At 70.1% G+C, this 55120-nt stretch carries 60 protein-coding genes (1 of these 60 cut by a window edge); 33 read left to right on the forward strand and 27 right to left on the reverse strand.

Annotation, left to right across the window (positions count from 1 at the left end; all coding sequences use genetic code 11):
* Window positions 1-166: 166 nt before the first annotated feature.
* Genes ABD256_RS11660 through ABD256_RS11675 form a run of 4 tightly spaced genes read right to left on the reverse strand, consistent with a single transcriptional unit; the run spans window position 167 to window position 4024 of the window.
* Window positions 167-1141 carry an acyltransferase domain-containing protein gene (locus ABD256_RS11660; RefSeq protein WP_344416673.1) on the reverse strand — a complete coding sequence of 325 codons (975 nt, stop codon included), beginning with the start codon at window positions 1139-1141 and terminating at the stop codon, window positions 167-169.
* Window positions 1128-2150: a methyltransferase gene (locus tag ABD256_RS11665; protein WP_344416675.1), complete on the reverse strand. Its 1023-nt coding sequence runs from the start codon at window positions 2148-2150 to the stop codon at window positions 1128-1130. The genes ABD256_RS11660 and ABD256_RS11665 overlap by 14 nt, the downstream gene beginning before the upstream one ends.
* Window positions 2147-2452, reverse strand: a complete 306-nt coding sequence (locus ABD256_RS11670) for an antibiotic biosynthesis monooxygenase family protein (protein ID WP_344416677.1) — start codon at window positions 2450-2452, stop codon at window positions 2147-2149. The genes ABD256_RS11665 and ABD256_RS11670 overlap by 4 nt, the downstream gene beginning before the upstream one ends.
* 15 nt (window positions 2453-2467) lie before the next feature.
* Window positions 2468-4024, reverse strand: coding sequence for a class I adenylate-forming enzyme family protein (locus ABD256_RS11675; RefSeq protein ID WP_344416680.1), 1557 nt, complete (start codon window positions 4022-4024; stop codon window positions 2468-2470).
* Between the two features lie 100 nt (window positions 4025-4124).
* On the opposite strand from ABD256_RS11675, the gene ABD256_RS11680 reads away from it, so the two are divergent.
* Together ABD256_RS11680 and ABD256_RS11685 are read left to right on the forward strand one after the other, a co-directional pair.
* Complete coding sequence (locus tag ABD256_RS11680; RefSeq protein ID WP_344416683.1) at window positions 4125-5747, forward strand: FAD-dependent oxidoreductase; 1623 nt, start codon at window positions 4125-4127, stop codon at window positions 5745-5747.
* 11 nt (window positions 5748-5758) lie between these two features.
* Window positions 5759-6532 (forward strand): cyclase family protein, encoded by a 774-nt coding sequence (locus tag ABD256_RS11685; RefSeq protein WP_344416686.1) that lies wholly within the window; start codon window positions 5759-5761, stop codon window positions 6530-6532.
* Between the two features lie 62 nt (window positions 6533-6594).
* Here ABD256_RS11685 and ABD256_RS11690 read toward each other — a convergent pair whose 3' ends face one another.
* Window positions 6595-7044: a nuclear transport factor 2 family protein gene (locus ABD256_RS11690; RefSeq protein WP_344416688.1), complete on the reverse strand. Its 450-nt coding sequence runs from the start codon at window positions 7042-7044 to the stop codon at window positions 6595-6597.
* Window positions 7045-7143: 99 nt separating this feature from the next.
* Between ABD256_RS11690 and ABD256_RS11695 the strand changes: the two genes are divergently transcribed.
* Window positions 7144-8187, forward strand: coding sequence for a methyltransferase (locus ABD256_RS11695; RefSeq protein ID WP_344416690.1), 1044 nt, complete (start codon window positions 7144-7146; stop codon window positions 8185-8187).
* A gap of 7 nt (window positions 8188-8194) precedes the next feature.
* Here ABD256_RS11695 and ABD256_RS11700 read toward each other — a convergent pair whose 3' ends face one another.
* Together ABD256_RS11700 and ABD256_RS11705 are read right to left on the reverse strand one after the other, a co-directional pair.
* Window positions 8195-9034 (reverse strand): ABC transporter permease, encoded by an 840-nt coding sequence (locus ABD256_RS11700; protein WP_344416692.1) that lies wholly within the window; start codon window positions 9032-9034, stop codon window positions 8195-8197.
* A complete protein-coding gene (locus ABD256_RS11705; RefSeq protein WP_344416694.1) occupies window positions 9031-10002 on the reverse strand; it encodes an ATP-binding cassette domain-containing protein in 972 nt (323 codons plus the stop codon). The genes ABD256_RS11700 and ABD256_RS11705 overlap by 4 nt, the downstream gene beginning before the upstream one ends.
* Window positions 10003-10107: 105 nt before the next feature.
* On the opposite strand from ABD256_RS11705, the gene ABD256_RS11710 reads away from it, so the two are divergent.
* From ABD256_RS11710 to ABD256_RS11735, 6 genes are all read left to right on the forward strand, one after another.
* On the forward strand, window positions 10108-10821 hold the full coding sequence (locus ABD256_RS11710; RefSeq protein WP_344416696.1) for a TetR/AcrR family transcriptional regulator: 714 nt from the start codon (window positions 10108-10110) through the stop codon (window positions 10819-10821).
* A 96-nt stretch (window positions 10822-10917) separates the two neighbouring features.
* A complete protein-coding gene (locus tag ABD256_RS11715) occupies window positions 10918-11583 on the forward strand; it encodes a cyclase family protein (RefSeq protein WP_344416698.1) in 666 nt (221 codons plus the stop codon).
* Window positions 11508-12263 (forward strand): cyclase family protein, encoded by a 756-nt coding sequence (locus tag ABD256_RS11720; RefSeq protein ID WP_344416700.1) that lies wholly within the window; start codon window positions 11508-11510, stop codon window positions 12261-12263. Before ABD256_RS11715 ends, ABD256_RS11720 begins: the two co-directional genes overlap by 76 nt.
* Window positions 12260-13195: an aromatase/cyclase gene (locus ABD256_RS11725; protein WP_344416702.1), complete on the forward strand. Its 936-nt coding sequence runs from the start codon at window positions 12260-12262 to the stop codon at window positions 13193-13195. The genes ABD256_RS11720 and ABD256_RS11725 overlap by 4 nt, the downstream gene beginning before the upstream one ends.
* A 25-nt stretch (window positions 13196-13220) precedes the next feature.
* Window positions 13221-14366, forward strand: a complete 1146-nt coding sequence (locus ABD256_RS11730; protein ID WP_344416704.1) for a cytochrome P450 — start codon at window positions 13221-13223, stop codon at window positions 14364-14366.
* Entirely contained in the window at window positions 14363-15013 is a 651-nt protein-coding gene (locus ABD256_RS11735) for a class I SAM-dependent methyltransferase (protein ID WP_344416706.1), read from the forward strand. Before ABD256_RS11730 ends, ABD256_RS11735 begins: the two co-directional genes overlap by 4 nt.
* Before the next feature lies 1 nt (window position 15014).
* On the opposite strand, the gene ABD256_RS11740 is transcribed toward ABD256_RS11735, so the two are convergent.
* The 3 genes from ABD256_RS11740 to dapC all read right to left on the reverse strand — a co-directional run bounded on the left by ABD256_RS11740 (window position 15015) and on the right by dapC (window position 19098).
* The gene (locus ABD256_RS11740; protein ID WP_344417134.1) at window positions 15015-15671 is read right to left on the reverse strand and encodes a LuxR C-terminal-related transcriptional regulator; all 657 of its coding nucleotides are present in this window, start codon (window positions 15669-15671) and stop codon (window positions 15015-15017) included.
* Window positions 15672-15894: 223 nt separating this feature from the next.
* Window positions 15895-17865 carry a KedN5 family methylcobalamin-dependent radical SAM C-methyltransferase gene (locus ABD256_RS11745; RefSeq protein WP_344416708.1) on the reverse strand — a complete coding sequence of 657 codons (1971 nt, stop codon included), beginning with the start codon at window positions 17863-17865 and terminating at the stop codon, window positions 15895-15897.
* Window positions 17866-17982: 117 nt separating this feature from the next.
* On the reverse strand, window positions 17983-19098 hold the full coding sequence (gene dapC / locus ABD256_RS11750) for a succinyldiaminopimelate transaminase (protein ID WP_344416710.1): 1116 nt from the start codon (window positions 19096-19098) through the stop codon (window positions 17983-17985).
* A 287-nt stretch (window positions 19099-19385) separates the two neighbouring features.
* Here dapC and ABD256_RS11755 point away from each other — a divergent pair, with 287 nt between their 5' ends.
* From ABD256_RS11755 to ABD256_RS11775, 5 genes are all read left to right on the forward strand, one after another.
* Window positions 19386-20156, forward strand: a complete 771-nt coding sequence (locus ABD256_RS11755; protein ID WP_344416712.1) for an AfsR/SARP family transcriptional regulator — start codon at window positions 19386-19388, stop codon at window positions 20154-20156.
* Window positions 20157-20332: 176 nt separating this feature from the next.
* Window positions 20333-21334, forward strand: coding sequence for a S66 peptidase family protein (locus ABD256_RS11760; RefSeq protein ID WP_344416714.1), 1002 nt, complete (start codon window positions 20333-20335; stop codon window positions 21332-21334).
* Window positions 21335-21456: 122 nt separating this feature from the next.
* Window positions 21457-22305, forward strand: coding sequence for a helix-turn-helix domain-containing protein (locus ABD256_RS11765; RefSeq protein WP_344416716.1), 849 nt, complete (start codon window positions 21457-21459; stop codon window positions 22303-22305).
* Between the two features lie 4 nt (window positions 22306-22309).
* Entirely contained in the window at window positions 22310-22486 is a 177-nt protein-coding gene (locus ABD256_RS11770) for a DUF397 domain-containing protein (protein WP_344416719.1), read from the forward strand.
* A 112-nt stretch (window positions 22487-22598) separates the two neighbouring features.
* Entirely contained in the window at window positions 22599-23540 is a 942-nt protein-coding gene (locus ABD256_RS11775; protein WP_344416721.1) for a hypothetical protein, read from the forward strand.
* Window positions 23541-23553: 13 nt separating this feature from the next.
* Here ABD256_RS11775 and ABD256_RS11780 read toward each other — a convergent pair whose 3' ends face one another.
* Window positions 23554-24342, reverse strand: coding sequence for a helix-turn-helix transcriptional regulator (locus ABD256_RS11780; RefSeq protein ID WP_344416723.1), 789 nt, complete (start codon window positions 24340-24342; stop codon window positions 23554-23556).
* Window positions 24343-24492: 150 nt separating this feature from the next.
* Here ABD256_RS11780 and ABD256_RS11785 point away from each other — a divergent pair, with 150 nt between their 5' ends.
* On the forward strand, window positions 24493-25485 hold the full coding sequence (locus ABD256_RS11785) for a zinc-binding dehydrogenase (protein WP_344416725.1): 993 nt from the start codon (window positions 24493-24495) through the stop codon (window positions 25483-25485).
* Between the two features lie 44 nt (window positions 25486-25529).
* Here ABD256_RS11785 and ABD256_RS11790 read toward each other — a convergent pair whose 3' ends face one another.
* Window positions 25530-26159 (reverse strand): TetR/AcrR family transcriptional regulator, encoded by a 630-nt coding sequence (locus tag ABD256_RS11790; RefSeq protein ID WP_344416728.1) that lies wholly within the window; start codon window positions 26157-26159, stop codon window positions 25530-25532.
* 131 nt (window positions 26160-26290) lie between these two features.
* On the opposite strand from ABD256_RS11790, the gene ABD256_RS11795 reads away from it, so the two are divergent.
* The 3 genes from ABD256_RS11795 to ABD256_RS11805 all read left to right on the forward strand — a co-directional run bounded on the left by ABD256_RS11795 (window position 26291) and on the right by ABD256_RS11805 (window position 27849).
* The gene (locus ABD256_RS11795; RefSeq protein WP_344416730.1) at window positions 26291-26851 is read left to right on the forward strand and encodes a hypothetical protein; all 561 of its coding nucleotides are present in this window, start codon (window positions 26291-26293) and stop codon (window positions 26849-26851) included.
* A gap of 263 nt (window positions 26852-27114) precedes the next feature.
* Entirely contained in the window at window positions 27115-27324 is a 210-nt protein-coding gene (locus tag ABD256_RS11800; RefSeq protein ID WP_344416733.1) for a hypothetical protein, read from the forward strand.
* 39 nt (window positions 27325-27363) lie between these two features.
* Window positions 27364-27849: a hypothetical protein gene (locus tag ABD256_RS11805; RefSeq protein WP_344416734.1), complete on the forward strand. Its 486-nt coding sequence runs from the start codon at window positions 27364-27366 to the stop codon at window positions 27847-27849.
* 125 nt (window positions 27850-27974) lie between these two features.
* Here the strand turns inward: ABD256_RS11805 and ABD256_RS11810 are convergent, their stop codons facing one another.
* On the reverse strand, window positions 27975-29204 hold the full coding sequence (locus tag ABD256_RS11810) for a M24 family metallopeptidase (protein WP_344416736.1): 1230 nt from the start codon (window positions 29202-29204) through the stop codon (window positions 27975-27977).
* A gap of 107 nt (window positions 29205-29311) precedes the next feature.
* Between ABD256_RS11810 and ABD256_RS11815 the strand changes: the two genes are divergently transcribed.
* Together ABD256_RS11815 and ABD256_RS11820 are read left to right on the forward strand one after the other, a co-directional pair.
* On the forward strand, window positions 29312-30721 hold the full coding sequence (locus ABD256_RS11815) for a purine-cytosine permease family protein (RefSeq protein ID WP_344416738.1): 1410 nt from the start codon (window positions 29312-29314) through the stop codon (window positions 30719-30721).
* The gene (locus tag ABD256_RS11820) at window positions 30714-31676 is read left to right on the forward strand and encodes an FAD-dependent oxidoreductase (RefSeq protein ID WP_344416740.1); all 963 of its coding nucleotides are present in this window, start codon (window positions 30714-30716) and stop codon (window positions 31674-31676) included. The genes ABD256_RS11815 and ABD256_RS11820 overlap by 8 nt, the downstream gene beginning before the upstream one ends.
* Here ABD256_RS11820 and ABD256_RS11825 read toward each other — a convergent pair.
* The 3 genes from ABD256_RS11825 to ABD256_RS11835 all read right to left on the reverse strand — a co-directional run bounded on the left by ABD256_RS11825 (window position 31589) and on the right by ABD256_RS11835 (window position 34237).
* Window positions 31589-32884: an RNA polymerase sigma factor gene (locus ABD256_RS11825; RefSeq protein WP_344416741.1), complete on the reverse strand. Its 1296-nt coding sequence runs from the start codon at window positions 32882-32884 to the stop codon at window positions 31589-31591. The genes ABD256_RS11820 and ABD256_RS11825 overlap by 88 nt on opposite strands.
* A 1-nt stretch (window position 32885) precedes the next feature.
* Complete coding sequence (locus ABD256_RS11830) at window positions 32886-33272, reverse strand: YciI family protein (RefSeq protein ID WP_344416742.1); 387 nt, start codon at window positions 33270-33272, stop codon at window positions 32886-32888.
* A gap of 95 nt (window positions 33273-33367) precedes the next feature.
* Complete coding sequence (locus tag ABD256_RS11835; RefSeq protein ID WP_344416744.1) at window positions 33368-34237, reverse strand: sigma-70 family RNA polymerase sigma factor; 870 nt, start codon at window positions 34235-34237, stop codon at window positions 33368-33370.
* 86 nt (window positions 34238-34323) lie between these two features.
* Here ABD256_RS11835 and ABD256_RS11840 point away from each other — a divergent pair, with 86 nt between their 5' ends.
* Window positions 34324-34770 (forward strand): nuclear transport factor 2 family protein, encoded by a 447-nt coding sequence (locus ABD256_RS11840; protein WP_344416747.1) that lies wholly within the window; start codon window positions 34324-34326, stop codon window positions 34768-34770.
* A 111-nt stretch (window positions 34771-34881) separates the two neighbouring features.
* Here the strand turns inward: ABD256_RS11840 and ABD256_RS11845 are convergent, their stop codons facing one another.
* The gene (locus ABD256_RS11845; protein ID WP_344416749.1) at window positions 34882-35223 is read right to left on the reverse strand and encodes a hypothetical protein; all 342 of its coding nucleotides are present in this window, start codon (window positions 35221-35223) and stop codon (window positions 34882-34884) included.
* Window positions 35224-35322: 99 nt separating this feature from the next.
* Between ABD256_RS11845 and ABD256_RS11850 the strand changes: the two genes are divergently transcribed.
* Window positions 35323-36273, forward strand: a complete 951-nt coding sequence (locus tag ABD256_RS11850) for a DNA polymerase domain-containing protein (RefSeq protein ID WP_344416751.1) — start codon at window positions 35323-35325, stop codon at window positions 36271-36273.
* A 6-nt stretch (window positions 36274-36279) separates the two neighbouring features.
* On the opposite strand, the gene ABD256_RS11855 is transcribed toward ABD256_RS11850, so the two are convergent.
* Window positions 36280-37782: an FAD-dependent monooxygenase gene (locus ABD256_RS11855; protein ID WP_344416753.1), complete on the reverse strand. Its 1503-nt coding sequence runs from the start codon at window positions 37780-37782 to the stop codon at window positions 36280-36282.
* Between the two features lie 101 nt (window positions 37783-37883).
* Between ABD256_RS11855 and ABD256_RS11860 the strand changes: the two genes are divergently transcribed.
* From ABD256_RS11860 to ABD256_RS11885, 6 genes are all read left to right on the forward strand, one after another.
* On the forward strand, window positions 37884-38087 hold the full coding sequence (locus ABD256_RS11860; RefSeq protein ID WP_344416755.1) for a hypothetical protein: 204 nt from the start codon (window positions 37884-37886) through the stop codon (window positions 38085-38087).
* A gap of 9 nt (window positions 38088-38096) precedes the next feature.
* Window positions 38097-38594: a Clp protease N-terminal domain-containing protein gene (locus ABD256_RS11865; protein ID WP_344416758.1), complete on the forward strand. Its 498-nt coding sequence runs from the start codon at window positions 38097-38099 to the stop codon at window positions 38592-38594.
* 96 nt (window positions 38595-38690) lie between these two features.
* Window positions 38691-39737 carry an arsenosugar biosynthesis-associated peroxidase-like protein gene (locus ABD256_RS11870; RefSeq protein WP_344416761.1) on the forward strand — a complete coding sequence of 349 codons (1047 nt, stop codon included), beginning with the start codon at window positions 38691-38693 and terminating at the stop codon, window positions 39735-39737.
* A gap of 43 nt (window positions 39738-39780) precedes the next feature.
* Window positions 39781-40128 carry an ArsR/SmtB family transcription factor gene (locus ABD256_RS11875; RefSeq protein ID WP_344416764.1) on the forward strand — a complete coding sequence of 116 codons (348 nt, stop codon included), beginning with the start codon at window positions 39781-39783 and terminating at the stop codon, window positions 40126-40128.
* Window positions 40125-40568: an SRPBCC family protein gene (locus tag ABD256_RS11880; protein WP_344416767.1), complete on the forward strand. Its 444-nt coding sequence runs from the start codon at window positions 40125-40127 to the stop codon at window positions 40566-40568. The genes ABD256_RS11875 and ABD256_RS11880 overlap by 4 nt, the downstream gene beginning before the upstream one ends.
* 3 nt (window positions 40569-40571) lie before the next feature.
* Complete coding sequence (locus ABD256_RS11885) at window positions 40572-41153, forward strand: CGNR zinc finger domain-containing protein (protein ID WP_344416770.1); 582 nt, start codon at window positions 40572-40574, stop codon at window positions 41151-41153.
* Here the strand turns inward: ABD256_RS11885 and ABD256_RS11890 are convergent.
* Complete coding sequence (locus tag ABD256_RS11890) at window positions 41133-41792, reverse strand: GNAT family N-acetyltransferase (protein ID WP_344416772.1); 660 nt, start codon at window positions 41790-41792, stop codon at window positions 41133-41135. The two genes, ABD256_RS11885 and ABD256_RS11890, sit on opposite strands and share 21 nt — an antisense overlap.
* 98 nt (window positions 41793-41890) lie before the next feature.
* On the opposite strand from ABD256_RS11890, the gene ABD256_RS11895 reads away from it, so the two are divergent.
* Window positions 41891-42652, forward strand: a complete 762-nt coding sequence (locus ABD256_RS11895) for a class I SAM-dependent methyltransferase (protein WP_344416774.1) — start codon at window positions 41891-41893, stop codon at window positions 42650-42652.
* Window positions 42653-42892: 240 nt separating this feature from the next.
* Here the strand turns inward: ABD256_RS11895 and ABD256_RS11900 are convergent, their stop codons facing one another.
* The 6 genes from ABD256_RS11900 to ABD256_RS11925 all read right to left on the reverse strand — a co-directional run bounded on the left by ABD256_RS11900 (window position 42893) and on the right by ABD256_RS11925 (window position 49065).
* Window positions 42893-43519 (reverse strand): TetR/AcrR family transcriptional regulator, encoded by a 627-nt coding sequence (locus tag ABD256_RS11900; protein ID WP_344416776.1) that lies wholly within the window; start codon window positions 43517-43519, stop codon window positions 42893-42895.
* Between the two features lie 19 nt (window positions 43520-43538).
* On the reverse strand, window positions 43539-44234 hold the full coding sequence (locus tag ABD256_RS11905; RefSeq protein ID WP_344416779.1) for a TetR/AcrR family transcriptional regulator: 696 nt from the start codon (window positions 44232-44234) through the stop codon (window positions 43539-43541).
* A 1-nt stretch (window position 44235) separates the two neighbouring features.
* Entirely contained in the window at window positions 44236-46500 is a 2265-nt protein-coding gene (locus ABD256_RS11910; RefSeq protein ID WP_344416781.1) for an MMPL family transporter, read from the reverse strand.
* A 71-nt stretch (window positions 46501-46571) separates the two neighbouring features.
* Window positions 46572-46937 (reverse strand): hypothetical protein, encoded by a 366-nt coding sequence (locus tag ABD256_RS11915; protein WP_344416783.1) that lies wholly within the window; start codon window positions 46935-46937, stop codon window positions 46572-46574.
* A gap of 125 nt (window positions 46938-47062) precedes the next feature.
* Window positions 47063-47989, reverse strand: a complete 927-nt coding sequence (locus ABD256_RS11920; protein ID WP_344416786.1) for an aldo/keto reductase — start codon at window positions 47987-47989, stop codon at window positions 47063-47065.
* 104 nt (window positions 47990-48093) lie between these two features.
* Window positions 48094-49065 (reverse strand): LLM class flavin-dependent oxidoreductase, encoded by a 972-nt coding sequence (locus tag ABD256_RS11925; RefSeq protein ID WP_344416788.1) that lies wholly within the window; start codon window positions 49063-49065, stop codon window positions 48094-48096.
* A 278-nt stretch (window positions 49066-49343) separates the two neighbouring features.
* Here ABD256_RS11925 and ABD256_RS11930 point away from each other — a divergent pair, with 278 nt between their 5' ends.
* Window positions 49344-50885 carry a hypothetical protein gene (locus ABD256_RS11930; protein ID WP_344416791.1) on the forward strand — a complete coding sequence of 514 codons (1542 nt, stop codon included), beginning with the start codon at window positions 49344-49346 and terminating at the stop codon, window positions 50883-50885.
* A gap of 42 nt (window positions 50886-50927) precedes the next feature.
* On the opposite strand, the gene ABD256_RS11935 is transcribed toward ABD256_RS11930, so the two are convergent.
* The gene (locus tag ABD256_RS11935) at window positions 50928-51608 is read right to left on the reverse strand and encodes a DUF3159 domain-containing protein (RefSeq protein ID WP_344416794.1); all 681 of its coding nucleotides are present in this window, start codon (window positions 51606-51608) and stop codon (window positions 50928-50930) included.
* 253 nt (window positions 51609-51861) lie between these two features.
* Between ABD256_RS11935 and ABD256_RS11940 the strand changes: the two genes are divergently transcribed.
* Window positions 51862-52332, forward strand: coding sequence for a MarR family winged helix-turn-helix transcriptional regulator (locus tag ABD256_RS11940; RefSeq protein ID WP_344416796.1), 471 nt, complete (start codon window positions 51862-51864; stop codon window positions 52330-52332).
* Here ABD256_RS11940 and ABD256_RS11945 read toward each other — a convergent pair.
* Window positions 52307-53299, reverse strand: a complete 993-nt coding sequence (locus tag ABD256_RS11945; RefSeq protein ID WP_344416798.1) for a LacI family DNA-binding transcriptional regulator — start codon at window positions 53297-53299, stop codon at window positions 52307-52309. The two genes, ABD256_RS11940 and ABD256_RS11945, sit on opposite strands and share 26 nt — an antisense overlap.
* A 100-nt stretch (window positions 53300-53399) precedes the next feature.
* On the opposite strand from ABD256_RS11945, the gene rhaI reads away from it, so the two are divergent.
* Together rhaI and ABD256_RS11955 are read left to right on the forward strand one after the other, a co-directional pair.
* Window positions 53400-54572, forward strand: coding sequence for an L-rhamnose isomerase (gene rhaI / locus ABD256_RS11950; protein ID WP_344416800.1), 1173 nt, complete (start codon window positions 53400-53402; stop codon window positions 54570-54572).
* Window positions 54573-54649: 77 nt separating this feature from the next.
* Window positions 54650-55120, forward strand: partial view of a YbaB/EbfC family nucleoid-associated protein gene (locus ABD256_RS11955; protein ID WP_344416802.1) — the 5' portion only. The gene runs 108 nt beyond the window's last position; only the first 471 of its 579 coding nucleotides appear in the window; its start codon is at window positions 54650-54652; its stop codon lies beyond the right edge, outside the window.

The following is a 55120-nucleotide window of genomic DNA, read 5'->3' on the forward strand; positions in this document are numbered from 1 at the left end:
CGCCCCCGCAAAACCCTCAACTGGCTCACCCCCAAAGAAAAACTCACCATGCTACTGTCCTAAATAGAGCATGTTGCGACCACCGCATGAATCCGCCGCCCCTTCAGGGCATGCGCAGCGGACCTCACCACTCGACATCCATAGGAGCGTCCGTCAGGACATCGGGTCAGGGACCGCTCAGCCGGGAAAGTGCGGCGTCCCAGCTCTTCCAGGAGCCTTCGGGGCGCGAGGGCAGGAGCGGGACCACTTCGCTGTCGCCGCGGCGTACCGCGGGGTGGCGTCGCGCGAGCACGGACAAGGTTCCGCCCGGCCCGGCTTCGACCAGCGTGAACCGGCCTCCCGCGAGCAGCGCGTCCAGTGCGGGCCAGAAGAGCACGGTGGTGGCGAGCTGCCCGGCCCAGAACTCGGGGGAGCGCGCCTCGCCGTCGCTGATCCGCCGCGCGGTCCTGGTCGACACGATCGGTACCGAGGGCGGACACAGCGGTACACGGGCGAAGGCCACTTCCCACGCGCGGGCCGCCGACGCGACCGCGGGGCAGTGAAAAGCCTGCACGGCCGGGACCCGCCGGGAGAACAAGCCGTCACGGGACATCGCTAAGTCCACTGTGGACAGCGAAGGTTCGGTGCCGGACACCACGGTCTGCTTCGGTGCGTTGCGCGCGGCCACCCCGAGGCCGTTCCCGTGTGCGCACAGGTGGGGGAGCACCTCCTCCGGCGTCGCCGCGACGGCGAGCATCCCGCCCGCCGGCGTGTGCGCCATCACCTCGGTGCGGGCGGACATGAGCGCGGCGGCGTCGGCGAGCCCGAATACCCCGGCGAGCGCGGCCGCGGCCAGCTCGCCGACGCTGTGCCCTAACAGGACGGAAGTGTGGATTCCCTGCGCGGCAACGGCTCGGCCGAGCGCGTAGCCGATGGCGAACAGCAGTGGTTGAGCCCGCGTCGCATCGTCCAAGGAAACCCGGGGCGAATCGGTGAGCCAGTCGGAGCGCACCGCGCCGCCGTCGGGCAGGAACGCGAAGAACTCGTCCATCGCGGCGGTGAAGACCTCTTCCCGGTCGTAGAGCTCCACCGCCATCCCGGGGTGCTGGGCTCCCTGTCCCGGCAGCAGCAGCGCCACCGGCCGCGGCTCACGCGTGGTCAACGACCGCTTCGATCACGTGCAGGTACGAGTTCAGCGGCCGGACGTCCACCAGCCGCAGCCCCGCCGCGGCGACCAGTGCGAGCAGGCCGTCCTCGGTGTGCTTGCGACCGCCGACGTTGAGCAGGAGCAGCAGGTCCATGGCGGTGGTGAAGCCCAGTTCGGGGCTGTCGTCGAGCAGGTTCTCCAGCACCAGCACCCTGGCACCGGGACGGGCGGCCCCGGCCACGTTGCGCAACGTGGTCACGGTGCTGTCGTCGTCCCATTCGAGCACGTTCTTCAGCACGTACACGTCGGCGGGGACCGGGACCTCGTCACGGCAGTCCCCGGGGACCAGGCGAACCCGGCCGGCGAGCGGTCCGCCCGGACGCAACCGGGGGTCCGCGTTCGCGAGCACACCGGGCAGTTCGAGCAGCGCGCCGCTCAGGTCCGGATGGCGTTCGAGCAGCGTGGCGAGGACGTGCCCCTGCCCACCGGCGATGTCGGCGACCGTCTCGCTGCCGTCGAGTTCGATCCGGTCGGCGATCGCGGTCGCCGAGAGCCTGCTCGACTGGGTCATCGCCCGGTCGAACACCTCGGCGGACTCCGGCGCCTCGGCGTGCAGGTACTCGAAGAAGTCCTTGCCGTGCAGCAGGGGGAACACACTGGTCCCGGAGCGGACGGCCTCGTCGAGGTGCGGCCACAGCTCCCACGACCACGGTTCGGTGCCCCAGAGGACGATGTGCTTCAGGCTGCGCGGCGCGTCCTCGGCGAGCAGCTTCGACATCTCGGTGTGGCGGTACCGGCCCGCTTCGTCCTCCGCGAACACCCCGTGCCAGGCCAGCGTGCGCAGCAGGCGGCCGAGCGCACCGGGGTCGGTGCCGGTCGCCGCGGCCAGTTCCTCCACAGTGGACGGTTCATCGCCGAGTGCGTCGGCGATGCCCAGTTTCGCCGCGGCGCGCACGGAGGCGGCGCGGGCGGCGCTCAACGCCAGCTCGCGGAGGTGGCGGACCGCGTCCGGGATGGCGGTCATCGGGGCGCCCCCGCGGCGGCGTGCTCGCTGATCACCGCGAACGGCGCGGGTTCCGCGGTGGCGAGCCGCTTGATGTCTTCGAGCGGAACGGAGAACTCCTTGCCGCTGATCGCGGCCCGGTGCGAGTCCACGTCCTCCCATTCGGCGGTCTCGACGAACACCGCGGGATCCTTGAGCGACCGGCAGAGGCGGTGGGCGCGAAAACCCGGCTGCTTCGCGGTGTGCGCGGAGATCCGGCCGAGCGCGCGGAGGAATTCGCTCTCGTCGCCGGTCACCGTGAACCGGGTGATGAAGACGAACATGGGCGTCCTTTCCTTTCAGGGGCGGAGAAAGCGGTCGCGGAGGTCGCGGCGCCGTACCTTGCCCGTCGGCGAGCGGGGGATCTCGGGGACCAGGTCGACACCGGCGAGCCGTTCGTAGTAGGGCACCTGGTCGTTGACGAATTCCGCGAGCTCGGCGGGTTTCACCGTGTCGTCGCGCGCGACCACCAGCCCGTGCGCGACCGCGCCGCTGATCTCGTCCGGCCGGTCGAGTACGACGCAGTCGACGACACCCGGATGCCGTGACAGCACGCGCTCGACCTGGCTCGGTGACACCAGCCAGTTGTCGCACTTGAACACGTCCTTGAGCCGGTCGACCACGAACAGGGAGCCGTCTTCGCCGAGGCGGCCGACGTCGCCGGTGGCGAACCAGCCGTCGGCGGTCAGATCGTCGGCGAGTTCGCGGCCGAGGTAACCGGACATCAGCTGCGGGCCCCTGACCTGGATCTCGCCGACGCCGCCGACCGGGAGCACGGTGGTGGCGCCGATCTCCACGATCCTGGTCTCGCCGCCGGGCACCGGGAGACCGGCCGAACCCGGCACGGGCCGGTCGAGGTCGCCGAGGTGGACCGACGGCGCGGTCTCGGCGAGCCCGTAACCCTGCACCACCGGCACGCCGAAGTGCTGGCCGAGCGCGGTGGCGGTGGTGGTGGGCAGTGCGGAGCCGCCGGAGAGGAAGGCGCGCAGCCGCGGGGCTTCCAGGTCGCGCAGCCGCGGGTCCCGCGCCAGCAGGGTGAGCCTGCCGGGCAGGTCGTAGAAGTGGGTCGCGCGGACGGCCCGCGCGGTGTCCACCGCCGCGACCACATCGGCCTCCTGGCAGAGCACGTGGGTCGCGGCGGCGGTCACGCCGATGTTGAGGTGCATCAGGTGGAAGGTCGGCAGGTGGTTGAGCAGCACGGAATCACCGGTGAGCTGGTGCGCGTACGCGGTCTGCGCGGCGTTGACGGTGAGGTTGGCGTGGGTGAGGCGGACGGCCTTCGGCGCGCCGGTCGTGCCGCTGGTGAACTGCAGGCAGGCGAGGTCCCCCTCGTCGAGCATCGGCTCGGTGAGCGGCGCGTCGGCGGCGAGGTCGTCCATCGTGGGCATGCCGTGGCCGGTGTCCTCGGTGAGCACGGTCAGCCGGAGATCGGGGAGCCGGGGGTGGATCACGGCCAGCTTCGGCCGCACGGCCGGTGGCGCGACGAGGGCCTGCGCGCCGGCGGTACCGAGCACGTGGGCCAGGCCGTCCTCCCGCAGCAACGGGTTCACCAGCGCGCTGACGTGCCCGGCGCGGGAGATGCCGTAGTAGGCGATCGCGAACGCGGGATCGAGCGTCATCGCCAGCGCCACCACCGCCGGGCGGGTGCCCAGTGCCGCGCGCAGCCCGGCGGCGAACCTGGTGGCGGCCGTTTCGAGTTCGCCGTAGGTGAGGGCCGCCGATCCCGACCGGATGGCCACGCGGTCCGGTGCCCGCACGGCGGCCCGCCGCAGCAGGTCGTGCACCAGCGGCCCGCCGAGCAGGCCGGAGATCGTGTCGAGCGCGGGACCCCGCGCGAGGCTTGCCGTGATGCGCATCCGACGAGGTTCGCCGACCCGCTTCGGCTCGGCTTCGACGCCGGTTGGGGCCCCGGTCCGGCTCGAACCGGAGTCGAACCGCGGCGCACACGCTCTTGGCATGCGAAACGAGGGTCCCGAGGTGTTGGTGGCGGGGGCAGGGCCGGTCGGCCTCGCCGCGGCTTACGAGCTGACGCGGCGCGGTGTCCGCGTGCGGGTGGTGGACCGGGCCGACGGGCCCGCCACCACCAGCCGTGCGACCGCGACGCACGCCCGCACCCTCGAGATCTACCACCAGATGGGCATCCTCGGCGATCTGCTCCCGCGCGGGCAGCGCGCGGAGAACTTCACCATGCACCGCAACGGCCGCGTGCTGGCCAGGCTCGGGACCGACTACTCGACGCTGCCGACCCGGTTCCCCTTCACCCTCCAGGTCGACCAGGTGATCACCGAGGAGGTGCTGCGCGAGCGCCTGCACAGCCGTGGCGTGCCGGTGGAATGGGGCGTCGCGCTCGAAGACATCGATCGGCGCGCGGACGGGGCGGCGGCCTGGCTGCGGCGTGCGGACGGCTCCGTCGAGGAACAGGTGGTGCCGTGGCTGATCGGCGCCGACGGCGCGCACAGCACGGTCCGGGCCAGGCTCGGCTTCGAACTGCTCGGCGAGTCGACGGAAACCTGGCTCGTCGCGGACGCGGTGCTGGACGCGGACCTGCCGCGCGACAGCCTGCACTGGCTGCACACCGGGGACGGCACGCTGCTGCTCGTCCCGTTCCCCGACCACGGGAAGTGGCGGCTGCTGGACACCGTCGACGTGGATTCGGACGACCCCGATGTGGTCGCGGCCCGGTTCGCGCGGAAGATTTCGCGCGCGCTCGGCCGCCCCGTCGAGGTGTGCACGCCGAGCTGGCTTTCGGTGTTCACGATCCAGCAGCGGATGATCCAGCGGATGCGTGCCGGGAGGTGCTTCGTGGCAGGCGACGCGGCGCACGTGCACAGCCCCGCGTCTGGGCAGGGGATGAACACGGGCATCCAGGACGCGGTGAACCTCGCCTGGAAGCTGGCCGACGTGATCCGCGGCCACGCGGGCGAAGCACTGCTCGACAGCTACGCCGCTGAGCGGGTGCCCGTCGGCGAGGTACTACTGGGGACGACCAAGACGGCGACCGCGCTGATCGCGTTGCGCAACGCGGCGGCGCCGGTGCTGCTGCCGCTGGGACTCGGCGTGCTCAACGCCGTGCGCCCGCTCAAACACCGCGTGGAGCGCAAGATCATGCGGACCATGTCCGGTCTCGCACTGTCCTATCCGGACAGTCCGCTGAGCCTGCCGGGTGCGGCGCGCGGCACCGGTTACCGGCAGGGTGACCGGGTGGGCTGTTCGGAGCGGGCGCACGAGAGCAGCGCGGGCTGGCGGGCGCTGTGCACGGAGCTGACCGATCCCCGGTGGACGTTGCTGGGTTTCGGCGCCGGGAACCGGGCCGCACTGGAGCATATCGACCGTCGCTACGGCGCGGCCGTTTCGGTCCGCACGGTCATGGAGTCCACTGTGGATTACGAGGGGCCATGGCCGCTGGCCGATCCCGGTGACGTGCTGCGCGACGCGTTCGGGGCGCGGGACGGGGAGTTCGCGCTGATCCGCCCCGACGGGTACCTGGCAGGCACCGGGCCGCTCGGCGACGGGCGCGATGCGGAGTCATGCCTGCGGGCGATCCACTTGCTGCCGAAGGAACATTCCCCGGCGCGATGAAGGAGCGTGCGATGCGCATCATCGACCTGTCGACCCCGATCGACGCCTCGGTGTGGGAGCCGAACCCGATCGAGCACCGGGTGATGTCCGCGGCCGAGGGCGGCGCGCACATGGCCGAAGGCATGCGCCGCAACCACGGGCTCGACTTCGACCCGGCCGACCTGCCCGGTGGTGAGCTGCTGTCGCTGGACACGATGACGCTGACCACCCACACCGGCACCCATGTGGACGCGCCGTCCCACTACGGGTCCGTCGCGGAGTACGGCGAGCCGAGGCACATCGACCGGATGCCGCCGGACTGGTTCGTGCGTCCCGGTGTGGTGCTCGACCTGACCGGCGAACCGGTCGGCGCGGTGGGCGCGGACCGGCTGGCGCGGGAGTTCGACCGCATCGGGCACACCCCGGCGCCGATGGAGATCGTCCTGCTGCACACCGGCGCGGACCGGTTTTCGGGCACACCGAAGTACTTCACGGACTTCACCGGTCTGGACGGTCCGGCCACCGACCTTTTGCTGGACCTGGGCGTGCGGGTGATCGGCACCGACGCGTTCAGCCTCGATGCCCCGTTCGGCCACATGATCAAGGCCTATCAGCGCACCGGGGACGATCGCGTGCTGTGGCCGGCGCATTTCGCCGGGCGAAGGCGGGAGTACTGCCAGATCGAGCGGCTGGCGAACCTCGGGTCGCTGCCGGGGCCGACCGGGTTCACCGTGTCGTGCCTGCCGGTGCTCATCGCGGGCGCGGGTGCCGGATGGGCCCGCGCCGTAGCGATGATCGAGGACTGAAACTAGGCAGTGTCTGACAGTGGTTGATTTCCTGAGCGGCTCCGCCGCCGAGGAAACCCTGCCTACGGGGCGAGGTCGTCGCGGGTCACCCGGCGCGCCCGCACGAGTAGCTCGCCGCGGACGCGCACGAGGACGTCTTCGCAGACGCAGACCCGGAACAAGGCCGACGGCCCGCCGCGCGGGGTCGCGAACACCATGGCGTAGCAGGAAACCCGCCACGTCCCGTCACCGAACGGCTCGACGTCCACCATGCCGTGCCAGTGCCGCCGCACTTCGCCGGATTCCGCGAGTGCGGCCGCGGCGCGGTGCATCGAAGCCGCGATCGCCGCGCGGCCGTTCGCCGCCGGGACGGTCGGGACCTCGAACGTGCCGTCCTCGGTGAAGGTCCGCGCCCAGTCGTCGATCGCGCCGGAGTCCAGCAGCCGCAGGTGCCGCGCGTAGAACTGCTGGACCTCCGCGTAGAGCTCCGCCGAGGCGAACCGGGCAGGGCGTTCACCGGTCTGTGTCGTCATCGCCCCAGCCTGGCGTGCCGGGTTCGAACCCGGTTCGAATCCGGCCTGAAGCACCGGTGTGACGCTGGGGTTTCCGCACCAGGCGAGGAAGGGAAACCCATGTCCGAAGAAACGGGAACGGTCAGCACGGTGGGGCGAGCGAGGGCCGTCATGGCGCTCAACAACGCGTACTTCCAGTCCAAGATCATGCAGAGCGCGGTCGAGCTCGGCGTGTTCGAACTGCTCGCGGACGGGCCGGCCGACGCGGAGACACTGCGCGAAAAACTGGGCATCCAGCACCGGATGTACCGGGAGTACTTCGGTGCGCTCGTGGGGGTGGGACTGCTCGAATTCGACGGTGAGCGCTACCGGAACAGCGCCGACGCGGACGAGTTCCTGGTGCCGGACCGGGCCGCGTACCTCGGGGGAACCGCGCGGCAGCACGCGAAACTGCACTACCTCGCGTGGGGCAAGCTCACCGAGGCGTTGCGGGACGGCCACGCCAAGTCCGAGGTCCGGCCCGAGGGTGGGACGAAGGCGTTCACCGAGTACTACGAAGACCTCGACCGCGCGCGGCGGATGATGACCCATGTGGACGCCCACAACGGTTTCATGGCCGAGGAGCTGGCGAAGCACATCGACTGGCGCGACGTGAACACGTTCGTCGATGTCGGCGGTGCGCGGGGAAACCTCGCGGCCCGCATCGTGCTCGCGCACCCGCACCTGACGGCGGGGGTCGTCGACCTCCCCGCGCTCGAACCGCTCTTCGACGACCTCGTGCGCGATCTCGGCGTCGCGGACAAGGTGCGGTACCACGGCGGCGACTTCTTCGAGTCCGAGTGGCCGGTCGCCGACCTGGTCGTGATCGGGCACGTGCTGCCGGACTGGCCGGACCCGGAGCGCCGCAAGATCGTCGCCAGGTGCTTCGAAACGGTGCGGCCGGGTGGCACGCTGGTCGTCTACGACGCACTCGTCGACGACCAGCGCGACCCGGACACCCTGCTGCGGCGGATCAACAGCACCATGATCCGCGACGACCACCTGCCGTGGTCCGTTTCGGACTGTCAGGAACTGCTGGCGGAGTTCGGATTCACGGTCGAGCGGCTGTTCATCTCCGACACCATCGCGCACGACCACGTGATCGTCGCGACCAAGCCGGGATGAGCGCCGGCTACTTGGCCGCCGCCCGGTAGCGCCAGACGGCGAGCGGCGCCACCACGATGATGATTCCCACGGACCAGATCACGGCGGTGAGCACCGGGTTCTGCAACGGCAGCGAGACGACGGTCCCGTGCGAGCCGGGGTTGCCCCAGAGCAGGCGGCAGGAGTCGGTGACCGCGCTGATCGGGTTCCAGTCGGCGATGACCCGCAGCCAGCCGGGCATACCGTCGGTCGGCACGAACGTGTTGGCGATCATGGCGAGCGGGAACATCAGCGGCACCGCGTGGTCGGCGGCCTCCTCGGTCTTGAAGATCAGGCCGAGCAGGACGCCGACCCAGCCGACCGCGTACCGGAACAGGAACAGCACGCCGAAACCGGCGACGGTGAGCCACAGCCCGCGGTGCGGCTGCCAGCCGACGACGAGCGCGCACACCGCGACGCCGGTGAAGTTGATCAGCCCGGTGGCCAGCGACGAGACGGTGTGTCCGAACGGGACGGCCGAGCGCGCCATCGGCATCGACCGGAACCGGTCCATCACCCCGTCGGCGAGATCGCCCGCGACCGTGGTGATGGTGACCCCGATCCCCATCATGGCCTGCATGGCGAAGATCCCCGGCATCAGGTATTCGCGGTAGTCCCCGCCGCCGGGCACCATGATCGCGCTGCCGAGCACGTAGCCGAACAGCAGCACGATGATGGCGGGAAGGACGATTTCGCTGGCGAGCCCGCCGGGATCGCGGAAGAGGTGCTCGAGTTCGCGCCGCACCAGCACGAAACCGTCGGACGCCGCCCAGCGGATCCTGGCCAGCGGCGTCTTGGGCGGGGTGGGGACCCAGAGAGCGGCGGTCATGCCGTCACCTCCTGCCGGGTTTCGTCCGTCGAATGGCCGGTGAGTTCGAGGAACACGTCGTCGAGGGTGGGGCTGCGCAGCGTCATGTTGTCGATGTGCACGCCGACCGCGTCGAGTTCGCGGACGATGGCGGCGAGCGCGCCGGGCTCGCCGTCCACCGCGACGCTGGCCGTCCGCGTGCTGGGGTAGAGGATCGGCTCGCCGCCGGTGGCGCGGTGCAGTGCGGTGCGCGCTTCGGCCAGGTCGCCGGAGGTGGGCACCACGACGTCGATGTGCTCGGCGCCGACCTTGTTCTTGAGCTGCTCCGGTGTGCCGGTGGCGACCACCCGGCCCGCGTCGATGACCGCGATGGAGTCGGCGAGGTGATCGGCCTCGTCGAGGTACTGGGTGGTGAGCACGACCGTGGTGCCGTTCTGGACGAGGTCGCGGACGGCGGCCCACACCTCGGCGCGCCCTCGCGGGTCGAGGCCCGTGGTGGGTTCGTCGAGGAACAGCACCGCGGGCGCGATCAGCAGGCTCGCGGCCAGGTCGAGCCGGCGCCGCATCCCGCCGGAGTACGTGGACACCACGCGGTTCGCGGCGTCGGTGAGGTGGAACCGGCCGAGCAGTTCGTCGGCCCGTTCCTTCGCGACGCGGCCGGGCAGGTGGTAGAGCTTCCCGAACATCCGCAGGTTCCCGCGCCCCGTGAGCTTCTCGTCGACGGCGGCGAACTGACCGGCGAGCCCGAGGCGGTACCGGGCGCGTTCGGAATCCCGCACCACGTCGATGCCGTCGACGAAGGCGCGGCCGCGGTCGGGTCTGAGCAACGTGGCGAGGATGCGCACGGCGGTGGTCTTGCCGGCACCGTTCGGCCCGAGTACGCCACAGATGGTTCCGGCGGGTACCTCCAGGTCGAGCCCGGTGAGCGCCTCAGTGGCGCCGAAGCGTTTGGCGACTCCGTCGACGAGCACCGCGAGGTCGTTTCCCATGTCGTGTACCTCGATACAGTGTATTGGTGGGCGATACGTCGTATCATTCTGCTGTACACCGTATCAGGTTGGTATGCTGCGGGACCAGAAGGAGGAGGTGAGGTCGTGGCCGAACGGTCCACACCGAGGTACATCTGGGCCGAGGCGCCGCTCGACCCCGCTCCTTCGCTGAGCCGGGACAAGATCGTCGAGGTCGCGATCACGATCGTCGACGCCGAAGGGCTCGACGCGTTGTCCATGCGCCGCCTCGGCACCGAGCTTTCGGTGCGGCCGATGTCGCTGTACCGGTACGTGCCGAGCAAGGACGACCTGCTGGAGCTGATCAACGACGCGGTGCTGGGGGAGCAGCGGCTCCCGGAAAAGCCCTCCGGGGACTGGCGCGCGGACCTGCGGCTCGCCGCCACCGAGCAGCGCGCGGTGGCGCTGCGGCACCCGTGGAGCGTGACCACGTCGATCGGCAGGCCCGCGATGGGGCCGAACGCGGTGCGGGTGACCGAGTTCGCGATGGCCGCGCTCGACGGGTTCGGCCTCGACATGGACACCATCAACGGTCTGGTCGGCATGCTGCGCGGGTACGTTTTCGGGAACGTGGCGGAGGACCTCGCGCAGGCCGAACTGACCCGGCGCACCGGCATCACCGACGAGCAGTGGGAAGAAATCTTCATTCCCTGGGTCGAGCGGCTGCTCGCCGACGGCAGGCACCCGATGATGGCCCGCTTCATCCGCGAAGCGGATCACTGGAACGACGACAGGGTGTTCGAGTTCGGCGTCGAGCGAATTCTCGACGGCATCGCCGCCGCACTCCCTTCCAGCGCCTGAGCGCCCGATTCGAAGCGCGCTCGAAAACGCGCCGAATCCCCCTGGTGAGACTGGGATCTCCGCGATCCGGCGGTTCCGGCCACGAAGGGATCCGACGTGCTCACCGGCACCCGTGTCATCGACCTCAGCCATGTCATCTCGAACGGCATGATCACGCACCCGTGGCTGCAGCGCCCGGTGGTGAACGAGTTCGTCACCCGCGACCAGTCGGCGGCGTTCTCCGCGGCCGGGGTGACCTTCCAGCTCGAAGTGATCAGCATGCCGGGCAGCACGGGCACCTACCTCGACGCGCCGTTCCAGTTCCATGTGGACGGTCCGGACGTGAGCGCGGTGCCGCTGGCGAGGCTGTTCGACATCCCGATCGTGGTGGTGCGCGTACCGGACGGCCGCGCGATCGGCGCCGGACCGATCCGCGCCGCGGGTGATCTCCGCGGGGCCGCGGTACTCGTGCACACCGGCCATTCCCGCTTCTGGGGCGAGGGCGCCTTCTTCCGCGATTCCCCTTATCTCACCGCGGATGCCGTTGCCGAACTGGTTTCCGCGGAGCCGCTGGTGGTCGGGATCGACTCGCAGAACATCGACGACGGGACGGACAAGGCGAAGCCGGCGCAGCACCGGCTGCTCGGCGCGGACATCGCGCTGCTGGAATGCCTGAACCGGCTGCACGAGGTGCCGGACCGCGGCGCGTGGCTGCGCGTGCTGCCGACGCCGGTGCGCGGGGCGGGCAGCTTCCCGGTCCGCCCGGTGGCGGTGATCCGGTGAACGGGAAGCGGATCGTCGACCTGAGCCACGAGGTCTACGAAGGCATGCTCACGCATCCGTGGATGCCGAAGCCGACCGTCACCGAGTACATCAGCCGCGAGCAGTCGGCCGGGTTCCTCACCGGCGGGGTGAGCTTCCACCAGGTGCAGGTGACCATGGCAGGCAGCACCGGAACCGTCCTGCAGGTGCCGTTCCAGTACTACGCCGAGGGCCCCGACCTCGCCGGGTTCCCGGTCGAGCACCTCGTCGACGTCCCGATCGTGGTGGTGCCCGCGGCGGGGCACCCCGAGATCCCGGTCGGGGTGTTCGCGGATCTCGGCGATCTCGAAGGCACCGCGGTGCTGCTCCACACCGGCCAGGACCGGTTGTGGGGCACCAGCGACTACTTCGAGGACACCTGCTTCCTCGCCCCCGAAACCGTGGACTACCTCACCGAAGCGCGGCCGAGGGTCGTGGGGGTCGATTCGAAGAACACCGACAGCGGAGCCGATCAGGGAAAGCCGGCGCAGCACCGGTTGCTCGGTGCCGGGATCGCGGTGCTGACCTCCCTGACCGGACTCGGCTCGCTGCCTCGCACGGGCGCCGCGCTCACCGTGCTCCCGGTGCCGGTCGCGGGGGCGGGCAGCTTCCCGGTGCGCCCGGTCGCCGTCATCGAAGAAGCCGACCGAAAGGACGCGTGACCGTGAAGACCTGCGAAGTGGTGCGGGAAACCGCCGTGGCCGCACCGGCCTCCGTCGTGTACGGCCTGGTGGCCGACGTCGACCGCTGGACCCATCTCTACCCGCCCGCCGCGCACGCGGAATACCTCGAACGCGGCCTCGACGAGGACCTCGTCGAGCAGTGGTCCGTTGTGGACGAGCACACCGTGCGGCACTGGGTGGTCCGCAGGGGGCTCGATCCCGTTCGCGAGCGCACGATCTCCTTCGAACACGATCCGGCGGGGCCGCTCGCGGTCCGCGGCGACTGGACGTTCGAACCGGGCATCGGGGACAGCACGGTGGTGCGGATGCGCCACGTGTTCGCGGACACCGGCAATCGCGACGAGATCGCGGCGCGGATGGCGGAATCCAGCGAGCGCTACCTCACCTGCCTGCGCGACTCCGCCGAACGGCGCGAAGAGCTGGAGCAGATCGTGATTTCGTTCGAGGATCCGCTTTTCGTCTCCGGTTCGGTCAAGGACGTCTACGAGTACTTGTACGAAGCGGACAAATGGCCGGACCGGATCCCGCACGTGACCCGGCTCGTGCTGGAGGAGAACACCCCCGGTGTCCAGTTCTTCGACATGGACACCGTGAGCGCCGACGGCTCACGGCACACCACGCGGTCGGTGCGGATCTGCCTGCCCGACGACAAGATCGTCTACAAGCAGATCCGGACCCCGAAGATGCTCGAGGCGCACACGGGGCACTGGCTGTTCACCGAGACCCCGGAAGGCGTCGTCGCCTCGGCGCGGCACACCGCGACCATCCGGCCCGCCATCGTGCCCGAGGTGCTCGGCGCCGGCGCCGGTGTGCCCGAGGCGCGCCGGTACCTGCGGCGCGTGCTGTGCGCGAACAGCGTCAGCAACCTGCGTCTCGCCAAGGAATTCGCCGAGCAGCGCGCCGGGGTCTGACCGTGCGCGAGTGGAAGGACAAGCCATGACAACCCCGTTGCTCGCCGAACCGTTCAACCCGGTCTTCCAGCTCGATCCCTACCCGTCGCTGGCGAAGCTGCGGCTGGCAGGCTCGCTGCACCGGGTCCCGCACCCGTTCCTCGGCGAGATCTGGCTGACCACGCACCACCGCCTGGTGCGCGAGGTGCACAGCGACCCGCGCTGGGTGAAGCCGATCGACGACGATGACGACGGCGTGGCGTCGTTCGACTCGCCGCCGCCCGAGCACACCCGGCTTCGCGGGCTGGTGCAGAAGGCGTTCACCGTGCGGCGCATCGAGCAACTGCGCGCGTGGGCGACGGAAATGACCGACGGCCTGCTCGACCGGCTCGCCGCGCGCGGCACGGTGGACCTGGTCACCGAGTACGCGGACGCCATGCCGATCGAGGTGATCCGCAAGATGGCCGGGCTGCCGCCGGAGTACGCGGCGGAACTGGTCGAGCTGATGCAGGGCTTCCTCGGCGAAGCGGACCTGGAGCGGCAGCGGCTGATCTTCGAGCGCGCCGAGCAGTACGTCGCGGGCGTCATCGAAAGCAAACGCGCCGCTCCTGGTGGCGACGACCTCGCGAGCGACCTGATCGCCGTCCGGGACGGTTCGGACCGCCTCACCGAGCCGGAACTGGTCAAGGTGCTGATGACTCTGCTGGTCAACGGCGCGGCCACGACCACCAACGTGATCGGCACCGGGGCGCTCGCGCTACTGGAGAACCCGGACCAGTACGCGCTGCTCGCCGCGCGCCCGGAGCTGACGTCCTCGGCGGTGGAGGAGATGCTCCGCTACGAGTGCCCGGTCGGCGGGATCGCCTGGGCGGCCGCCGCGGACCAGGAGTTCGAGGGCGTGCGGTTCGGCAAGGGCGAGATCCTCGGCACCTCCCTGCAGGCGGCCAATCGGGATCCCGCGGTGTTCCCCGACCCCGACCGCTTCGACATCACCCGCGCGCCGAACCCGCACCTGACCTTCTCGCACGGCATCCACCGCTGCCTCGGCGCCGAGCTCGCCAGGATGGAGCTGCAGGTCGCGATCGGCGCGCTGGTGCGGCGGTTCACCAGGATCGGGCTCGCGGGCCGGCCGCGGTGGCGGGGCGGGCCCGCGGTGCGCGGCCTGCTCGAACTGCCGGTGACACTGGCGTGAGCGATGGGCGGGCGGGCGCCGACGGCTACGGCGGCTGGGTGCTCACCTGGTACGACCTCTTCGTGCTCGGTGTGGTGTGCCCGGTGGTGTGGCGCTGTCCTCGCCGCGAGATGCTGGCGGCCTACGACCGCAACGTCGGCGCCCGCCACCTCGACCTCGGCCCCGGCACCGGGTACTTCCTGGCCCGGTGCCGGTACCCGGTCGACGTTCCCGAGCTGGCGCTGGTCGATCTCAACGACTCGGTGCTCACCCGGTCGGCGCGCCGCGTCACCCGGTATTCGCCCACCCGGTTCCGGCGGGACGTGTTCGAGCCGCTGGACCTCGGCGAACGGCGGTTCGACTCGGTGGGGATGAACTTCCTGCTGCACTGCCTTCCCGGCGGGATGGCCGCGAAGGGGCGGGTGTTCGACCACGTGCTGCCGTACCTGGAGCCGGGCGGCCGGATCTTCGGCAGCACCGTGCTCGCCGAAGGGGTCCGCCACGGCCCGCTGGCGGCACGCGCACTGGAGTCGCTGAACTCGGACGGCACGATGCACAACCAGGACGACTCGCTCGACCGCCTCGACAAGGTGCTGGCCGCCAGGTTCGGCGACTACCGGCTGCGCACGCGTGGTTCCGTCTGCTTCTTCGAGGTCACCGTGGCTTGACCTAGCACTGCCCCGGCACCGTGCCGCCGTTGTCGGGGCGGTGGTGGCCGTTTCCCTGCGGTCCGTCGGGATGGGTCGCCTTGTTGATCGCGTCGATCCGCGACACCGCACCGAGTTTGACGAAAACGTTGTGCAGGTGGCGTTTCACGGTACCTTCCGCGATGGACAGCCTGGCGGCGATCTGGTTGTTGCTCAGTCCCTGTGCGACCCGCTCGAGGATTTCCCGTTCCCTGGTGGACAACCGGTCGCCGCGGTCGAACCCGTTGAGCTGCGCGAGGCTCGTCTTCGAAATCGAAAGCACCACTCTGCCGGTCTGGTTGACCACGCTCCGGATCGCGGTCACCAGTTCGAGCAAGCTCACGTTCTTGGTCAGGTAACCGCTCGCGTCCATCGCCAGCGTCTCCCGCACGAGCGCGGGATCGTCGTCCGCGCTGAGCACGATCACCCGGGAAGCCGGGGAGGCCCCGGCCAGCCGGGTGAACTTGACGCTGACGTCTGCCGCGTTGTCAGCCTCCATCAGAATCACGTCCGGACGGCTTTCGGCGGCCATTTTCGTCGCTTCGACGTGATCGCCAGGATCACCGAGCACGACGAAATCCCGTTCCAATGTCAGCGTTGTCCGCAATGCCTCCCTGAACAGAGTCTGCCCGCCCGTCATGAGGATGGTGATTCGCTGCTCGCTGGACACTCCTCAATTCCCCCTGCCAACGTCAGTGCTAGCCCATTTGGGTCACCGCGTTGACCCGATCGGAAAGGAGACCCTGGCGGCAAGTATATACGGTGGGCATCCCGCAATACCGTGGTTCAAGCTTTTTCGTCCACTTCGCCGGGGTCCGGGACAGGTGGAAGAATTGCCGGACGGACCGCGGCCTGGTACCAGTTCACGAACAACCGCCGTGTTCGCCGGTGAGCACCGCGACCGGCTGGGCGTCCACGCTGTCCGTGGCGGCGCTGGCCAGTGCCTCCGCCTCCGGCATGCCCATGTAGTGGATGATCACTTCGTGGTTCGTGGAGTTCACCGCGTTCTCGGAGCCGGTCCGGTAGTAGAGGTTGAGCGTGGTCGGTGCCGGTGCGAGATCGGGTTGGCCGTCGGCGCGGAGTGCCTCGATGATCGTCGGCACGTCGAAGGCCAGCGGCACCTCCCGCACCACGTAGTAGGTCTCGCCCCGGAGTTCGACCACCGGTGGGGTGCTGGCCGGGTCGGGCAGGTAGATCGGGTGGGTCAGCAGGTCGTACCGGAAGATCTCGTCGAGCACCGCGAGCTTGTCCTCCGGCAGCCGCGGCCGGATCGCGAGGCGCCACCAGTCGCGCAGCAGGCGCCGGGACTCCTCGTCGGTGAAGAAGTGCCCGACGCCCGACCCGAGGTCGCCCGTGCCGCCGATCGCGCTCTCCAGTGCCCCGCGGAGCGGCGCCGCGGCGGGATCCGGCGAGGTCTCGATGAACTCGCCGATGCTCTGCAGCGCCTGCGACTGGCTGATGCCGCCGAGTTCGCGGAGCCCGATCCAGGTGAACCGCAGCACGCACATCTCGGCCATCACCCTCGCCCAGTACAGGAACCGCTGCATCTGCTGGTTCTGCGCGAAGGACACCGTGTTGTTGGCGAGCATGTACTCGAAGTCGTCGTGGTCACCGCGGACCGAAATGATGCCGTGCTCGGCCTTCTTCTCGGTGTAGTCGGTGTTCGGCAGCATCAGCATGGGGTAGCAGGCGATCCGGGACACCCGTCTGGTCAGCCGGTCGTAACCGTCCATGAAGGACTCGACCGTCTCACCCGGTGCTCCCCAGATCAGCTCCGCGTACAGGTCGAGACCTTCCTTTCCGAGCCACTCGGTGAGGTCCTCCCAGGCGTTCACCTTCATGTTCTTGCGGTTCATCAGGCTGAGCGTTTCGTCGTCGAGGGTCTGCAGCGCGAGCGTGAACGAGCTGCGCATACCGGCCAGCTTCATCTTCTTGACGATCTCGTAGAAGTTCTTGGACTTGTTCTTCGCCCACGACGTCTCGACCGCGCGGGGGAAGCCGTACTGCTCGCGCAGCTCGATCAGGTCGTCGATGAACGCGACGTCGCTGGGCAGCATGCCGAAGTTGGCGTCGCACAGCACGATGGTGTGCACGTGGAGCTTGGCGAACAGCTCCAGCTCTTCGCGCAGCCGCTCGCGCGAGAAGGTGCGGACCTTCTGCCCGATGGCGCCGCCCCAGTAGCAGAACGCGCACTTGTACGGGCAGCCGCGGTTCGTCTCCATGATCGCCACGTCGTACTTGAAGCGGCCCTCGTCATCGGTCATTTCGATGGCACCGGTCAGGAACGGGGACGGGATTTCGTCGAGGTCCTCGATCCGGTCGCGGTCGGGGTTCTTGACGAGCTTGCCGTCCTCGTCGGCGAAGGACAGGCCGGTGATGCCGCCGAGCGCGGTCGGGGCGGTGCCGTCGAGGTAGGCGCGCAGGATGTCGGCGAACACCACCTCGCCTTCCCCGTCGACCACCACGTCGACCTCGGGGAACATCCGGAACACGCGATCGCCCTGGTGTGCGACGTGGGTTCCGCCGAACACCACCCAGCCGTTCGGGTTGAGCTGTTTGAAGGTCTCCGCGAGCGACCCGAACGAGCGGTAGTTCCAGCCGAGTACCGAAAACGCCAGCACATCGGGAACACCGTCGCGGAAAAGCTCGCCCGCAATGGTCGACAGGGTTCGCCCGCCGCGGAAGTTCTTGATCCGGATATCCATTTCCCGGCTGATCCGGTCGTCCGCCATGGCCGTGGACTTGAGATACCCCATGGCCAGCGGCATTGATTCCAGCGGGCTGTCCCACACGCTCTGCTGAACCAGGTAGACAGAAAGTTTTTCCCGTGCCATTCGATGCTCCTTGATCGCCGGGGCCGCGGAATGCGGTCCCCTGTCGCGTGCGTAGCTGATCGGCGCGGGACAGCCTAAAATTGTGTTCTCGAGATGAGCTCAAGCAGGATTCGCGGGTCAGCAGTGGCACGAGCCGCCGCAGCAGCCGCCGGGGGACAGCCGGGAAACGGCCGCTTCGATCCGCTCGTCGGTCGCGGTGAATGCCGCCCTGACGTGCCATTCCCCGCTTTCGCCGTAGAACTCTCCCGGTGAGACCAGTATCCCCCGCTCGGCGAGCTCCCGGACGGTGTCCCAGCACGACTCGTCACGGGTCACCCACAGGAACAGGGCCGCGTCCGCGGGTTCCACGCGGAAACCGGCCGCGGTGAACGCTTCCCGCAGCAGCGCCCGGCGGCGCAGGTACCGCTGACGTTGCTCGTCGACGTGCGCGTCGTCGCCGAGCGCGGCCGTCATCGCGGCGCACACGGGACCCGGCATCGCCATTCCCGCGTGCTTGCGGACGGTGCGCAGCGTGGCCACGACCGAGGGGTCCCCGGTGACGAACCCGGCGCGGTAGCCGGCGAGGTTCGAGCGCTTCGACAGCGAATGGACCGCCAGCAGCCCGGTGTGGTCGCCGCCGCACACGTCGGGACGCAGGATCGACACGGGCTCGGCGTCCCAGCAGTGCTCGATGTAGCACTCGTCGTTCACGAGCAGCACGCCATGCGCCCTCGCCCAGTCGACGGTTTTGCGCAGGTCCTCGGCCGAGGCGGCCCTGCCCTCCGGGTTCGACGGCCAGTTGAGCCAGGCGATTCGCGGCGAATGCCCGTGCAGGTCCTCGGGTGTGGCGACCGGTAGCGGTGTCGCACCGGCGAGTCGCGCGCCGACGCCGTAGGTCGACAGCGCGAGTGCGGGAAAGGCGACCGAATCCCCGGCGCCGGCGCCGAGCAGGGTCGGCAGCCAGGCGATCAGCTCCTTGGTGCCGAGCACGGGGAGCACCGCCTCCGCGTCCGCGGTCAAGCCGAGGCGCCGGGTCAGCCAGCCCGCCGCGGCCTCGCGCAGTGCGGGCGTTCCTTCGACCGGTGGATGTCCGGGGGAGTTCGATGCTTCGGCGAGCGCGTGCCGGACCACGTCGGGGGTCGGGTCGACCGGGGTGCCGAGCGCGAGGTTGACGATCCCGCCAGCGTGCTCTTCCGCCCGCTGCCAGTATGGTGCGAACACCGTCCACGGGAAGGCGGGCAGTTCACTGATCACGTCTGGCTCCCTTCGACCGGCCACCGGTGCTCGGTGACGATAGGCAGGAGCTTTCGAGTCGGATTCGAGTCCGTATGGTAAATAGCAGGTAATGAGCCATCGATGCGTTGGTAATGGCACCAGGTTACGGTGTATCCAAAGTGATACACTGTATCGAGAGTATTGCGCTTGATGTGCCCTTCGATGGACTTTTCTTGAAGCTCCCCATGCATCTTACTAGAGTCACTGGGGTTCGGCTTCATGGCTCGAAAATTCGACGTGGCCCGACGAAATGGGGGAAAGACAAGATGCGCTACAAGGTGCTCGGACAACTAGAGGTGATCGACGGTAGCATTACGCGCACGCCGAGTGCGGCCAAGGTCCGGCAGACGCTCGCTCTGCTTTTGCTGCGGGCGAATCAGGTGGTCCCGCTGGATTCACTGCTGTACGAGCTGTGGGACGACAATCCGCCGAGATCCGGTGTGACCACCGCGCAGACCTACATATACCAGATCCGAAAGATGCTTGCCGAGGAATACGGGGACGAAAGCGCGAAGCAGTTGTTGAAAACGGTGCCCGCGGGTTATCTGCTGCGCGCCGAGCCCGAGCAGCTCGATGTGTGGCGGTTCGACGGGCTCGTCGAAAGCGCGCGGGAGTGCCGGGATTCGGGGGAGGTGCACTCCGCCGCCGAGCGGCTGCGCGACGCGTTGGCGCTGTGGGCGGGATCCGCGCTGTCCAACGTCACCTGCGGCAGGCTGCTGCAGGGCTATTCCGCCTACCTCGAGGACAAGCGCATCTCGGCGCTGGAGCTGCGGATCAAGGCGGACATGATGCTCGGCATGCACCACGAGCTGATCGCCGAGCTGAGATCGCTGGTGGTGGAGCACCCGTTCAACGAATGGTTCCACGCGCAGCTGATCCTGGCGCTGAACCGGTCGGGACGGCGCAACGAGGCGCTGCGCGCCTACCGCGACATCAGGACCCTGCTGAACGACGAACTCGGCCTCGACCCGTTCGTCGACCTGCAGCGGGTGCACCAGGGCATCCTCGAAGCGGACGTACCCGACCTGGTCGGCTGATCGGGGAGGCGCGCCGGCGTGGTTCCCCTGCGCACCCGGCAGGTGCGGCCGAGGGCCGGCTGTGGGAACCCTCCGGCGTGCCGAGCCACCTGGTTTCCTGACGTGGTAACGGGCCTGCTGTGCGGCCGATCGGTAACTGCGTGGCGTGTGGTCGCGGGCGTCGGGATACTACCTCGGTGACTTCCGTTGCACTGCCTCAACTGCTTCGACCTCGAGCACTGGTACCGGGGGATCTCGTCGTCATCGCGTCGCTGTCGGGGCCGCTCGACGTCAGGTACGTGCCAGGGCTTGAGCGGGCGGTGGCGGTGCTCGAGCGGATGGGATTCCGCGTGCGTCTCGCACCGCTGCTCGAAGCGGGGCGGCACCATTGGTGGAGCGCGGCTCGGCCGGTGGAGATCGCCGAGGAGTTCAACGCTCTTCTGCGTGATCCCGAGGTGCGCGCGATCATCGCGCACGACGGCGGCCACACGGTGGTCGGGTACCTCGACCTGATCGACGTCGAGGCGATCACCGCGGACCCCAAGCCGATCCTCGGCTACAGCGACATCTCGCTGCTGCATCTGGTGCTCTATGCGCGCACGGGTCTGGCCGGGTTCCACGCCGACTTGGCCACGCCCGGTCTCGGCGATGCCTGGCAGGCCGCGCCCGCGGCGCGCCGAGCGGAGCTCGAGAAGCTCTACTCGACGCTGCTCACCGGCACGGAACCGATCGGCGCGCTGCCTGCCAGCCCGTCGTGGGAGTGCTGGCGTCCTGGTCGTGCCGAAGGCCGCCTGATCGGCGGGGTGCTCAATCGCGTCATGCGAGTGCAGGCGACGCGGTACGCGCTGCCGCTCGAATGGTTCGACGGCGCGGTGCTGTTCTGGGAGGAGATGGGTGGCCAGGCACCGTGGGTGTGGAGCGATCTGCAGGTACTGCGGCAGTGCGGCATTCTCGATCGGATCTCCGGCATGGTCGTGGGAGTTCCGCGCGAAATCGGCGGACTCGACTCGTCCCCGACCCTGCCCGAGATAGTCCTCGACGTCCTCGGCGACCGGGACATCCCGGTACTGGGCAACGTCGAGTTCGGACATGCCGGCCCGAATCTGCCGATGCCGGTAGGCATCCGCGTCGCAGTCGATGCGGAGCAGCGGAGTTTGTCGCTGCTCGAATCGGCGGTACGCCCGCCCATGGTGACCTGACCGGACTGGCCCGCGGGTAGCTCTCGATGTCGCAGTGGTGCGAACCTGCACCGAAAATCCGTTGCGGTGAATTCGCGCGCGGGCTGCCGCGTGCGGCTGTCGCACGGTTCTAGCGTGGGCGCATGACTGAGGAATCCACGGCGAGACGCCGTGAACTTGGCCGGGAGCTTCGGACGCTGCGGGAGAGCCGGGACATGTCGGGGCACGACGTGGCCCGGCAGACCGGCTTTTCCGCAGGGAACATCTCGCGGTGGGAGAACGGCCGCCGGGAGATCGGCATCGTCGACGCCGCGACCTATCTGGCTACCTGCGGCGTGGACCTTGCCGAGCGCAACCGGTTGCTGGACCTGACCGAGCCGCCGTCCGAGCTGTACTGGGTGCGCCCCTACTTCCACAAGCTGGCGGACGCGTTGAAATCGGTGATCATCCAGGAGAGCATCGCCAACAGTCTCGTGGGCTATCAGCCCCTTCTCATTCCCGGGCTGTTGCAAACCGAGGACTACGCGCGTGCGCTCTGGGATGGCTTGCTGCACCCAAAGGAACTCGAAGTCCTGGTTACCGCGCGGATGGATCGTCAGAAGGCGCTTGACCGGCGAGATCCACTATGCGGGACCTTCTTCGTGCACGAGCGCGCGGTGCGATCCGTGGTGGGTGGTCCTGAGGTCATGCACGAGCAGATACTTCATCTGCTGTTGGCCAGCGCGGTGCCGACCTGTGTCCTCCGGGTGGTTCCGGAGGCGTCCGATGCTTGCAGCTCGCTCTGCGCACCGTTCAACATCCTGGGGTTCGCCGAGCACTCGGCGATCGTGAATACCGAGGTCTACGGCGCCACGATCTTCCTGGATGACCGGCTCTGTGTGGATGCCTACTACGCCCTTGTTGCGCGGCTGGAACACAATGCCCTGAATGAGGGACAATCGCGGGACCTGCTGTCTCGCCTGGCAGGGGAGCGCGATCGCATGGAGGAGTAGCGGCATGACCTGGGTGAAGAGCAGCTACAGCGGCACAAGTCCCGAAAGTGAATGTGTCGAGGTGGCGCTCGGTACCCAGGTCACCGCAGTCCGGGATTCGAAGGCGCCGAGCGCCGGGAACCTGCTGGTTCCCGGCGAAAGCTGGCATGCGTTCCTGGCTCAGTGGAAGGTGGAGCAGTGATTGCGCCGGCGGCTCAGCGAACGCGCTGAACCCGCGGCCGGAAGCGGACAATCGGGAGCCCTCCCCAGCCGCGCTGGTTACCGTGGCGCCGAGCGCGATCGAGGGAGTGGGCATGCGGGCGTTTCCGGCTTGGCGAACGGCGGCGGCGGTCGGTGTCGCGGCTCTGTGGTGCGTCGCGGGCTGCACCGGGGAAGCGCCGCCGCCACCGGCGGCTTCGACGCCGCCGACCACGACGACCACGACGAAACCGGTGCTGACCCTGGCGCAGTACCAGGCGCTGCTGACCGGTACCGAGCAGGCGGTCCGCCAGCGGCTCGACCGGGTGGTGTCCGCGAAGAACCTGGCCGAGGTCGATGCGGCGCGACTGGAGCTGGCGGCCGTGCTGGAGGCCAAGGACGCCGAGCTGCGGAAGGTCGAGCCGCCTGAGGCCGCGTCCGGGCTGGCGTACGAACTCCGGCTTGGCGAGGCGTCCAACCTGCGCGAGTACGACAAGCCGGCCGACGTCGGCAAACCCAACGAGTGCGGTGTCCCGCCCGTATCCGAGGCGCAGCTCGTCAAGGCGAAGAAGCAGATCTACTGGCGGATGCGCGGCAGCGGTTACGAAGAGACCATCGCCAAGTTCGCCAAGGCCGGTCTGAAGTACGGGGAACAGCTACTGCCGCCGGAACCGGCGGACGTGCCGGCCGCGGCGGAACGGCGCGCCCGCAACGGCGAGATCGTCCAGCGCGGCGGCCCGAAGGGGCGTGGCCGCCTGCAGATCACCAACGGTGCCGAGTCGGACGCCGTGATCGCCGCGGCGAACGGGGACCCGAAGAACCCGCAGGCGTCGATCTACGTTCGCGCGGGCTCCAGCGCGACCTTGACCGGGCTGTCCGGGAACTACTCGGTGTACTTCAAGACCGGCACCGACTGGGACGGGGGCCGCAGGGGTTTCACCAGCGCCTGCAAGTTCGAGAGCTTCCTCGAGATCTTCACCGCGGACTCGAACTGGCGGATCGACCTGAGGAAGAGCGAGAACGGCAACGCGCTGACCAACGAGGTCCCCGCGTTCTGACCGAGCGCGGTGCTCAGTCCTGCTGTTCGGCGTAGACCACGAGGGTCTGCTCGGGATGTTCGGCAACGTGGAACGCGGTGTGCGTCATCGTCACGATGCCATGGCGCGGGTGGCGCAGGCGTTTGGTGCCCGTCCGGCTGACCTGGATGTCGTAGCGGGGCCACCATTCGCGCACTTCCGGGCTCGCCGCGTGCAGTTCCTCGATCAGCCTCGCGAACCGGGGATGGGCGGGATGGCGGCCGGCGGCGCCGCGCAGCCGCGCGAGGAGCACCTGCGCTTCGCGCTCCCAGTCCACGAGTACCTGCCGCGCCGCGGGACTGGTGAACATCCAGCGGGCGAGGTTGGGCCGGTCGGTGTTCAGGTCCGCGAACAGTTCGGTGGCGGCCGGGTTGACGCTGAGCAGGTCGTAGCTCACGCCCGTGAGGTAGGCGGGGTTGGGCCGCACCAGCATCGGGATCGCGGCGACGGCGGGGTCGACCGCTTCCGGCTCGTCGGGTTCGGGCGCGGCGGGGGCACCTGCCAGGTGGAACAGGTGATCGCGTTCGTGCCCGGTGAGCCGCAGTGCCGTCGCGAGCGCGGTGAGGACCTGCTCGGACGGCCGGATGTCCCTGCCCTGTTCGAGGTAGGTGTACCAGGTGGCGCTGATGCCCGCGAGGAACGCGAGTTCTTCGCGCCGCAGTCCCGGGGTGCGGCGCCGCCCGGTAGCCGGGACGCCCGCTTCCGACGGCGTGATCCGCTCTCGACGGCTGCGGAGGAAGGCGCCCAGTTCACGACGTCGCGCGGCAAGGTCCGATATGGACACTGGCACCTCCAGTTCCAGAATGAGCACATTCTGGATACCAGGCTAACGGGGTCGCAGACTGGCTTCATGCGTGCCTGGACTTTGGATTCCGTTGGTGGACGAGTGCGATCGATGGAGGTGGCGGAGCCTTCGCCACGAGGCGGTGGTGCGGTGATCGACGTACTGGCGGCCTACGTACCGGCCTACACGGACGCGGTCGCGCGGGGTGAGCGGGGCCCGGTGCCTACGCCGCTCGTGCTGGGGCCGGGCTGTGTCGGCAGGGTCGTGTCCGTCGCCGACGACGTGTTCAACGTCGAGCCCGGTGATGTCGTGCTGGACCTCGCGTTGCTGAACTCCGGTGCGGAGACGGATCCGGCGGAGATCCTCATCGGCTGGACCGGGGTCGGCGGAAGAGGAGCAACGACCGGGGAAACCGCTGCGATGCGGAAGATCTGGCGCGACGGCACCTTCGCGGAACGAGCACTCTGTCCTAAAGAGACACTCATGAAGCTTCCCGGCGCGGAGAGTTACCCTCGTCCGGAACGGCTGGCGTTCCTGGGATGGCTCGCCGTCGCGGGTGAGGGGATGAAGGCGACCGGTCTCCAGCCGGGCGGGACCGCCGCGATCATCGGCGCCACCGGACAGCTCGGCTCGGCCGCCACGCTGATCGCGCTCGCGAGCGGTGCCGGGCGGGTGGTCGCGGCCGGCCGCGATGCCGAGGTGCTGAAACGCCTGGGGGAGTGGGATTCCCGGGTTATTCCCGTCGCGATGACCGGGAGCAGGTCCGGCGACGCGGCCGCGATCGCGGAAGCGGCGGCCGGTGGCGTTGACGTCGTGCTCGACGCACTCGGCGCGGTGCCCGACGCGGCACCGACCATGGCCGGGTACGACAGCCTGCGTTCCGGCGGCACGATGGTGCTCATCGGGGGAGTGCGGCAGGATCTCGCGGTGCCGTACGGGGACCTCATGCGGCGGCGCCGCACCCTTCGCGGGTCGTGGATGTCCAGCCCGGCCACGGCGCTCGCGATGTGGCGCATGGTCCAGAGCGGGGTGATCGACCTCGCCGTGATCGACGTGCACACGGTCGGCCTCGACGACCCGGACGGCGCGCTCGAACTCGCCGCGGCGATGAACGGGCCCGCCTTCGTCGCGCTAGTGCCTTGACGCCGTATAACGACCTATACGCCTCGGCTTCAACGCGTGACAGCTCAGTGCAGGACGGTGAGCAGGCCTTCAACACCGCGGTGGAACGCGGCGCCGACGCTGTCGACCCCGTCGAGGTGGGCGCCGGACATGGCGCCGTCGCGCATCATGACGAAGTGCCGCGCGGCGTGCTCCGGTTTGCCGCGCCGCGGTGAGTTTCCGAAGACCTGCGCGAACAGGTCGGTGAGCGTGGTCACGTACCAGGCTCGGTGTTCGAGGACCACCTGGCGCACCGGGTCGGTGGGGTCGGGGTACTCGGCGGCGGCCTTGAGGAAAGCGCATCCGCGGAATTCCGGCCTGGCCAGGTCGTCGGCGACCGCGGCCCCGATCGTCCGCAGTGCGTCGGCCGACGACGGCGCGGTCTCGATGGCCGCTTGCACGCCGTCGCGGGTGTGGACGTCGACACCGCGCAAGTAGGCGAGTACGAGGTCCTCCTTCGAGGGGAAGTGCCGGTAGAACGTCGCTCGCGTGGCCGGGGCCTCGGCGAGGATCCGCTCGACGCCGACCGCCCGGATCCCCTCGCGGTAGAACAGCTGGCTGGCCGTGGACAGCAGTCGATCCCTGGCCTCGGATCGCCCGTGCCCAGCCGGGTTGCCGTTCGGGCGGTCTGGCGCGGAGCGGGTCGGGGTTCCCATGGGCCAACCGTAGCAGAAAGAACGATCGGTCTTGCAGTCGCGCGTTTGGTGTGCCAAGCTCGGCACCGCCGCAAGAGAGAACGGTCTTTCTGCTTGGCGGATGCACTGGCCTACTTCGCAAAGGAACTGTCATGACCACGACTGCTACCCCCGTTGCCGTCCCCATCGCGTCGGCGCTTCGCCGGCTCTACTTCGCTCGTTTCGGGTTCGCCCTCCTCTGGGCCGCCGCGCTCTTCCCGACCGCGTCGAGCATCGGACCGGTGAGCGCGACCCTGCTCGTGCTCTACCCCTTGTTCGACGTGGGCGCCGCCATCGTCGACGCCCGATCCTCCCGGGGAGGCCGGTCCGCCTCGGGCCTCTATGTCACCGTGGCGATCAGTGCGCTCGCCGCGGTCGGACTGGTTTTCGCGGTCGCCTCCGGCATTCCGGCGGTCCTGCGGGTATGGGGGAGCTGGGCCGTCGTAGCGGGCCTCGTCCAGCTCGTCGTCGCGCTGCGGCGACGCGAGCTCGGCGGCCAGTGGGCGATGATCGCCAGCGGCGCCATCTCCACGCTCGCCGGAATCTCGTTCTTCCTGCAGGCCGCCGCCCCGCACGCTTCGCTGACCAACCTGGCCGGCTACGCCCTGCTCGGCGGTGTCTTCTTCCTCGTCTCCGCGCTGCGCCTCGGCCGGATTGCCTGTGAGAGCAATTGACGACAGGCGATAGTTGTCAGGCTGCGGGGCGGTCCTGCCATCATCGACCAGCTTCCGCAGGCAGCCGTCCTCGTCGTCGTACTGTGTATAACGTCCTATACAGTATGGCTTTGTCAATTCGTTTCGTTCCCCGTTCTACGACGCCCGGAAAGAACGGCATCGACGGCGTAGGGGCGGCCGTTCGGTCGAACAGTTGCCTTCGATCAAGGTCTTCCGGAACGGCGGCTCGGCGTCCACGGCCAACCTCGGACCTCTCGTACTCGGTGCTGATCGAGCATCGCGCCGGCACTGTCCTGAGCCAAGCCAGCGCCAACTACCGGCCGGGTGCGTTGCGGGACAGACGGGCCGACGTCGTCTGCCTCGGTGTCGGGGCGCTGGGGACGCCGTCCGCGGAGTTCGCCGAGTCCTATTGGGACGAGTGGACGTGGTCGTTCCGGTCGCCGGGGAGGTCGCCGATCCGTTCGCGGGTTTGACTTGACCTTCGAGCCTGGTGAAGCCCCAGCCTTTCCGGTATGGCAGAAGATCCCACGATGACCGCGATCACCGACGCGGTGACCCTCGGCCGGACCGGCGACCGCGACGCGGCCCGTGCAACCCTCATCGCGCTGTGGCCCGCCGTGCACCGCGGCGGCGACCCATTGCACCGGTGCGTGCTCGCGCACCACCTCGCCGACCTCTGCGACGACCCCGCGGAGGCATTGGGCTGGAACATTCGCGCGCTCGATGCGACGGACCTGCTCGACGACGAACGCACCGAGCGGGCGCACCCGGGACTACGGGTGCGCGGGTTCTATTCGTCGGTGCACCTCAACCTCGCGGAGGACTACCGGCGGCTCGGCTCCTTCGACCTGGCGAAGCGGCACCTGGGCCGCGCGTCGGAGTTCCTCGACGCGGTGCCGGACGACGAGTACGGAACCGTTGTCCGGCAAGGGATCGCCGGAGTGACCGAGGCGGTGGACGCCCGGTCGGCGGCGGCACGGGAGATGCCCGAACAGTAGTGGTGGCGGGGGAGTCACCCGCGTTCCAAAGTGGACAAGGTGACTCCCGGCGCTGTTTTCGCAGTTCGGCGAGCGATTCGCGCGGCGCGGGTGGGAATGACCGCGATCCACGGGGACCAGCCCACTCAGACCTCCAGCAGCTCGGCGTCGCCGTAGGTCAGGACCCTGGTGCCGGACTCCTCGACGACGAACGTCTGGCTCAGCCCGACGCACTGCGCGCCGAAGGACCGGAACGAAGCGGGCACGTGGAAGGTCATCCCGGCCCGGAGCGGCTCCGGGTTGTCGGCGGTGATGCAGAACGGCCCGCTGTCCATCCAATGTGGAGGGTGTGCGAGCCCGACCGGGTAGCCGAACATGTGGTGGAACACCTCGTCTTCGGCGAGGGTGCCCAGCGCCAGGAGGCCCGCGTTCGCGACGTCGGCGCACGGTACCCCGGCCTTCGCGTTCTCCAGTACGGCGGCCAGTGCCGTTTTCGCGCGGTCGGCCAGGCGGCAGGTCACCTCGGACGGGCTTCCGCCGACGAGGGTGCGCATGACGGGGGTGTGGTACCGGTGGCAGGTGCCCGCGAACTCCACGAAGGTCGGGCCCGCGCCGATCGGATCCCCTTTGAACGTCGAGTGCGGGATTCCGCTGCGGGGCGCGGTGACGACCAGTGGGCCCCACGCCGACACGGAGTTGGCTTCGCGGTGCAGCGCTTCGGCGATGGCCGCCGCGACGGTGGCATCCGTGGCGCCGGAGAGCGCCGCGGCCTCGGCCGCCGCGTCGACGCCCAGCTTCGTCACGCGTGCCGCTTCGTCCATGTACCGCAGTTCGGCGGGGGAGAGGACCAGCTTCAGGTTCTCCACCAGGTACTGACCGTCCACAAGCGACAGGCCGCGCTCGCGGAAGAGGTCGATCAGGCCGGGCGGTGTGGAGGTGTTGCCGAACTCGATGGCGAGCCGTGCGCCGCGCGGCAGGGTGCGGACCACGTGCCCGGTGATCAGTTCGGCGCCGCTTCGGGTGTTCGCGTAGCTGGTGAACAGGATGTTCGCCGCGGACGAACTGGCGAGCGCGCGGCCGACCTCGAGGTCCATCACGTACAGGTACGTGCTGTCGTGGGTCACGAGGAGCGGCTGCGGTGCGGTTTCCTGGGTGTGGTAGCCGGACAGGTACTCGATGCTGGACGGGCGGAACACGATGAGCGCGTCGGCGTTCAGCTCGGTGAGCCGGTCGCGCACGCGCCGCATGCGCCGGCCGTACTCCTCGGCGGGGAAGGGCGCGGGCTCCGCTGCTTCGACGGTCTTGACGACGTCGTCGGTGAGCCACCGGGGGGATGGCCCGTCCCCGAGTGCGGCGAGGTTGCGTCCGAGCGCCATGCGGCCCCTTCCCAGTTCTGTCACCGTTTCCCGCGCTCAAAAGACCACGTCGGCGCACCTCAGGTCAACCGTTGTATTGTCGACAATCGACTGTTAGCATCCGCCGAATGAACGCTGGCGAGCGGGCGAACTTCCTCGTCGAGAAGCACAGCATCGACTTCATCCCCCACGAACTGCGGCACGGCAAGCCATCCGACCTGATGTTCGTGTGGTTCGGCGCGAACATGGAGCTGCCGGTGGTGGCCGCGGGCGCGGCGACGGTGGCGAGCGGGATGAGCCTCCAGTGGGCCATCGTCGCGATCATCGCCGGGGTGGTCGTCGGCACGCTGTTCATGGCGAGCCATTCCGCGCAGGGGCCGCATTTGGGGCTACCGCAGATGATCCAGAGCCGCGCGCAGTTCGGCTACTACGGCGCGGCGTTCCCGCTGGTGTTCGTGGTGGTGATGTACCTGGGGTTCTACGCGGCGGGCGCGGTGCTCGGCGCGGAGGCGATCACGGCGCTGTTCGGAATCCCGTTGTCGGCGAGCATCGTGATCCTGTCGGTGCTGAGCACGATCGTCGCCGTGTTCGGCTACAACGTGATCCACAAGTTCGAGAAGTACCTGACCTTCCTGGTGGCCGCGGTCTTCGCGGTGCTCACCGCGATGCTGGTGTTCGCCCCGCCCGCGACGGCGGCGCCGGGTGCCGACCGCGGGTTCCTGCTCGGCCCGTTCCTGCTCGCGGTGTCCGTCTCGGCCACCTCACAGCTCGGGTTCGCGCCCTACGTCGCGGACTATTCGCGGTACCTGCCGGAAAAGACGTCCATCGCGAGCGTGTTCTGGTACACCTACGCCGGGGTCGGGATCAGCGGCGTGTGGTTGATGATCTTCGGTGCGACGCTGGAGAAACGCCTGCCGGGTGGCCCGATCGCGGATATCGGCGCGGTGGCGGACGGGGTGGGCGGCTGGTTCACCAAGCTCACCTTCGTCGCGCTCGTACTGGGCGTGCTGAGCATCAACGCGCTGAACATCTACGGCGGCTACATGTCGTTGCTGTCGTTCGCGAGCACCTTCTACCGGCGGTTCCGGATGGGGCTGCTGCTGCGGATCTGCTTCATCGTCCCGGTCGCCGCGCTCGCCACCTGGATGTCGTTCCTGTCGAAGGACCACCTGCTCTCGTCGTTCGAGACCTTCCTGACGCTGGTGCTCGTGCTGATGATCCCGTGGACGTCGATCAACCTCGTCGACTACTACGCCGTGCGGCACGGCAAGTACGAGGTCGAAGAGATGTTCAAGCCACGCGGTCGGTACGGCAGGGTGAGCGTGCCGGGCATGGCCGCCTACGCCGTCGGGTTCGCGGTGCAGATCCCGTTCATGAGCAACGCGGTGTACGAGGGCCCGATCGCCCGCGCGCTGCACCACGGCGACCTGTCGTGGATCGTCGGCGCGATCGTGGGCGGGGTGGTCTACCTGGCGGCGATGCGGATGCAGGCGGCGCGCCGCGCCAGGACGCGGGAGCTGGTGGGCGACCGTGCCTGACGTGCTCGTGATCGGTGGCGGTGTCATCGGGCTGACCACCGCGGTGAAACTGCGCGAATCCGGGCTGGCGGCGGACATCTGGACCGCCGAGCGCGCGGACCGCACGACCTCGGCCGTGGCCGGTGCGACCTGGTACCCGTACCGCGCGTCGCCGGTCGAGCGGGTGCTGGACTGGACTCGGCGCAGCAGGGCCTACTTCGACGCGATGGCGGCGGATCCGCGGACCGGGGTCACGATCCGCGAGTCGCTGCAGTTCTGGCGCGAGCCCTTGACGGAGCTGCCGTGGTGGGCGGGCGCGGTGCCCGATGTTCGGCTCTGCACCGGAAGCGAACTGCCGCCGGGCTTCGCGGGCGGATACCGGTTCACCCAGCCCGTGGTGACCATGCCGGTCTACCTGCGTTACCTGACCGAACGGTTCGAGCGGGCTGGCGGGTCGATCACCACGAAGGCCATCGCGTCGTTTTCCGAACCGGCCGCCGTGGCACCGGCCGTGGTCAACTGCACGGGCCTTGCTTCGCGGACGCTCGCGGACGACCCCGAGGTCGTTCCCGTTCGCGGGCAATGGGTCCGGGTGGCGAACCCGGGGGTGGAGCGGGTGATCGCCGACTTCGGCCATCCCGAGGGGGAGGCCTACCTGATCCCGCACCGGGACAGCTGCATCCTCGGCGGTACGGGCGAGGAAGGGGAGTGGGACACCACCCCGGACCCGGAGACGGCGGCGAAACTGGTGGCGCGCTGCGCCGAACTCGATCCCCGGGTCGCGCGGGCGACGGTGCTGGAGCACCGCGCCGGGCTGCGGCCGGTGCGGAGCGCGGGCGTCCGGCTCACCGCGGAGTCCACTGTGGAGGGTGGGCTGCTTGTGCACGACTACGGGCACGGCGGTGCCGGTGTCACTTTGTCGTGGGGGTGCGCCGAGGAGGTGGAGTCGATCCTGCGGGCGCGCATTTCGAGGTAGCGGTTTTCCGGGATGCTGGTAGTGCGCGCCGCGGCCGTTTCGTAGGCTTCGCGCGCCGCGTCGAGAGCGCCGTCCAATTCGAGCAGATGCGCCCTCGCGGCGGTGATGCGGTAGCCGGTGCCCTGCTCGTCCTCGTCCAGTTCGGACAGGAGGGCGAGGCCGGCGCGCGGGCCGGTGGCCATCGCGACCGCGATCGCGTGGTTGAGCGAGACCACGGGACCCGGCTCGATCCGCTGGAGCAACTCGTAGAGCGCCACGATCTGGGCCCAGTCGGTGTCCTCGGCGCGGGTGGCCTCGTCGTGCACCGCCGCGATCGCCGCCTGCAACTGGTAGGGCCCCACCACGGCGGTCGACAGCGCGTGCGTGATCAACGCGATCCCGTCCCGGATGGATTCCTGCTTCCACTGCCGCCGGTCCTGGTCGGCCAACGGGACGAGCATCCCGTCGGCGCCGGTGCGTGCCGGGTGCCGCGCGTCCACCAGCAGCACCAGGGCGAGCAGCCCGGTGACCTCCCCGTCCTCGGGCAGCAGCCGGTGCAGCTCGGTGGTCAGCCGGATCGCCTCGGTGGCGAGATCGCGGCGTTGCAGCTCCGCACCGTGCGAGGCCGTGTAGCCCTCGTTGAAGATGAGGTACAGCACGCGCAGCACGGCGTCCAGCCGAGTGTCCCATTCGGACGGTGCTGGCAGTCCGAACGGGACGGCGGTGCTTTCGATGCGCTGCTTGGCCCTGCTGATGCGCCGCGTCATGGTGGCCTCTGGCACCATGAAGGCTCGCGCGATCTCGGCGGTGCTCAGGCCCCCGATCGCCCGCAGCGTCAGTGCGACCTGCGATGCGGGCGACAGCGCGGGGTGGCAGCAGAGGAACAACAGCTTGAGCGTGTCGTCCCCCTGCGCGCCCCCGGTGTCCGGTTCGGACTGGACGTGTTCGTCGGCGGGGGTGAGGGTCGCCAGCGTGGTCTCGTACTTGCGGCGGGTGGACTCCCGTCGCCAGTGGTCCATCAGCCGCCGGGACGCGACCGTGACGAGCCAGCCGCGCGGGTTCGACGGCACGCCCTCGGACGGCCACTGCACCGACGCGGCGAGCAGCGCTTCCTGTACCGCGTCCTCCGACGAGGCGAAATCGCCGTGCCGCTGCACGAGCACACCGAGCACCTGCGGCGTCAGTTCCCGCAGGAGCGCGGTGAAGTCGTGCGCCCCGCCGACGGCCACGTCACATCTCCATCCCGGACCCGCTCATGATCGGCCGCACTTCGACCGCGCCGAACCGGGTGTCCGGTAACCGGCCCGCGATCTCGGCGGCCCGCTCCGGGGTTTCGCAGTCGATGACGAAGAACCCGGCGAGCTGTTCCTTCGACTCGGCGAAGGGCCCGTCGACGGTTTCCAGTCCGGCGGCACGCGCCCGGATGGTCTTGGCCAGCGCCGGCGCGGCGAGCGGTTGCCCGTCGACGAGTTCACCCGACTCGGCGATCTCGCCCATCAGGTCCTCGAACTGCGCCAGCATCGCCTTGCGCTCGTCCTCGGTGCTGCCTTCGTGGTGCAGGAACGACGGGTGCGCCCAGGTGGTCGGGTTGCTGTAGATCAGTACCAGGTACTTCATGTGCTCTCCAATCCCAGTGCCGGAAACCTACCGGCTCGGCGCGCGTACGACAGCAGGTCGCACGCCGACGCGAAGATCGGACACGGACCCGGGTCTCAGTTCGAGCCGGGAAGGTCGAGCCGGTCGAGGCGCTCGGGTGCGGCGAGGATGTTGATCTCGACGATCCTGCCGCCGCGGACGGTGGGGCTGAACACCGCGATGGCGCGCCCATCGGAAACCGAGACCAGGCCTGCCGCGCCGTTGATGACCACCGGATGGGCGAACGGGCCGTCCTGGGAGAACAGGATGGCCTGACCGGCGACTTCCTTCGCACCGCGCACCAGCCGCGACGGGCCCGCCGTACCGAGATCGGCCCTGAGCACGACATCCGGGTCGAGCACGGCGACCAGCGCGTCGAAGTCCCCGGCGCGCGCGGCGGCCAGGAACGCGTCGACCACCTCGCGCTGCGCGGGCAGGCCGGCGTCCGGTTGAGCGGCACCGCGCACCCGGCGGCGCGCGCGGCTCGCCAGCTGCATGGCGGTGGCCGGGGTACGCCCGACCACCGGGGCGATCTGGTCGAAGGGCACACCGAACATGTCGTGCAGCACGAACGCCAGCCGTTCCGCCGGGGTCAGCGTCTCCAGCACGACGAGCAGCGCCAGCCCCACCGAGTCGGCGAGGACCACGTCCTCCGCGGGATCGGGATGGGCAGGCGCCACGATCGGGTCCGGCACGTGCGTGTCGAGCGGCTCCTCGCGCCGGGTCCGGCGGGAGCGGAGCGTGTCCAGGCAGACGCGGCTGACCACGGTCGTCAGCCAGCCGCCCAGGTTCGCCACCTCGCTGGTGTCGGCGCGAGCCAGCCTCAGCCACGCCTCCTGCAGCGCGTCGTCGGCGTCGGTCAGCGAGCCAAGCATTCGGTAGGCCACCGCGCGCAGGTGCTCGCGATGCGCCTCGAACCGCTCGGCAAGGAAGTCGTGCTCGGTCACGGTCAGGTTCCTCCCTCGGCATCCGTCATAGCGGTGACGGATGAAGTTCAACGGATCTGACAGTGCGCGCACGACGAGGGGAACTCATGGACAACCTTAGGACCATCGCCGACCGGATCGAGGTCGAGGCACTGCGCGGGGAGTTCACCGACGCGGGCATGATGCGGGACCCGGACCGCTTCGCGTCGCTGTTCGCGCCGGACGGCGCACTGCGGATGCCCCATATCGACATCGCGTTCGTCGGCAGGGACGAGATCCGCGCCGGCGTCGAGCGGCTGCAGGGATACTGGGAGTTCTTCGTGCAGAACGTGCACCCCGGCATGGTCCGCCTCGACGGCGACACGGGCGTCGGCCGGGCGTACATCGCGGAATTCGGGCGCCTGCGCGACGGCAGCTCGCACCTCAACTACGCGCTGTACCACGATCGCTACCGGCGCACCCCGGACGGCTGGAAGTTCGCCGAGCGCGTCTACGAGATCCGCTACGCCGACTCGACCCCGCTCCTCGGAGCGCCTCCCGACCCGAGGCCCTGAAGGTCATGCGTGCGCGTCGACTCTGGTGAGATGGGCCGCGGAAGCGTGGAGCCGCTTGGGGAGTCGCTCCGGGGGCTGGGCCCTGAAGGACGGCCTTCGGGGCATGCATCGTCACGCGGTGGCGCGGCGAAGGCTCCAGTGGAACGCGCCGGTGCACGCCTCGGTGCCGTTCGCGTCGGTGACCGTGGCCGTGGTGGTCATCTTGGCCTTCGCGGCGCTGCCGTCGAACCGCGCTTCGTCCCCAGCCGCGCCGATGATGGCCGCGAGCCCGGCGGCGTCGAGCAGTGCGACGAGTCCGCTCGAATGCAGTGATCCGATCACGTTCGCGAGCGCGGGGGCGGGTCCGATGGCCACTTCGCCGGTACCGTCGGCGGCGCGGAGGACCCGCGGTCCCGCCGAGCGGTTCGCGGGGATCGGTTCGAGCAGCTTCCGCGCGAGATCGGTCAGGTCCACCGAGCCTGTCTGGCCGCCGCGGTTGAACGGCGGCGGAACTCGGGTTGACCAGGTGCGCGGGAATGGGCGAAGCTCGGCACCGAGGAAGGGCGGCTCCCAGTGACGAAGAGCGGCGAAGAGCGGGACGGCGTGCCGCTGACCAATCTCGATCAGCCGTTGTTCGACGGCGCCGACGCGACCAAACGCGATCTCGTCGACTACCTCGACGCCGTGCGCGACCGCATCCTGCCCGGCCTGCGCGAGCGGCCGCTGTCGGTGATCCGCGTGCTGCGCGGGCAGGCGCCGTTCATGCAGAAGAACCTGCCGAAGTACACCCCGGGCTGGGTCCGCCGCGTGTCGATGTGGGCGGAGACGTCCCAGCGCGAGGTTTCCTACGCGGTGTGCGAGGACCGCCGCACGCTGCTGTGGTTCGCCAACCAGCGCGCGGTCGAATACCACCCGCCGCTCGTGCGCGTCGGCGAACGAGACCGCCCGACGCATCTGGTGCTCGACATCGACCCGCCGGAGGGCGAGTCGTTCGAGGTCGTGGTCGCGGCCGCGCACCTGGTCCGCCGCGCGCTGGAGAACGACGGGCTGTCCGGTGTGGTCAAGACGAGCGGTGCGAAGGGCGTGCACGTGTTCGTCCCGGTCACCGGCGTCGCGATCGAGGACGCGGCGGCGGCGACCCGTGCGCTCGCGGCCCGTGCCGAACGCCTCGACCCCGCACTCGCCACTACCGCGTTCATCCGGGAAGACCGGGGCGGCAAGGTGTTCCTCGACTCGACGCGCGCGGGTGGCGCCACCGTCGCCGCGGCCTACAGCCCCCGGATCCGGCCTGGCGCGCCGGTGTCCTTCCCGGTGCCGTGGGAGCGCCTCGACCACGTCACGCCCGCGGACTTCACGGTGCGCACGGTGCCGGGGTTCCTCGGCGAGGCCGATCCCTGGGCGGAGCTGATGCCGGAACCCCATGGCCTTCCCGCCGATCTCCTCGCCGAGGGCCACACCATCCCGATCGCCAGGGTGCAGGCGATGCACGAGGGGAAGCGGCGAGCGCGGGCGCGCCGGGGCTGACGGAGTTCAAGCCGTGCCGCACCAGGTCGCCAGCACCGCCCGCAGATCGTCCACTGTGGACCCGTCTGCGGCGAAGGCGACGTAGCCGTCGGGACGGATGAGCACCGTGTCGGCCGACGGGTCGTCGCTCCGCGCGGTGACCACCGTGACGTGGTGGTCCGCCGCGACAGCGCGCAGGTCCGGCCGATCGGCGAGATCGAGCAGGACCGGGTTCGCCTCGTGCAGCAGGGCCGCCACCCTGGTGTGCCCTGTTTCCGTGCTCAGCTTCAGGTCCGGGACGAACCGGCCCACGAGGGGGTGCGCGTGGTCGCCGTAGCGCGTGTCGGACCCGTGCAGTAGTCCGCCGAGGCGCCGCAACGGCTGCTCCAGTGCGAACAGTTCGGTGAGGAGGTCGCGCAGGGCGTCGCCGTCGCGTCCGGTGGCGCGGTCGAGCGCGGCCTGCGCGCGCGTGTGCCGGAGGGTCCGCTCGGCGACGGGTCGTCGTTCCGCCTCGTAGGAGTCCAGCAGTGCGGGCGGTGCCCCGCGGGTGCCGATCGCGCCGAGCTTCCAGCCGAGGTTGACCGCGTCGAGCATGCCGACGTTCAGCGACGAGCCGCCTGCGGGGAACAGGTGCGCGGCGTCGCCTGCCACCAAGACCCGCCCCTGGCGGTACCGGTCGGCGAGCCGGGCCTGGCCCCGCGTCCGCGACAGCCAGATCGGCTCGCCGAGCGGGAGACGTGCCCCGAGCACCCGCTCGACGCTGTCCTGGAGTTCGCCGACGGCCATCGGGGTACCCGATCCGGCAGGCGGCCCGCCGGTCTCGTAGGTGCCGACGATGTAGACCCCGGGGCGCAACGAGGTCACCAGCACCCTGCCGCGCGGCGTGCGGTTCCAGCCGCGTTCGAGCGGCCCGATCCCCGGCACCTCCATCGCCACGTCGTCGAACAGGCCCGCCGTGCTTTCGGCGTGGAAGTGGCCCAGCCGCAACAGATCAGGGGCGGTGTCGCCGGAGAACCCGATCCCGGCGGCGTCGCGGACGAAGCTGCGGGCGCCGTCGCAGCCGACGAGGTAGCGCGTCCGCACCCGATAGCGGCCGTCCGGGCCGCGCACGTCGGCGTGCACGGCCTCGCCGTCCTGCGCAAGGCCGACGAGTTCGTGCCCGCGACGGATTTCGACGCCGAGTTCGCGCGCACGGTCGCCGAGGAGCCGTTCGAGATCCGGCTGGGGGAGTGCCATCCCCCGCAACGGTGATGCGCCGAGCACCGCGAACGGCAGCGGTACCGAGCCGAACGGAAACCCGGGGAACGGGCCGCTGTACGAAGCGCTCTCGGCGAAGCGGGCGAGCAGGCCGCGGTGGTCGAGGGTGTCCACGATCCGGCCGCACAACCCGTTCGCCTTGGGGGCCGTGCTCGGTTCGGCGGCGCGCTCCAGCACGAGGGGGTGGAGCCCGGCGAGCCGCAGTTCGCACGCTTGCATGAGCCCGACCGGTCCTGCCCCGGCTACCACGACGTCCAGAGTTTCCCAGGTCATTTCGTTGCCCCTCAACGGTTTGCGAACGTCTGTCAGCTCAGCCTGACGTGTTACGTCAGGCTAGGTTGACACAGTCGCGGCTGTCAACCTAGCCTGACGGAATGCAGATGGAGGAGCTGGCGCAGCGCGTCGGATCGGCCGACCCGGCGATGGGGCTGCGTGCCGTCGGCGCGCTGCACCGCCTGGCCGAACAGGTCGAGGCCCTGTCGGTGGCCGGTGCGCGCGAGCAGGGCTGGACGTGGGAGCAGATCGGGGACGCCCTCGGCATGTCGAGGCAGTCGGTGCACGCGAAATACGGGAAGTGAGCGCGGATCATGGTCGAAAAAGCCGGAAGAACTCCTTACGCGGTCGTGGTCAAGTCCGCGCTCGACGAAGCCCGCCGCCGCGGGAACCGCCGCCTCGGCACCGAGCACCTGCTGCTCGGCTTGCTGCACGTCCCGGATTCGGCGCCGGCGCGCGCGCTCGGTGTCGACCTGGAGACCGCCCGCGCCGCACTGGACGAACTCGACCGGGCGGCACTGCGCGTACTCGGGTTGGACCTGGACCTGCCCCGGAACGCGCCGCCCGCGCGGCACCCGCCAGTGACCATCGGCGCGGTCACCTCGAACGCCAAGGGCGTGCTGCACCGGTCGGTGCAGGCGACCACGCGGAAGACCAGGAAGGCGGCCCCCTCGTTCTTGCTGGTGGAACTGCTGCGCCGGGAGCACCCCGATCCGGTCGCGGACCTCGTCGCCGGGCTGGAACTCGATCGCGCCGCGGTCGCCGAGGCGCTGGCGGAGTACGAGCCGGAGGTGCGCGGGCTGGCCCGTTGACAGCGCGCACGGCAGCGGCCTAGGTTCGAGAAATCGATTTCCCGGACGTGCGGACGCTGGGGTACCGCGCGTGGGGCCGCATCGGAAGGCGCGGACATGACGCTGTCACAGGAAGCTGGGCGACTCGATCGGGACCGGTTCGACGAGGCGCTCGCGTTCTTCACCGGGCTGGACCTCCTGACCGTCGTCGAGGCGGCGGAAGTGCGCGCGATGTTCGAGCCCGGCTTCCCGTACGCGCTGGCGATGGCCGCCGCGGACTCGGTGCACGTCCACGTGAAGGTCCCCGATGTGGACGCACTGCCCCACGAGCGGATCAGGGCCGAGGGGGTCGAACCGGTCGCGGAGACCGACGGCTACGTCAAGTACCCGTTCCCCGGCGGCATCAACATGATCTTCTCGTCGATCCCGATCTCCGAGGACGACATGCTCCCCGGCGCGGAGGCGCCGTCGCGGGCGGTGCTCGACCACAAGGGGGTCGACCTCCGCGGTGAGACCGGCGACGTGCGCGAGATCTTCGACGGCGTTCCGGGCGCCGCGGCCGAAAACGGGTGGCGGCACGTGCCGCAGGGTGGTGACGGGGATCCGGTCTACTGCTGCCACACCGAGGTCAGCGGCAAGCACTGGGTGTTCCCCGGCGGGAACACCGCGGGCCAGCGCAGGCCGATCGAGTTCGCCTACGGCGGGCTCGTCCTGCACGACGCGAAGATGGGATGCGATCTCCGCCCGATCGATCCCGCCGACCCGCGCGCCGAAGAGGCGCGGGCGGCGTTGTCGGCGTGCGCGGCGGGGCACACCGAGGCCGAACCCGGCACGAGCTACTACGAGCCTGCCGATCTCGGGAAGTTCGCTGAGGTGGGCACGCACGCGACCGTCCACATGCAACGGTTCTGGGCGTACTACAACGGCGTGTTCGGGGAAGGCGCGCTGACCGCGAGGGAGAAGGCGCTGATCGGGCTCGCGGTCGCGCACACCCACCAGTGCCCGTACTGCATCGACTCGTTCACCAACAGCTGCGTCAACCACGGCGTGACACCGGACCAGGTGCACGAGGCGATCCACGCCAGTGCCGCGCTCGCCGCCGGCGTGCACCTCGTGCACGGCGTGCAGACGCGGAAGGTGCTCCAGCGGCGGAACGTGATCTGACCGCGCATTGACGGGTAGACATCGGCCTACCTATTGTCGGCGGGTGCCCCATCGTGCCAAGGACTCCCCGGCGGACCGCCTCTTCGGCGCGCTGGCCAACCCGACGCGCCGTGAAGTGCTCGACATGCTCCTCGAAGGGTCGAGGACCGTCGCGGATATCGCCGCGCATTTCGACATGGCCCGCCCGAGCGTGTCCGAGCACCTGCGCGTGCTGCGCGACAGCGGGCTGGTGACCGAGGTCAAGCAGGGCCGGAACCGGTACTACGCAGTCGATCCCGGCCCCCTGCACGACGTGCGCGAATGGCTTGACCCCTACGAGCGGTTCTGGCGCGATCGCATGCGGGCGATGGGGACCGTGCTCGACGAGGTCGAGGCGGACGAACGCGGATGACCGAGGACGCCACGACCATCCACGTCGACCACTTTTTCCCGCACGAGCCCGCGCGGGTGTGGCGAGTGCTGACCACGCCCGGCCTGATGGCCCGCTGGCTGATGCCCAACGACTTCGTGCCCGAGATCGGCCACCGGTTCACCCTGCGCGGCGTGCCGATCGGACCGGTCGACTTCTCCGGCACGGTCGCCTGCGAGGTGCTCGACCTGGTGCCGGGGGAGCGCCTCAAGATCAGTTGGCGGGACGCGCACGGCGACGGCACCTTCGACACCACCGTCACGTGGACGGTGCGCCCGGAGGGCCGCGGCACGAGGCTGTTCCTCGAACACGCCGGGTTCGACCCGGACAACCCGACCCACCAGCTCTCCCGCCGGATCATGAACGGCGGCTGGCGCAGTCATGTGCTGCGCCGGTTCGAATCCGTGCTCGCCGAGGGCTGACCCGTGGACGTCACCAGTCATCTCCGCACCGCGCTGGACGCCGCGATCGCGCTCGCCAACGGCTTCGGCGCGGCGTGGACCCGTGGCCGCGCCCGCGTCTCCGGCGACCGCGAGCACGACCGGGAGACCGCGTCCTCCGCGCTGCTGCTCGCCACCTGGCGCGTTCCGTCCATAGAGGACAGAGCACTCGACGGCGTGGCGGAGGTCGGTGCCGCGCTGTACCGGGCGCTCGGCGAGCTGGCGGGTGGCGACGAGGACGCGGCGGCCGCCACGGTCAACGGCCTGCTGCGCCGCGCCGATGCGGCGCCGACGCTGACCAGGCACGGCGACGAGCCGTGGCACCTGCACTTCGCCGCACCCGGCGCCGATCCGGTGCTGGCGTGGCTCGCCGACCTCGTCACCGCCGTGGCGATGCTGCTCGGCAGCACGGAGGTGACCCGCCTGCGCGGATGCGCTGCCCAGCGCTGCGACCGGTTCTTCCTCGACGCGACCCGCGGCCGGACCCAGCGCTTCTGCTCGACGGCGTGCCAGAACCGGACGAAGGTCGCCGCGTTCAGGGCGCGGTCACGTGCGGACGAGCGCTGACATCGGTGCCGTGGCGGTGAGCATGGTGGCCACGGGTTCCCAGCCGAGCCTGGTGTAGAGGTGCTCGCCTTCGGTCGTCGCGACGAGCAGCGCGGTCGTCGCGCCGAGCTGGGTGGCCGTCACCGCGAGCGCGGACATCACCGCGCTCGCCAGCCCGCGCCGCCGGTGCGCCGGATCGGTGCGGATGTCGTGCATGACGGCGTCGGTCCCGACGATCGCGGCCAGCCCGCTGGCCGCGACGGTGCCGTCGTGACCGGTGAGGTCGATCCGGTGCACGCCACGGAATTCCGAGGTCTTCGCCCAGTAGGCGTTCGGTACGGGGTGGGCGGGGTGGTCATCGAGTTCGATCGTCATGAGCCGCTCGGCGTCGGGGAACGGTTCGAGATCGGCGTTCTCGAGCGCGATGTGGACTTCCCCCGGGCGGGTCGTCGGTACGGTGAGCCAGGTCGGCTCGGCGGCTTCGGCGACGCGCTCGGCGAGCGCGGGCACGGCTTGGTCGTCGAGCGCGAAGATTTCGGCGTGCCGACCGGGCAGGCCGAGCACCACGCGGAGCCCGCCGGGGACCTCGGTGGCCGCGGGCAGCGTGCGGCAGCGACCCCACCCCGGCTGCCAGCGGCGAACCAGGTCAGGCAGCGGCATGATCCCTCCAGTAACTGATTAACGGGATCGTAGCAGTTACCTTCGCTCGATCAGGAAACCCGGTGGCCCGCCGCAGGACCGGATGCGACGATCACGCCGTGACACGATCGTTCGAGGAACTGGTGGCAGAGGCGGAGTCGGTTTCCGTCGACGGGTGGGACTTTTCCTGGCTGGACGGGCGGGCGACCGAGCGGCGGCCGTCCTGGGGGTACGCCCGCGCGATGGGGGAGCGGATGGCGCTGGCGTCGGCCGCGCTCGACATCCAGACCGGGGGTGGCGAGGTGCTCGCGAGCGCGCCGACACTACCGCCGCTCACCGTCGCGACCGAGTCGTGGCCGCCGAACATCCAGCGCGCCACCGCGCTGCTGCACCCGCGCGGCGCCGTCGTGGTCGCCGACGAGGACGAGCCGCCGCTGCCCTTCGGCGACACCGCGTTCGACCTGGTCGTCAGCCGTCATCCGGTGACGACGTGGTGGGACGAGATCGCGCGCGTGCTCCGGCCGGGCGGCACCTACTTCTCCCAGCAGGTCGGCCCGCACAGCGTGTTCGAACTCGTCGAGTTCTTCCTCGGGCCGCAACCGCCCGAGGTACGGGCCAAACGGGACCCCGAACTCGCACGCGCCGGGGCGGAGGCGGCGGGACTGTCCGTCGCCGAGCTGAAGTACGAGAGCCTTCGCACCGAGTTCTTCGACATCGGGGCCGTGATCTACTTCCTGCGCAAGGTGATCTGGATGGTCCCCGGGTTCACTGTGGACGGATACCGGGAGAAGCTGCGCGAGCTGCACGACCGCATCGCGGCCGAGGGACCGTTCGTGGCGCACACCACGCGGTTCCTGGTCGAGGCGCGCAAACCCGGCTGAGCCTCGGCCCTCGCGACAGCCTCGGAGAATTCGCATGCCCCGAAGGTGACCTTCGGGGACGTGGCTGCCCTGAAGGTCACAGTGATCATGTGTGCGAGTCGATTCCGGTGCTGGGGGCCGGGGGCGGGTACGCCGGAGGCTGGCCGCCGATTCCCTGACGGGCACCTTGGGGAATGCGCGGCTGACCTCGCGTCGGTTTCGGTAGGAGCATCCTTCGGGGCATCCACGGCTGGAGCGGGCTCAGCCCGCGCCGAACGCGCGCAGGAAGGTGTCGACGGCGTTCGCCACGACCTCCCGCAGTTCGGCTTCCGGCACCGGTTTCGTCCCGAGCCGCGCGCGCTTCGCGAGCGGGCCGGTGAGCAGCGCGGCGAACTGGTCGGCCGCGGTGCGCGGGTCCGCGGAGCGCAGCCTGCCTGCCAGCATCAGCCGCGCCAGCCGGTCGGCCAGTGCCTCGGCGACCCGGGTCGCCGCGCGGCCGTCGACGATGTCGAGCAACTCGGGGAACTGCGCGAGCTCCGCCGCCAGCAGGCGGTTCAGCGCCCAGGACTTGGCGTCGCAGTAGCAGGTGGCGAGCTGGTGCCCGACTTCTTCCAGCAGCGCGCGAAGATCGCCGCCGGAGTCGGTGAGCCGCTCGACCGCCGCCATGTTCGTCGCGAACGCCTCGTCGGCGCTGGCCGTGATCGACTCGCGCAGCAGGTTTTCCTTGTCGCGGAAGTGGTTGTAGACGGTTGCCTTCGCCACGCCTGCCTCGGCCGCGATGACGTCGACCCCGGCCTGCGCGTAACCCTCGCGGGCGAACACGGTGAACGCGGCGTCGAGGATCGCGTGCCGCTTGTCGATGCGCCCGCGTGGTCGGGTTTCCGTCATCAGTCCAGCATAGGGCCGGTCAGCGGGGCGGGAGCGAGGCACGCCAGCCGACGAAGTCCGCCGGGGTCGCGTCCGCGCCGAGGTATTCCGAAATGGACAGTCCCATCGCGGTCGCGCGCATCACCCTGTCAGCGGCTTCGGTGACATCGCCCCACGGCAGGTACGGCTTGGCGATCAGCAGCGACGCGATCCCGTGCGCGGCGGCCCAGAGGTCGAGCGCGACCGGGGTCGGGTCGCCCTTGGCGAAGATCCCGGCGTCCATGCACTCGGTGATCGTCTGGTGGAAGTGCGCGAACGCGGTGGTCTGCAGCACCAGGTCCACCTTGCCGATCTCGGTGCTCGCCGACATCGTGGCGAGCCGGTAGTGCTCCGGTGACTCCAGCGCGAACATGATGTACGCCGTGCCCTGGCGGCAGAGCTTGTCCAGCGGCGGCTCCCCGGGGGTGCCGCCGCCGAGCCGTTCGCCGAGTTCGCCGAACAGATCCGCGACCACCGCCTGCACCAGCGAATCCTTGTCCGCGAAGTGCAGGTAGATCGACGGCGAGGTGACGCCGACGACATCGGCGACCGCCCTGATCGACATCGCCTCGGCACGCCCCGTCTCGGCGAGCAGCTGCTTCGCCGCGTCGAGGATCTTGCCGTGCAGTTGTTCGCCACTGCCGCGGCGCGCTCGCCTGCGCGGGGACGACGGGTTCGGTGGAGGGTGCGCGGTCACGTCACCCAGTGTCGGCCACCGAGGCCGCCTTGGCGGGACCGGACTCGCCGATACGGCCGGATTCGGTCCAGCCGTAGCGCGCGTGCCACCGCGCGAGCGGGCCGGGCGCCCACCAGTTCGCGCGCCCGGCCAGCCGCATGAACGCGGGCACGAGCACGCCCCTGACCAGTGTCGCGTCCATCAGCACGGCGAGCGTCAGCCCGGTGCCGAACATCTGCATGAACGACACGGACCCGGTCGCCAGCGCGGCGAACACGATCGCCATCAGGACCGCGGCGGCCGTGACGATCCGGCCGGTGTGCCCGAGGCCGAGGCTCACCGCGCGCTCGTTGTCGGCCGGCGTGCGCCCGGATTCGAGCCAGTGCTCGCGGATGCGGGCGAGCAGGAACACCTCGTAGTCCATCGAAATCCCGAACGACAGGCAGAACATCAGCAACGGCATGGTCGCCACGAGGTATCCGGTGACGGTCGAACCGTGGAGCGAGGAGAGGTGACCGTCCTGGAAGATCCACACCATCGCGCCGAAGGTCGCCGACAACGACAGCGTGTTGAGCACGAGTGCCTTGAGCGGCAACAGAATGCTGCCGGTGAGCAGGAACAGCACCACGAACGTGGTGGCGGCGATGAGCGCGATCGCCAGCGGCAGCCGGTCGCCGAGCGCGGCGACGCTGTCCTCGTTCTCCGCCGCCAGCCCGGTGAACAGCGCTTCGCCGGGGGACGGCGCGGCCTTGACCGCTTCGAGCACCTTCTTGCCCTCGTCGGACATCGGATCGAGGCCGGTGCGCACGGCGAGGTATGCGCTCGCCCCGGACACCATCGGCGCACCGGACGGCGGCGCCACCTGACCGCCCGCCGCGTAGGTGCCGGTGGCCGAGCTGACCCCGGTGACGCCGCCGATGCGCGACAGCGCCGTCGCGTACCGGTCGAGCGCGCCGGGTTCCCCGGACACTTCGGGCAGTACCACGGTGATCGTCGCCGCCGCGTTCGACGCGAACCCGGTGCGCAGCGCGTCGCCGACCTGATGGCTCGACGACACGGGCGGCAGCACCCTGTCGTCGGGGTAGCCGAACCGGACGCCGAGGAACGGGGAACCGAGCACCAGCAGCAACGCGGTGACGGCGAGCCCCGCCGGTACCGCGCGGCGCATCACGGCCGACGCCACCCGGTACCAGAAGCTCCGCTCGGCGGGAACCGGCCGCGGCGGCGGGCGACGCAGCCAGCGGCGGATCGGCACCCTGATGTCGAGCGCGTCCAGGCGCGGCCCGAGGACGGTGAGCAGCGCGGGCACCACCACGAGCGACGCGAGCGCGGCCAGCGCGACCACCCCGATGCCCGCGTAGGCGAAGGATCGCAGGAAGTAGACCGGGAAGACGGCGAGCGCGGCCAGGGACAGTCCGACCGTCAGCGCGGAGAACAGCACTGTGCGGCCCGCCGTTCTCATGGCGACTCGTACCGCGTCGGCCGGGGCAAGCCCGGATCGTGCCTCTTCGCGATACCGGCTGACGATGAAGAGGCTGTAGTCGATGGCCAGCGCGAGGCCGAGTGCGGTGGTCAGGTTCATCGCGTAGACCGACACCGGGGTCACCGCCGTCAGGCCGCGCAGGAGTGCGAGTGTTCCCGCGATCGAGAAGAGCCCGACCGCGAGCGGTACCAGCGCCGCGACGACGCTGCCGAACACCCAGATCAGCACCAGCCCGGTCAGCGGGACGGCGACCAGCTCCGCCGTCGTGAGATCGGCGGTCACCCGGTCGGACACCTGGTGGTAGGCGATCGCCTGGCCGCCCGCCGTCACGGTCGCGCCGGGCACCGGGTCGGCGAGGAGCCGGTCGACGATCGCGGCGGCCCGTTTCGGCGCCTGGTCGTCGTCCCCGGTGACGGTGGCCACGACGAGCCCGGAGCGCGCGTCGTCGGCGCGCAGCCCGGGCGCGACCGGGGCGGGCGCGGTCCAGTACGACTCGGCCTGCCGCGCGTCGGGCTCCCCGCGCAGCGCGCCGACGAGCCGCTCGCCCTCCGCCCGCGCCGCGGCGTCGTCGGCACCGCCCGGCGCGCTCACCTGGAGCACGAGATTCGGGTCGCCCGCGTGGAAACGGCCGGCCAGCAGGTCGTTCGCCGCGGTGGATGACGCGCCGGGATCGGCGAAACCGCCCGCGGAAAGGTGATCGGCGACCGGCACCCCGAACACCGCGCCCGCGATCAGGACGAACGCGGCGAATCCGAGGATCCGCTTGGGGACCCGGATGCCCAGATCGGCGAGACGCGTGAGCACGGTAGTTCCCCCGGTATGCCGCCCAGATGGTTAACGTCGATATGTTAACCACGATAAGTTAGCGCCGTCAATCAACTCGTGCCGCCGCCGAGGAGCGGACGCAGCGCGGAGACGACGGCGGTCACCCGGCGGGAGCCGACTCCGTCCGTGACCGACGCCGGATGCGAGGTCAGCACGACCACGACGTAGCGGTTGCCCTCGCCGACGAGGCCCGAGGTGTGCAGGATCCGGGCCGGGCGGCAGCACGACCAGCCCTGCTTCACCGCCCACGGCAGGCCGTTCGCCGCGTCCGGGATCCCGACGTACTGCCGGAAACCGTCGGTCCCGGCCTCGGTCGCCTCCGCGAGCGCGGAAAGGATCGTCTCCGCGGCGTGTTCGAGCAGGTAGCGGTAGATCCGGACGACGTCGGCCGCGGTGACCGGGTACGAATCCGTCACCACCGCGGTGGTGGACGAACCCGGCAGGCTCCCCGGCTAGCGATCCGTTCGTTCGGCCGTCCACATCGGACGGTCGGACGGGACCTCGTGCACTGTCCGATGAGGACGGTGCCGTGGCCACCCAGTCACGGCAGCGGTGCACCTCGCGCGCTGAGGTAGAGCGAATACCACTCGACGCCGGACATGGCCGCGGCCTGAGCTGGCGCGTCCGCGCAGGCCAGCACGCGATCGGGTGAGGTGGTGCCGACGACCGGCTCGATCCCCGCGGGGTGGCGCATGAGCCAGCCGAGCACGATCGCCTCCGGCGTGGTGCCCTTCGCCGACGCCAGCTCCGCGACCAGCGCGGTGGTGCTCGCCTCGGTCCGAGATCCGGCACCGGTGTAGACCCCCCGCGCGAGCGCGCCCCACGCCTGCAACCGGACCGCGTTCGCGCGGCAGTATTCGAGGGTGCCTTCCGGGAACCGGTCGTGACCGGGATGGTTGACCAGCACGCCCGCGTCGACCCAGTCCCGTTTGCGCAGGCTCATTTCGAGCTGGTTCACCACCAGCGGTTCGTCGAGGGACCGTTGCAGGTAGGCCATCTGCGCCGCGGACATGTTCGACACGCCGAGCGCGCCGACCCTGCCCTCCGCGCGCAGCTCCGCGAACGCGGCGGCGACCTCGTCCGGTTCCAGCAGCGGATCCGGCCGGTGCAGCAGCAGGACGTCGACGAAGTCGGTGCCGAGCCGGTCGAGGCTGCCCCGGACGCGCTCGAGGATCGAGCCGCGGCTGAGGTCGTAGTAGGCGTCGAGCCCGTTCTCGCCGAGCCTGATCCCGCACTTGGTCTGGATGCGGATCCGCTCGCGCACCCCGGGGTGCCGCGCGAGCACCGCGCCGAGTGCCGCCTCGGACTTGCCGTGCCGGTAGATATCGGCCTGGTCGAACCACGTGATCCCGGCATCGAGCGCGGCGAAGACCGCGCGCTCGGCCACGTCGACGTCCTCAGTGGTCAGTGGCTCGGCCGACCAGGCGCCGCCGAGTCCCATGCAGCCGTAGACCAGTTCCGCGCTCATCGCCGAACCCTAACCCGTCCGGCCCGGACGCTCAGTGCACGGGAATGGCCGGGCCGAACGCCGCGTCCTGCTTCGGAACTGTCCTTTCGTGACAGCGTCCGGGGTTACCCCGCCGCCGAACGCACCGCGGTGGCGATCTCGCCCGCCGCGGCGAACGCGGCTTCCTCGCCGGTGCCCGGCACCGGGATGAGCACGACCGAATCGCTGCCCGCCGCGTGGAGTTCGGCGATCCGGTCCGCGCACTGCCGAGGGGTACCCGAGACGCTGAGCCGGTCGACCCATTCCGGGCGCAGTTTCGCCGGGAGCTCGCCCGCGTCGATCGCCGCGAGCAGTTCTTCGCCGAACGGCAGCGGCCGCACGTGCGGCGCGACCTTCGCGCTCATCCGGCTCAGCGTGCCGCGGACCGCCTCTCGCGCGGTTTCGGGATCGTCGTCGGCGGCGAACCAGGTGTAGGTGACCACGGTGTGGCGCGCGGGATCGCCGCCACCGGCCTCGATCGCGGCCAGCGCGGACCGCAGGTATTCCGGCGACGCCGGCTCCGCGAGGATCGTCCCGTCCGCCTCCGCGCCGGAGACGGCCAGCGACTTCGGCCCGCGCACACCGGCGAACACCGGCGGAACGACCGCGGGTGGGAACTCGAGGCGGACGTCGTCGAGCCGCACGTGCTTTCCGTCCACAGTGACCTGTTCACCCGCGAGCAGGCGGCGCACCGCGGACAGCGTTTCCCGCAACGCGGCCAGCGGCGACGGCGGGTACTCGCCGATCTGGCGCATCCAGTCGGGCACGCCGTGGCCGAACCCCGCGATCAGCCTGCCAGGGTGCAGCGTGGCCAGCGCCGCCAGTTCCATCGCCGCGATGGCCGCGTTGCGCGCGACGGTCGGCAGGACCCCGATACCGACCGTGATCGCCTCGGTGGCCGCCAGCGCCGTCGCCGCATTGGCGATCCCGCCGGTGTAGAAGCAGTCCTCGACGACCCACAGCTCGTCGAGGCCCGACCGCTCGGCTTCCTGGGAAAGCCGCACGAGACGGCTCGCGGGGATACGGCACGGGAACATCGCTCCGACACGCTTCGCCATACGCGAATCCTTACAGACCCCCGTGGCGCGGGGAAGCGGCTTCCGGCCGGACACGGCACCACGTCCCCGGCGCAGATTCGGCGGATGGCGGGGTCTTCCACGACGGCAAGGGGGCTGCGGTGAGAGCCAACCGGTGAAATTCTCCGGACGATTCCCGTGCCCGGCGGCGCTCGGTCGCTTCCTGGCGTGAGCACGGTCCTTTTCCCGCGTTCGCCAGCGGCCGTGCCGGGTCCCTTGTAGGCTCCCGGCGTCTTGATGTGGAACTGGGGGGATTCAGGATGAAACGACGGCTCGTACTGGCCTGTTCGCTGGTGGCCGCTTCGGTGGTGGTGCCGAGCGCGACGGCGACCGCGGCGGCACCGGTATGCGGCGGGGTCTCGGTCGGCCCGGAGCAGGTCGTCGTCCCGGACGCGACGAGGGATTCGCTCGGACTGGACGGCTGGTCGGACACCGCGCTCGGGGTGCTGAGGGACGGACCGGGGAACTACACCTTCCTCGGTGTCGCCGCCTTTCGCGGGACACCGCAGCACCCGCAGAGCATCGCGGTCACCAAGGGGAACCTCGACAACCCGGTCGCGGGCGGGGTGGCGCACGTCGGCTCCGTGGAGAACTGGCCCGGCGACGCGCGCTGGGCAGGCGGCGGCCCGGTCTACCGCGACCCGCAAAGCGGCACCGTGCTGCAGACCTTGCACATCGAGCGGCACTTCGACCTCCAGGACCCGGCGAAGGGCTACTACTCCGAGCTGCACCTCGGCCGCTTCGACCCGGCCACCGGGGTCACCACCGATCTCGGCCCGGTGATCACCCCGGCACTGGACTTCGAGACCGCGAAAGCGCACCACTGGAACGCCGATGTCGGCACCTCGTCGCTGACCGTCGTGGACGGCTACCTGCGGATGCACTACCCCGACTACTACGCCAAACCCGACAACACACCCGGGTACACGTCGTTCTCCTCGGCACGGGCGCCACTGGCGGACGTGCTGGCGGCGGCGAAGCAGGGAACCGTCGTCAAATGGTCCAAGTTCCACGACGGCGCCTGGAACTCGCCGGGGCTCGGCGGGCCGTCGTCGGACCTGCGCCCGAACCAGACCCTGTCCTGGCACCCGAGCACCGTGCGGACCGCGAGCGGCGGGCTCGCGATGGCGTTCGGGACGAACCCGAGCGAAATGCGGTTCACCACCACGGCCACCGACGGCACGTCCGGCTGGGCCCCCGAGGTCCCGTTGCTGCGCGATCCCGACCACTTCGACGCCTATCCGAACCTGGTCGGCACCGGTGACGACCCGTCGGTGCTGTCGAACCAGTTCTACCTCTACTACCTGCAGTGGGCGAACCCGAAGCCGGACTGGGCCAACGCGCGCATCATGCGCCGCACGGTGACCTGTACCGCGGGGCTGCCTTCGGGCACGACCGCGTTCGTCCGCTACACCGACGGCTCCCGCCACGAGGTCACGACGGGCCCGGTGAGCGACGCCAGGATGCACCCCGAACAGGGCGGCACCTGGTACCTGAAGGCGGGGGAGACCGCGGGCACCAAACCGCTGTACGAATGCCGCCTCGGGGCCAGGGACCACTTCGTCTCGCTCGACGCCGGGTGCGAGGGCAGCGGGAACGTCATCAAGCACACCGCGGGCTGGATCTACACCAGCCCGCCCGCCGCGCCGAACACGCCGCTCTACCGCTGTCACGCCGGCGGCATCGACGACCACTACGTGTCGATCATGACCGACTGCGAGAAGGCGCCGGGCGCGAAGAACGAAGGCCTGCTCGGCTACGCGCTGACCGGACCGGGGCACTCCGCACCCCCGCACCCCTGACGCCGTCCACAGTGGACTTTTCAGGGGCCGAGGGACCTGCCGTCAGGGGACATCCATCCGGGACCCCGTGCGCGAAGGGGATCGCGCCGGGTCCCGAAGGTGGCTTCGCCGACGCTCGGCGTGCCGGACGGCCCCCGCCGCGGCGACGACGGCGACCACTGTCAGCGGATATCCCATGGCGATCTTCGCGAACGCCAGCCAGCCGGTGAGATCCTCGCCGTAGAGCCAGTTCTGGACGAGGAACCGGGCGCCGAACACCGCCGCGGCGGCCGCGGTCGCCAGGTCGTAGCCGCGCACCGACGACCGGTCGCGCCGCCAGGTCAGGGGCGCCCGGTTCGCGACGCTCCACAGCACGCCCACGAGCGGGCGGCGCACCACGATCGACACCACCAGCGCACCGGCACCTGCCAGCGCCCACCAGATGTCGACGACGAAGTAGCCCTTCGCCGAACCGGTGCGGTAGGCGATGAACGACGCGATCGCGATCCCGGCGAACCCGCCGATCGCGGGGTTGAGCGGCTGCCCGCGGGCGATCCTGAGCACCAGGAACGCCACCGCGATACCGAGGGCGCACCAGATCCCGGCGGCCAGGCCCGCGAACGAGTTGACGATGGCGAAGGTCGTCGGCGGGAGCGCCGAGAAGAACAGGCCCGAGAGCCCGCCCGTCTGCTCCCACAGCGTGGGCGGCCGTTTCGCGGCCGTGTCTTGCGCGAGGGGAGGCATGTGGTCGTGCTCCGTCCGACGGGTTCGGGATCCTCTTCACGCTAAGGTCCCGGTGCGCCGCGAACATCAACCGCATAGTCGAGGCGCCGATGGAAAAGCACTGGTAGCGCCCTTGGGCACGCGAGGAACGGCGGACGGTCAGGGTTCGCGATGGACAAGACGCCCGGCAGCGGAGGGATGGCCTCCGTGACAGACTCACCCGCGACCGCGAAGCTGTTTCGCGGGCAGAGCCGTACCGGGTGAAAGGGGTCCGATGTCCTCGGACGGGCAGGGGCTGGAGGTCGACGGTGCCGTCCGCGCGCTGCTGTTGCTGATGCCGCGCATGGTCGGACGGGTGAAGCGGATCCCGATTCCCGAAGAGCTCCAGTCGCTCTCCCTCGCGCCGCGGCACCTGTCGCTGTTGTCCTACCTGCTCTTCGACGGCGCGATGACGGTCAACGAACTCGCCGAACGGCTCGAAGTGGCGCCGGCCACGGTCAGCTTGATGGTCTCCGAGCTCAGCCGGAAGGGCCTCCTCGCGCGCGAGGAGGATGACGCCGACCGCAGGCGGCGCATCGTCAGCATCACCGACCGGCACCTTCCCGCGATCAAGGAGTGGCTGGCGCAGGGGGCGACCGCGTGGCAGTCGGCGCTGGCGCCCCTCACCCCGGTCGAACGCCGCCTGTTCGTGGACACCTTGCGCGCCTACGAAAGCGCGGTCAGCGGCGAGTCGACTCCCGGATGACGAGCGACGGCTCGTAGACGACCGCACGATGCCCGGGTTGCTCGCCGTCACCGGTCTCGGCGATCAGCAGATCCGCCGCGGTGCGCCCGATCAGCCTCGCCGGCTGGCGGACCGAGGTCAGCGGGACCGCGGCGGCACCGGCGAATTCGATGTCGTCGTAGCCGACGATCGCGACCTCTCCCGGAACCGCGACGCCCGCGCCGACCATCGCCTGGAGCACGCCGAGCGCCAGCAGGTCGTTGGCGCAGAAGACAGCCGTCGGCCGGGGCGTGCGCGCGAGCAGCCGGGTGCCCGCCTCGCGTCCCGACGCCACGTCGAGCGCCGGAACCTCCATTGTGGACAGCTCGGTGCCGGAGCCCGCCAGCGCGGCCTCCAGCCCGTGCCGCCGGTCCCGGCACTGGGCGAGCACCTCGGGCCCGTTGACGAACGCGATCCGGCGATGCCCCGTTTCGAGCAGGTGCCGCCCGGCGAGCATGCCGCCCACGACGTCGTCGACGGACACCGAACTCACCTCGTCCGCGGGTGCGGTGCGGTCGACCAGCACGAACGGGATCCGGCTCCGGCGGAACGCGCACAACGCCCCGGCATCGGTGGTCACCGGGCTCAGCAGCACACCGCGGACCCGCTGCTCGGCGAACATCGAGAGGTAGGACGCCTCGGTGTCGATCTGCTGGGAACTGGTGCAGGTGACGACGTTGAGGCCGGCTTCCCTCGCCGCCTCTTCGGCACCGCGGGCCACGTCGACGAAGAACGGGTTGCCGAGATCGAGCACGAGCAGCCCCAGCACCCTGCTGCGCCCGGCCCGGAGCTGCCGCGCGGACTCGTCGCGCACGTAGCCGAGTTCGTCGATCACGGCGAGCACCTTCGCGCGCGTCGCGTCCGACACCACGTCCGGGCGGTTGACCACGTTGGACACCGTGCCGATGGAAACGCCCGCCCGTCGCGCGACATCCTTGATGCCAACCATGTGTGGCCCCCTTGTCACTCGCCGCAGCGCAGCTTAGCATCGGGATGAAACGTTTCAGTTCGCTATCTTCGGATGTGCTGCCCGGAGCCGAGGAGTTTTCGTGGAACCAGTTTCAGCGGACGCGGTCAAAGCACGTCTGGCCACACAGGCGATCGAAACGCCTTCATGGGCGTACGGGAACTCGGGCACCCGCTTCAAGGTGTTCGCGCAGCAGGGCGTACCCCGCACCGTCGAGGAGAAGATCGACGACGCCGCGCAGGTGCACGCCTTCACCGGGGTGGCGCCGAGCGTGGCGCTGCACATCCCGTGGGACACGGTCGAGGACTACGGCAAACTCGCCGACTACGCCGCGTCGGCGGGAATCCGGCTCGGCACCGTCAACTCCAACGTGTTCCAGGACGACGACTACCGGCTCGGCAGCGTCACCAACCCGGATCCGCGCATCCGCCGCAAGGCCGTGGCGCATCTGCTCGACTGCGTGGACGTGCTGGACGCGACCGGGTCGCGCGATCTGAAGCTGTGGTTCTCCGACGGGACGAACTACCCGGGGCAGGACGACATCAGGGCCCGGCAGGACCGGCTCGCCGAAGCGCTCGCGACCGTCTACACGCGACTCGGCGACGACCAGCGCATGCTGCTCGAATACAAGCTCTTCGAGCCGGCGTTCTACACGATGGACGTGCCCGACTGGGGCACCTCGTACGCGCACTGCCTCGAACTGGGGCCGAAGGCGCGGGTGTGCGTCGACACCGGGCACCACGCGCCGGGGACCAACATCGAGTTCATCGTCGCGTTCCTGCTGCGTGCGGGCAAACTCGGCGCCTTCGACTTCAACTCGCGGTTCTACGCCGACGACGACCTCATGGTCGGCGCCGCCGATCCGTTCCAGCTGTTCCGGATCCTCCACGAGGTGGTGCGCGGCGGCGGGTACGAGCCGTCCGCGGGCGTGGCGTTCATGCTCGATCAATGCCACAACATCGAACCCAAGATCCCCGGCCAGATCCGGTCGGTGTGCAACGTCCAGGAGGCGACCGCGAAGGCGCTGCTCGTCGACACCGCCGCACTCGCCGGGGCGCAGCGCTCCGGCGACGTGATCGCGGCGAACGACGTGCTGATGGACGCCTACCACACCGATGTGCGGCCGATGCTCGCCGAACTGCGCGCTGAACGCGGCCTCGACCCCGATCCGCTGGCCGCCTACCGCCGCTCCGGCTACGCGGAACGGATCGTCGCCGAGCGGATCGGCGGCAGCCAGGCCGGCTGGGGAGCGTGACCGGGGGCGATGGCGCGCGCGGCGGCGACCGGGCATCCTTGAGCACTGCCGGGTAAGTGCGACGAGGGGTGCGAGTGGTGGCCGACCTGTCCGATGTGGAGCGCATGGTGGACGACTGGGAACGCGACGCGGTGGCGAAGTCCCAGCGCTACGCCGAGATGCAGGAGCGGGTCGAGCAGATCTCGATCACCGGCTCGGTGGCCGGCGGCGCGGTGAGCGTGACGGTCGGGCCGAACGGGTTGCCGACCGACGTCGGGATGACCGACGCCGTGCTGCGCATGCGGCCGGACGAGATCGCCGCGAACGTGCTGCGCGCCATGCGGAAGGCGCAGTCGCAGTACCCCGACCGGATGCGGGAGATCGTCGCGGGCACGGTCGGCGACGACGACGCCTCCCGGCACATCGTGGCCACCGCGGAGGAGAACTTCCCGCCCGCGCCGGAGGAGGACGAGGAACCGGCAGCGGAAGCGCCCGGTCGTCAGCTGAGGATCGAAACCGAGGCCGAGGACGAGCCGCCCGCGCCGAAACCGCCGCGACGACCGGAGCCC

The organism is Amycolatopsis minnesotensis (genome assembly GCF_039529815.1).
Taxonomy (GTDB): Bacteria; Actinomycetota; Actinomycetes; order Mycobacteriales; family Pseudonocardiaceae; genus Amycolatopsis; species Amycolatopsis minnesotensis.

Excerpts from the sequence above, each read along its gene's own strand:
- ABD256_RS11665 (WP_344416675.1), bottom strand. The coding sequence starts at position 2,150 with ATGACCGCCATCCCGGACGCGGTCCGCCACCTCCGCGAGCTGGCGTTG.
- ABD256_RS11670 (WP_344416677.1), bottom strand. The coding sequence starts at position 2,452 with ATGTTCGTCTTCATCACCCGGTTCACGGTGACCGGCGACGAGAGCGAA.
- ABD256_RS11675 (WP_344416680.1), bottom strand. The coding sequence starts at position 4,024 with ATGCGCATCACGGCAAGCCTCGCGCGGGGTCCCGCGCTCGACACGATC.
- ABD256_RS11680 (WP_344416683.1), top strand. The coding sequence starts at position 4,125 with ATGCGAAACGAGGGTCCCGAGGTGTTGGTGGCGGGGGCAGGGCCGGTC.
- ABD256_RS11685 (WP_344416686.1), top strand. The coding sequence starts at position 5,759 with ATGCGCATCATCGACCTGTCGACCCCGATCGACGCCTCGGTGTGGGAG.
- ABD256_RS11690 (WP_344416688.1), bottom strand. The coding sequence starts at position 7,044 with ATGACGACACAGACCGGTGAACGCCCTGCCCGGTTCGCCTCGGCGGAG.
- ABD256_RS11695 (WP_344416690.1), top strand. The coding sequence starts at position 7,144 with ATGTCCGAAGAAACGGGAACGGTCAGCACGGTGGGGCGAGCGAGGGCC.
- ABD256_RS11700 (WP_344416692.1), bottom strand. The coding sequence starts at position 9,034 with ATGACCGCCGCTCTCTGGGTCCCCACCCCGCCCAAGACGCCGCTGGCC.
- ABD256_RS11705 (WP_344416694.1), bottom strand. The coding sequence starts at position 10,002 with ATGGGAAACGACCTCGCGGTGCTCGTCGACGGAGTCGCCAAACGCTTC.
- ABD256_RS11730 (WP_344416704.1), top strand. The coding sequence starts at position 13,221 with ATGACAACCCCGTTGCTCGCCGAACCGTTCAACCCGGTCTTCCAGCTC.
- ABD256_RS11740 (WP_344417134.1), bottom strand. The coding sequence starts at position 15,671 with ATGACGGGCGGGCAGACTCTGTTCAGGGAGGCATTGCGGACAACGCTG.
- ABD256_RS11745 (WP_344416708.1), bottom strand. The coding sequence starts at position 17,865 with ATGGCACGGGAAAAACTTTCTGTCTACCTGGTTCAGCAGAGCGTGTGG.
- ABD256_RS11755 (WP_344416712.1), top strand. The coding sequence starts at position 19,386 with ATGCGCTACAAGGTGCTCGGACAACTAGAGGTGATCGACGGTAGCATT.
- ABD256_RS11765 (WP_344416716.1), top strand. The coding sequence starts at position 21,457 with ATGACTGAGGAATCCACGGCGAGACGCCGTGAACTTGGCCGGGAGCTT.
- ABD256_RS11770 (WP_344416719.1), top strand. The coding sequence starts at position 22,310 with ATGACCTGGGTGAAGAGCAGCTACAGCGGCACAAGTCCCGAAAGTGAA.
- ABD256_RS11775 (WP_344416721.1), top strand. The coding sequence starts at position 22,599 with ATGCGGGCGTTTCCGGCTTGGCGAACGGCGGCGGCGGTCGGTGTCGCG.
- ABD256_RS11790 (WP_344416728.1), bottom strand. The coding sequence starts at position 26,159 with ATGGGAACCCCGACCCGCTCCGCGCCAGACCGCCCGAACGGCAACCCG.
- ABD256_RS11795 (WP_344416730.1), top strand. The coding sequence starts at position 26,291 with ATGACCACGACTGCTACCCCCGTTGCCGTCCCCATCGCGTCGGCGCTT.
- ABD256_RS11805 (WP_344416734.1), top strand. The coding sequence starts at position 27,364 with ATGGCAGAAGATCCCACGATGACCGCGATCACCGACGCGGTGACCCTC.
- ABD256_RS11810 (WP_344416736.1), bottom strand. The coding sequence starts at position 29,204 with ATGGCGCTCGGACGCAACCTCGCCGCACTCGGGGACGGGCCATCCCCC.
- ABD256_RS11815 (WP_344416738.1), top strand. The coding sequence starts at position 29,312 with ATGAACGCTGGCGAGCGGGCGAACTTCCTCGTCGAGAAGCACAGCATC.
- ABD256_RS11830 (WP_344416742.1), bottom strand. The coding sequence starts at position 33,272 with ATGAAGTACCTGGTACTGATCTACAGCAACCCGACCACCTGGGCGCAC.
- ABD256_RS11840 (WP_344416747.1), top strand. The coding sequence starts at position 34,324 with ATGGACAACCTTAGGACCATCGCCGACCGGATCGAGGTCGAGGCACTG.
- ABD256_RS11855 (WP_344416753.1), bottom strand. The coding sequence starts at position 37,782 with ATGACCTGGGAAACTCTGGACGTCGTGGTAGCCGGGGCAGGACCGGTC.
- ABD256_RS11860 (WP_344416755.1), top strand. The coding sequence starts at position 37,884 with ATGCAGATGGAGGAGCTGGCGCAGCGCGTCGGATCGGCCGACCCGGCG.
- ABD256_RS11865 (WP_344416758.1), top strand. The coding sequence starts at position 38,097 with ATGGTCGAAAAAGCCGGAAGAACTCCTTACGCGGTCGTGGTCAAGTCC.
- ABD256_RS11870 (WP_344416761.1), top strand. The coding sequence starts at position 38,691 with ATGACGCTGTCACAGGAAGCTGGGCGACTCGATCGGGACCGGTTCGAC.
- ABD256_RS11880 (WP_344416767.1), top strand. The coding sequence starts at position 40,125 with ATGACCGAGGACGCCACGACCATCCACGTCGACCACTTTTTCCCGCAC.
- ABD256_RS11890 (WP_344416772.1), bottom strand. The coding sequence starts at position 41,792 with ATGCCGCTGCCTGACCTGGTTCGCCGCTGGCAGCCGGGGTGGGGTCGC.
- ABD256_RS11900 (WP_344416776.1), bottom strand. The coding sequence starts at position 43,519 with ATGACGGAAACCCGACCACGCGGGCGCATCGACAAGCGGCACGCGATC.
- ABD256_RS11920 (WP_344416786.1), bottom strand. The coding sequence starts at position 47,989 with ATGAGCGCGGAACTGGTCTACGGCTGCATGGGACTCGGCGGCGCCTGG.
- ABD256_RS11925 (WP_344416788.1), bottom strand. The coding sequence starts at position 49,065 with ATGGCGAAGCGTGTCGGAGCGATGTTCCCGTGCCGTATCCCCGCGAGC.
- ABD256_RS11930 (WP_344416791.1), top strand. The coding sequence starts at position 49,344 with ATGAAACGACGGCTCGTACTGGCCTGTTCGCTGGTGGCCGCTTCGGTG.
- ABD256_RS11935 (WP_344416794.1), bottom strand. The coding sequence starts at position 51,608 with ATGCCTCCCCTCGCGCAAGACACGGCCGCGAAACGGCCGCCCACGCTG.
- ABD256_RS11940 (WP_344416796.1), top strand. The coding sequence starts at position 51,862 with ATGTCCTCGGACGGGCAGGGGCTGGAGGTCGACGGTGCCGTCCGCGCG.
- ABD256_RS11945 (WP_344416798.1), bottom strand. The coding sequence starts at position 53,299 with ATGGTTGGCATCAAGGATGTCGCGCGACGGGCGGGCGTTTCCATCGGC.